Origin of the sequence: Actinotignum timonense, from assembly GCF_900155575.1 — a bacterium.
GTDB classification, from domain to species: Bacteria; Actinomycetota; Actinomycetes; order Actinomycetales; family Actinomycetaceae; genus Actinotignum; species Actinotignum timonense.
Genome location: NZ_LT706966.1, coordinates 822389 through 863800, shown reverse-complemented (window position 1 = coordinate 863800; position 41412 = coordinate 822389). Strand labels below are relative to the sequence as shown.

The following is a 41412-nucleotide window of genomic DNA, read 5'->3' as shown; positions in this document are numbered from 1 at the left end:
GCGCAGGCCAGTCCACCAGCCGCGCAAACCCGCGCGCCAGCCGGCCCGCGCCAGGCGCGCGCTCGGCTGCTCCACGCAGCGATAAAACAGTTCCGCCACCAGGCCCACCACCAGCAGCTGCCCGATCTTGGCCGCCCCGGAAATCTCCGCCGTGCGGGTAGCCGGATTCATGAGCAAGAGCAGCGGATAGTGAACCAGGTACAGGGAGAAGGACCGCGAACCCACATAGGCAAAAGGCGCACTGGCCAGCACCCGGCTCAGGCCCAGCCGCGGGTTGTGCACAGTGAGCACGATAAGGGCGGTCAGGAGCGCCGTCGTCGTTAAACCACCCGCGTACGTGAGGGCCGATTCACCATCCGCCCATACAGCCAGCGCCAGCAAAGCCAGGAGAGCGGCGCCGGTGCCCACCCGCAACGCGAAAGCGGCGGTGGCGGAATGTGCGGGAGGCTGCGGCGTCGTCGTACTATCTGCGCGCGGCCACAAAGACGCAACATAGGGCGAAACGAGAGCCGCGAGCGCGCCGATGAGGAGTTCAGCGGCGCGGGTGTCCAGACCGTAGTAGGCGCGGGTGGAATCCGGGCCCGCGAAGAACAACACGGCCATGAGCAGGGCGGATGCGAGGGCCAGGCCCGCCACGATCCGGAGCGTCGAATAGCGCACCCGGCGCAGGGCCAGCAGGATAAACGGCCAGACCAGGTAAAACTGAGCCAGGACCCCCAGGTACCACAGGTGTGTGAGCGGGGAGGGCAGGCCGGACGCCGCGAAATACGGGACCTCGCGGAAAATATAGACCCAGTTGCTCGCGAAAAGCGCGGCCGGGAGGGCGTCGGCCTGGACTTTCGGGAGGAGGCTGGGCGCGATGAGGTAGCTGAGGAGCGCAGCCCCCGCGATGGTGACGAGAACCGGGGGCCACAGGCGCAGGAGGCGACGGCGCAGGTAGCGCCGGTAGGAGAAGCGGCGTTCGCGGCTCAGCTCGCGCAGCACGCTGCGGGTGATGAGGAAGCCGGACAGCACGAAGAACACCGTGACGCCCACGAAACCGCCGGTGAGCAGCGCCGGGCGCATGTGATAGAGCACCACCGCGATGATCGCGAGCGCGCGGATGCCGTCCAGGGCGCGGATGCGGGTGGTGCGGGGTGCCGGCTGCTCGGGTCGTGCCGCTGGTGCGGGCCGCCCCGCCGCTTGCGCGGGAGTGCCCGGCGCAGAGGTGCCCGCGGCGGGCAACGGCGACGGTGTGGTGCGTGAGGATTGCGGCATAGGCACATTCTAGGACTGCGCGAATACGGGGCGGCGAGACACGGGGCGGCGGTGCGTCCATGAGATGAGCGCCACCGGGGAGCGGGCGGGGCGGCGGCGCGGGACGACGCGGGACGACGGCGCAGTACGGCACAGCGGCGCAAAGTGGGCGGCTGTAGAATTGCGACGTTGCCTAATCCAGCACGAAAGGACTGCCTGTGATAACAGTCGAAGCCCTGACGAAACGCTACGGTGCGACCACCGCGGTTGATAACCTGAGTTTCCAGCTCCAGCCCGGGAAAATCACCGGGTTCCTCGGCCCGAACGGTTCGGGTAAATCCACCACGATGCGCTGCATTATGGGGCTGGATCGCCCCACCTCCGGGCGCGCCCTCATTGCCGGGCTGCCCTACGAGCAGCTCGCCTCCCCGCTCACCACGGTCGGTGCACTGCTGGACGGCAAGGCCTTCCACGGCTCGCGCAGCGCACGCAGCCACCTGCAGATTCTGGCGGCCACCCACGGGATTCCCGCGCGGCGCGTGGACGAAGTGATCGAGCTGACCGGGATCGGGAGCGTGGCCAAGCGCAAGCTCAAGGGCTTCTCCCTGGGCATGGGCCAGCGGCTCGGGATTGCCGCGGCGCTGCTGGGCGACCCGGAAGTGCTGCTCTTTGACGAACCCGTAAACGGCCTGGATCCGGACGGGGTGCGCTGGGTGCGTCTGCTCATGCGCACGCTCGCGCAGCAGGGCCGCACCATTTTGGTCTCCTCGCATCTCATGAGCGAAATGCAGCAAACCGCCGACGACCTGCTGGTCATCGGGCGCGGGCGCATGATCGCCTTCGGGCCCATCGAAAGCTTCACCGAGGCCGCGGCGAATACCACCGTGCTGGTGGCTTCCCCGAACCGGGCTGGCCTGGAGAGCGCGCTGCGGGCAGCCGGGCTGGACTTCCAGGATGCTAGCGAGGTCGCAGGGCCCGCGGCGGCGGGGGCGCCCGCATTGGGTGCAGCCGCCGCATCGGCCGGGACGGCCGCGCCGGGCACAACCGCGGCACCCGCACCCATCGCCCGCTTCGCGATCTCGGGCGGTTCGCGCGCGGACATCGGCAAAATCGCCTTCGAGGCGGGGGTGCAGCTGGACGAACTGGCCACCATCCACCGCTCGCTGGAAGATATTTTCATGGACCTGACCGGCCACGACGTCGAATACGGCGCGGGCCGCCCCGCCACGAACCTCCCGGGAGGCCACCAATGAGCACTACTTATGTCCCCGCCAGCCCCGGCGCGCACGGCCCCGGCGCTCCCGGTGCCGCCGCGCCGCAGCTAGCTCAGCTCCCCCCGCGCATCAGCCAATTCGCCGCGCCGAGCTACCGCGTCACGCTGGGCCGCTCCGTGCGCTCCGAACTGCGCAAGATCCTCACGCTGCCCTCGCTGCGCTGGACGCTCATCATCGGCACCCTCTTCTCGCTGGCCATCACCGCGCTAACCGCCTGGGGTTCCAGCGAGCTCGAACTCAACACCTACGCCACCGCGATGGGCGCGGAGCATTCGCTCGCCGCCTACGTCCTCATCAGCGCGAGCACCATTTTCCAGATCATCATGGTGGCTTTCGGCGCCGTCACGGTGTGCTCGGAATACGCCGCGAACACCATGCGCTCCACCGTGAGCGCCGACCCGCGCCGCTGGCGCAACGTGGCCGCCCGCACCCTCGCGCTCAGCCTGATTGCCCTGGTCACCACGCTTGTACTCCTGGTGCTGGGCGCCGTGGTGGGCACCCTCTTCGGCCTCACCATCGGTTTCAGCGGCGACGCCTGGTGGCTCTACCTCAACTTCATCATCGCCATGGTCACCTCCGCGTGGATGGCCCTGGGAATCGGCTATCTGCTGCGCAGTTCCGCCGGCACCATCGTGCTGATCCTCGCGGTGATGATGCTGTCCCCGGTGCTCGCGCTTATTCCCTCCGAGTTCGTGCGCAGTTTCGTGATCCCCTACCTGCCGCCGATGCTCCTCACCGCGGCGCTCAGCCCGCCCGGCCTCAACGCCGGCGCCGACGTCACCTCGTTCACGGTTTCCAGCCCGGCCATCGGTCTGGGGCTGTGGTGCGCGCTGGCGGTGGTACTGCTTGCGCTGGGTGGCTGGCGCTTCTCGCGTTCTGACGTGTAGTCGCGCCTGAGCCGCGGCGCTTTTACGTACGGCACTTTCCAGCGCGGCGTTTTTAGCACGACGACGCAGGTGGGGCCCGGGCAATCGCCCGGGCCCCACCTGTTTCACTAGCCCGCGGGCAACCCCAACCGGTAGGAAGCTCCGGCCTGACTTGCACAGCCTTAGTGACCCACCACCCCTCAGCAGCCGGCAGTCGGGTCACTAATCTGCACGAGTCAGGCAAACCGGCGAATGATGGACAAGGGGCACTTCCCCATCATTCATCGGCGCTTGTGATGGTAAACCAGCAGGAGAAGCACACCCCCTCACAGCCGGAAAAGCCAGCCGAGATGCCCGCCAAAGCGCCCCGAAGGCCGCTGTCGGCTCAGGCTCAAACCAACACCCGAACGATCGCAGGCGCGAAATACACTTTCGGCCGAGCGCTCTCGTTGACGGCGGCCAAGATTTCCAGATTCTCTAGCTGCCTAATTAGCTCGCCCGCTCGCGCCACTGAAAGATCCAGTTCTTCCGCTAGCGCCTTAGTCGTGAAAGTGATTTTCGCGATGGCTAAATCGACCACACGCAGACCCGCTTCTGAACGTAGACCAGAATCACGCACTTTGCCTTTGAGCACATTTCGAACACGCATCAGCTCCTGCACCTGGCGCAAGGCCTGGCTGGCCGATTGCCCTATTCCTCTGGCGAAAAATTCGACGTACTCATCCCAGTTACCGGCGGTACTTACCGCAAGCAGCCGGTCATAGTATTCTGCTCGACGGGCTTCAAACCAAGGCGAAACGGAAAGCATCGGCTCGGAAAGCACACCCTGAGACATCAAGTGCAGAACTATCAGCAGCCTACCGAGCCTGCCGTTGCCATCCATAAACGGATGTAGAGTCTCAAACTGATAATGCGACATTGCGGCGGCGACCACGGGGTCTATCCGCTCAGAATGATCCTGCCCTATCCATTCCACCAGCCTTTCGACGCCCGAAATCAGCAAGTCCCCCGGAGGAGCTGGAACAAACCTAGAGGAAAGTATCGCTGGCTCATTTGCTTTGGCGCTACTTCGCTTACCTATGACAACCTGACGCTCTCGCAGCCGTCCGGATTGCCCAGCCAGTCGAGTGCCTTTCACCAGCTCCCCCTGCAGGGCAGTAAGCATCCCAACAGATATTTCTCTCCCGTAACTCAACCATTCAAAAGCCGCATAGGACATATCCAGATAGTTGACGATCTCACGCATGGTCTCGTCTTCTGGCGAGTCAACATCAGTTGTCATGACTCGCTCCAGAGGAGCATATGTGCCTTCCAAAGCAGAGGTGCTTTGCGCTTCCCGACGAAGAGCAGAACTTCTGAAAAGAGCAGGGTTAGGAAGCTGTAAAGCAACAGCGTCCAAAGCAGCCAAGCTAGACCTGGCATTTGCGACTTGGACGACAGTCCGCCCAGACAGCTCAGGCATCTCAGAAGGAAGCACGGCGGGCACGAACGCCTTATGCTCCCAACTACCCAAAATGGGATCACTGCCCGCAATGTCCACCAACGAACCCATCTGCGGGGCAGTAAAGTCTTCAAGCCTCATGACGTAAATTTTAAGTCACCGCGACGCACAAACCCAGGCTCAATGATGGACAAATGCCACTTCCCAAGCAAAACCACTAGCAAATGATGAACAAGAGGCACTTCCCCATCATTCAGCAGCTCCATTGATGGTAAACCAGCAAAGCTGAAGCCGGCCAAGAAGCGGAGGGCTAATAGACAAATGGGGGTGCGCGCTGGCGGTGGTGCTGCTCGCGCTGGGTGGCTGGCGCTTCTCGCGTTCTGACGTGTAGTCGCGTCTGAGCCGCGGCGCTTTCCAGCGCGGCGCTTTTACGTACGGCGCTTTCCAGCGCAGCGCTTTTTAGCACGACGACGCAGGTGGGGCCCGGGCAATCGCCCGGGCCCCACCTGTTTCACTAGCCCGCGGGCAACCCCAACCGGTAGGAAGCTCCGGGGAGGCGTGGAATAATGAGGCACGATATGGATAAGTCTCAGGAACCCGCAGCGCCCTCCGGCAAGCGCAACGGCCGCCGCAATCACCACAAGGCCCGCCGCAACCGCAACAACCCGCGCGGGCCGCGGCCCTTCACCCCCGCGCAACTCGAAGCGCGCCGAGCCGCTGTTCCGCACATCACCTACCCGGAAACCCTGCCCGTTTCCGCTCGGCGCGCGGAGATCCGCGAGGCCATCGCCGCGAACCAGGTGGTTATTATCGCCGGGGAAACCGGCTCCGGGAAAACCACGCAGCTGCCGAAAATCTGCCTGGAGCTGGGCCGCGGCATCACCGGGCTCATCGGGCACACCCAGCCGCGGCGCATCGCCGCCCGCTCGGTTGCCGAACGCATCGCGGCCGAACTGGGGCAAAAAGTCGGCGGCGCCGTCGGCTATCAGGTGCGTTTCACCGAAGAAGTGGGCCCCACCACGCTCGTCAAACTCATGACGGACGGCATCCTGCTCGCGGAAATCCAATCCGATCCGCAACTGCTGCGCTACGACACCCTCATCATCGACGAAGCGCACGAACGGTCCCTCAATATCGACTTCATCCTCGGCTACCTCGCGCGCCTGCTGCCCGCGCGCCCCGACCTCAAAGTCATCATCACCTCCGCGACCATCGACACCGAGCGCTTCGCCGCGCATTTCGGCGAGCACCGCGCGGGCGGCCGCCCCGGCGACACCGCGCCCATCATCGAAGTGTCCGGGCGCACGTATCCGGTGGAAATCCGATACCGGCCCCTCGATGAGGAACAGGGCACAGACCAGGAAGAACAGTACGACGACGCCGGTGCGCAGCGCGTAACCGCGCCGCGCACCCCGGGCCGGGCGGCGGCACTCGATCAGGTGAGTGGAATCGTGGCGGCTGCCGAGGAGCTCATGGCGGAAGGCGAGGGCGATATTCTGGTCTTCCTCTCCGGGGAGGGCGAGATTCGGGATACCGCGAAGGCGCTCGATGATGAGCTCGGGGCGCGGTATGTGGCGCCCGGGGGGAGCTCCAGCGCGCCGGGTGCCGTGGAGGTGCTGCCGCTGTTTTCGCGGCTTTCCGCGGCGGAACAGCACCGGATTTTCCAGCCCGGGCCCTACCGGCGCATTATCCTGGCCACGAATATTGCGGAGACTTCGCTGACGGTCCCCGGGATCAAATACGTGATCGACCCAGGTACCGCCCGCATTTCGCGCTACTCGAATAAAACGAAGGTGCAGCGCCTGCCCATCGAGCCGATTTCGCAGGCCAGCGCCAATCAGCGTTCGGGGCGGTGCGGGCGCGTGACGGACGGGATTGCGATCCGGCTCTATTCCGAGGATGATTTCCTGGCTCGGCCCGAATTCACCCAGCCGGAGATTCAACGTACGTCGCTGGCCGCGGTGATTTTGCAGATGCTCGCGCTCGGGCTGGGCGCCGTCGACGATTTTCCCTTTATTGACCCACCCGAAGCGCGGGCGGTGCGAGCCGGCACCCAGCTCCTCGAAGAAATCGGGGCGATAACGTACGGGGCCTTTGGTGCTGCGGGCGCGGCTGGGGCCGAGCGCGGCACCGCGGACAGCGACCCCGCACGGAGCGACCACCCGGAAAGCCGCTGGACGGAAAGTAGCCGCGCCGCGCAGCGCCACGCCCCGCGCCTAACCGCCATCGGGCGGCAGCTCGCGCGCTTGCCTATTGACCCGCGCCTGGGCCGCATGCTTATCGAGGCGCAGCGCAACGGGTGTGCTTCCGAAGTGTTGGTGCTGGTGGCGGCGCTGTCGGTGCAGGATGTGCGCGAGCGCCCCACTGAGAAACGCGCCCAGGCTGATCAATTCCACGCGCGTTTCACGGCCGGCTCCTCGGATTTCCTCGCGTATCTGACGCTGTGGCGCTATCTGCGCACCCAGGCCCGCGAGCTGTCCGGTTCGGCGTTCCGGCGCATGTGCCGCGCGGAATTCCTCAACTACCTGCGTTATCGCGAGTGGGCGGATGTGGTGGCGCAGCTCGAGCAGATGGCGCGGCCGCTGGAGCTGACGATCCGCCGCCTGGCGCTGCCCAGCTCGAAGCAGATTCGCGCCGCGGCCGAAGCCGGGGCCGGTGCGCCTCAGCTGGGTGGGGCACCGAATTCCGGGGCGGTTGCTCATGCCTGCCGTGAGCTCGGGCGCGGTTCGGATACCCCGGAGTCGGGGGCGATTCACCGGTCGCTGCTGGTGGGGCTGCTGTCCAATATCGGCAATTATTCCCCGCGCAGCCGCGATTACCTGGGCGCGCGCGGCACCCATTTCGTGATTTGGCCGGGCTCGGGCCTGCACCGGCGCACCCCCGAGTGGGTGATGGCCGCCGAGCTGGTGGAAACTTCCCGGCTGTTCGCCCGCACCGTGGCCGCGATCCAGCCGGAGTGGATTGAGCCGCTGGCGAAGAAGCTGGTGCGGCGTTCCTATTCGGAACCGTATTGGTCGGCGAAGAACGGCGCGGCGATGGTCCACGAAAAGGTGACGCTCTACGGGGTGACCCTGGTGGCGGACCGTCCCGTGCTGCTCGCCACTTCCGGTTCGGATGCGGCGCGCGAGCTGGCCCGCGAGATGTTTATTCGCCACGGCCTGGTGGAGGGCGAGTGGCGCACCCACCACGAGTTCCTGGCCCGCAACCGCGCCGCCCTCGAGGAGGCCGGCCGCACCGAAGATAAGCTGCGCCGCCACGGGCTGGTGGCCGATGGTGACGCGCTGGCCGCGTTCTACGAGGAGCGCATCCCGGAGAACGTGGTCTCCGGGCGGCATTTCGATTCCTGGTGGAAGAAAGAACGCCACGCTCGCCCCGAGCTGCTCGATTTCACGCAGGATTTCCTGCTGGGCGGGGCCGGCGGAAGCGCCGCGGAAGAGGACTTCCCCACCGAATGGCGCCAGGGCGATATCACGCTGCCCATCACCTACACCTTCGCGCCGGGCTCGTTCAACGACGGCATCACCGTGGACGTCCCCATCGCGCTGCTCCCGCGCCTGCGCCCGGACGGTTTCGACTGGCTGGTGCCCGGAATGCTGGGCGAACTCGTGGTCGCCACGATCCGCGCGCTGCCCAAACGCGTGCGCCGCAACCTGGTGCCCGCGCCCGACGTGGCCCGCGATATCCGCGCGGTGCTGCCCACCTGGGAGGAGGCCGTACACGGCGGTACCGGTGCGCGCGGGGGTGACGCGGACGGTAACGCGACCGGCGGTAACGTGCACGGCGGTGACGTGCACGGAACGGAACCGATTTCTTTCGAGGAGGCTTTTCGCGCGGCTACGGCCCGCGTGCGGGGTATTGAGATCGACGACGCCGCATGGCAGGAGGTGAATCTGCCCGCGCATCTGACTGTGAATTTCCGGGTGCGTTCGGAGCGGGGTGCGGTGCTCGAGGAATCAACGTCGCTCGAGTATTTACAGCGCAGTCTTGCCCCGCAAACGAAGGCGGCGGTGGAAAACGTGGTGGCCGGGGCGGTGGCCCAGGCCCTCGATGAGGCACGGGCGCGGTTGCGCAGGGCGCAACCTTCCGCTACCTCTCGTAGTACCGGTTCGAATCCTGCCCCCGGTTCACCGGACTCAGCGAAGCCCACCGCGAGCGCGTCAGCCACCAGTTCGTCCAGCACCACCAGTTCGGCCGAGGCGGCCGCCACCGAACTCGCATCCGGGGATGCTTTGACCGGCTGGCCCGAGGTAGAACAGGGGATTATCCCGGCGGTTATCGAAACTGAGGGCCCGGCCGGGACCGTTCGTGCTTACCCGGCGCTCGCTGATCGCGCCGGAAAGATTGTGCTCGATGTGGTGGCGGAACCGGGTGAACAGGTGCGGGTGCACCGCGGCGGCGTGATTCGTTTGCTCGCGGATGCGCTGGCGCTGCCCGAGGGCCGGATTACCTCGCGCTGGGATGGCGAGCTGGCTTTGCAGCTGGCGGGTAGCCCGGCTCCGTCCACGGCAGCGTTGGTGGCCGATCTGCAGTGGGCAGCGGCGCGGAATCTTGCCGACCGCTGGGGTGCGGCCAATGATGCCAGCCCTGAAGAGCTGCGTTCCGGGCGTGAATTCGAGGAATTGCAGGCGTGGGCTCGTGACGAGTTCGAGGACGAAGTGTTCCTGATCGCGCAGGGCGCGGGCAAGGCCGCGGCCGCCTGGGCAGAGGTGGAACAGCTGGTGCGGGATAACCGCTCGGTGGCGCTGCTTGCCACAATGAGCGACGAGCGCGCCCATCTGGATGCGCTCATGCCCGCCGATTTTGTGCGAGCCACGCCGGCAGCACGCTTCTGGGATTTGCCGCGTTATCTCCAGGCCGCGAAACTGCGCATTGAGAAGGCCGCGGTGAATCCGGCAGCCGATGATTCGCTCGCCTGGCAGGTGCAAACCGCGGCGGAAGCGGTGGAAAGTGCCCGCGAAGAAGCCAGCTACGCGGCTTTCGATCCGGGCCGCGCGCGAGTGCTCAACCATGCCCGCTGGCTCCTGGAAGAACTGCGCGTCTCGCTTTTCGCCCAGCAGTTGGGCACCAAGGAAAAGGTTTCCGTCAAGCGCATTCAGAAGCTATTGGCCAGCTAAGGGCCCTAAGAGCCGAGCACCCCATCACTTCTCGGTCACGAAGAATCCCCGTGTTGCTTCGAAATCGACGGTGGAGTTTCCGTACTTTTCCCAGACGTTATCTGCCAGGTTTCCCTGAGGTGACACGTGCCAGAAGTAGGCTGACCCCAGTTTCCCCTCCGCGTAGTTGAGGGTCTGGAGCGCGCCGAAACCATCAGTTCCAGCAGGCGCCTGGCACTTATCTCCCCCGCGTTCCACACCAACGCCACCGCACTCCACATAGAACACAGCCGCGTAATCCAGGGCGGTGTTTTCATCCAGCGGGCCGAGCCCGAAATTCTTCTCCAGAGCGCTCACGAGTTGCGTGGAATTCTTCTTGTCGAGAGCAACAATGGGAGCCAACTCCGTGTCATTCACTTCAACTATTCCGTCCCCGGAGAGTACGGTCTTTTCTTTCAGATCCGTATGACCCGGAATCGTCCGCTCCGAAAGCTCCGTTAAAGTACGAGCGTTCCCGGCTCCGTAGATCATATTCCAGTTCTTTTGCGCACCCGACTCCTTGAGTTCCTCATCGAGAGCTGCAGAAACCCGCGCGAAAGCTTCATCCGCGCCACCGGCAGCTGATACCGGCGCATCGCTAGTCACGGACGTAGGCGCAGCCCCGACCGAACCGGATTCCGTGCCTTTTTCCGATGAGCACCCGCCAGCCGCGAGCGCGAGCGCTAAAGTTCCAGCAGCCACGAGAGATACTACGGGCCGCGAGCTAATTTTTTGAACAAACATAATGGGATCCTCATAAGTATTGAGAGGAAACAAGGATGGCGGACCGTGGCGTGAGAGCCCGCATATTTCTGATCGGCGTCATCGCTTATCAGGTGCGTTAGGTTCGTTCTGACGGCAACTGTCTCGTCCGCCTTCAATGTATGTTAACTGAATTATCCAGCGGTGTGCAATGGCTTCCTGAGATGTAGTTGTGAGGGCTCTCGTCATGGCCGAGCCGCGATGCGCCTAAGCGGCCGGGTGCATATATGCGTCGTCGTACTTCTTGGAATTACAGCAGGCTGACGATGCCCATGATGACGGCGGCGAGCAGCGCGCCGGCGATCATTCCGCCCCACCATTCCAGCTGATCCCCGGTAGTGACCCGGTCGAGGGACTGCGGCTTGAACGGCAGCACCGGCGCGGTATTGGGCAGCAGCTTGGGGCGCTGTTCCAAGGAACGCATGAGGGCTTCTTGTTCCGGGCTGGCTTCCTCCACGTTGGCGAGCCCGCCGTAGCCCTTTTCGGTTTGGCGCAGCGGGAGCAGAGTGCCGGGCTTGCTCTCCGCAAAGCCTGCCTGCTCGGCGCCATGCACCGCGATAACGGTGCGGAAATCTGCGGATTTATCCACCGGGCGAACCACCACCGGCACCATGAGCGCCTGCTTGCGGCGGCTATTGCCGACCGTGCGCATCCGCCGGCTTTCGTCGGTCCCCAGCACTCGAGCAACCACGTCCACGCCGGGCGCGACCGGTGTTTTATCGCGGATCAGCCACGGCAGCGCCAGCAGGAAAGCCACCACCGCGAAGGCAGGGATCAAGTAAAACGCACGCGAACCGACCAGGGCATTCGGGAAAGCGATGAGTCCGAGCACCACGCCCGCGCCCAGGCCCCACAGGGTGCCGGTGCATACCCGCCGGGCATGATCGATAGGCCGCGCCGCCGGGAGGTTGCCTTCCCGCCAAATTTCAGCCACAACATTGGTGCTCATACGTCCTTCCTCTTCTCTCGCGCCGTTATTAGCGCTTTCCATGGTAACCCGGGCTAGCGCAGGCTTTCACTTTCCAGCACCACGTCCCCGTTCTCCACCCGGAAGCGCACCGCGTGCTCCCCCTCGAAAACCCGCGCGGTATCCGAGCGTTTCTCCCAGCTCAGCGGGGCAAGAAGCCGCCACTCGTAGCTGCGCTCCAGCACGCCTCCCCGCACGCTCACGGTTCCGCCCAGCCCTTCCACAGACGCACTCACCTGCGGCTTCTCTTTCCAGCTCAGCTTCTCCTTACGGGTATCCCCGAACGTACGATCCTTGCGGAAAGTAGCCGGGCAGCCAGCTGGCGGCGTCGTCGTACCATCACCGCGCACGCAACTTTCCACGAGGCGTTCCACCAGTTCCACGGCGCGTTCGCCCGCGGCCGGGGTGGCCTGGGCGCTGAGACGCGCGGTCGCGGTCTGGCCGGGCCGCACCGTGGCGGTGGCGCCGGCCCCGAAGGTGAGGTAGCGCGAATCGCCGGGCGCCGCGACGGTGTAGTCGCCGGGGAAGGCCGGGGCGGGTTCCTGGGGCGCGAGGGCGACGGGTACGTCGTTGATGCTGGTGAGGGTGGGAGGGGTGGAGGCTGGGCCGCCGCCTACGGTGGGCGGTTCGCTGCCGGTAGTGGGCGTGGTGCCCCCGCCGGAAGCTTGCTCGGTGCCGCGATCGGCATCGCGCTCCACGCGCAGCTGGCCGAGGGCGCCCTCGCTCACCTGCCAGCGCGGGCTCAGGATCGGGGTGGTGCCGCGGCGCACCAGGGTGAGGCTCAGGGGTTCTTGGGTGCCGTTGTAGCTGACGACGCCGTCCACGCGCACGCTGGTTTCGGTGCCGGCGCTGGCGGCATTGCCGGAGCCGGTGCCATTGCCGGAGTCAGCGCCATTACCGGCGCCGGTTTCAGTTTCGATGCTGCTGGTTTCGCGCACTTGGAAATGGGCGGGGCGGCCCGGGACGGCGCGATAGACTTCGTCGCTCAGCAGGGCGAAGGATCCGGAAAGTGCGCCGGGATCGGTGAGGTCCAGGGCCTCGCGAGCGCGGCCTTCTTCGAGGGCGGCCATATATCTGCTGGCCACGGCCGCGGGAGAGTAATAGGTGGCCGCGAGGAACTGGCGCACGGCCAGCACCGCCAGGGCAATCAGTAGCACCGCGAGCGCGCCGAACAACACCCTCCGCCGGCGCATAACTATACGGGCGCGCGCCGCGGGCTGGGTACTCACCTCAGGCTGAATGCCCACCTCAGACCGAGCGTTCACCGCGATGCGGGCAGGTGACCGCGCAGCAGCTCCACGAGGCGCTCGGAGCCGGCTTCCACGCAGGTGAGCGTCGCTTCGAATTCGCGCGCCGAACCGCCCCACGGATCGGGCACATCGTACTCGCCGGACGAATAATAAAAATCGGAAGAATGCTGGCGACCCGAGGCGCGCCCGGCGTCGTCGGAAAGAATGCCGCCGTGCCCGAATACGCCCTCCGGCGCGATCCCTACCTTCGGCAGCGCGAACTCGGTCCACAGGTGAATATTGGTCAGCGAAAGGGAGAGGGAGCGGCACAGCCGGCGCACCGCCCGGGCGTGCCCCGTGGTCATGGCCAGAATCAGGCCGGCGTTTTCCAGTTCCTCGGCGGTGACGCGGTGGGCCCGGTGGTGATCGGGCAGGTCATAGCCGTGTTCGGTGAGAGTGCGTTGGGCGGGCGGGTAAATCGGGTTGCCGGATTCCTCATTCGAAACCCCCGCGGACGCCACCGCAATATCAATACCGGCATCGCGCAACCGCTGGCGCAGCACGATTTCCCCCATGGGAGATCGGCAAATATTCCCGGTACAGACAACAAGAATGCGGGGCCGTTCCGCCAGCGCGCGAACGACGCCCGCACCGGGGTAGGCAGCGGGAGTGGCACTTTCCGTCATGCTGGCAAGTCTAGGCACCGCGCCTGAAAAGTTTTGAGCAGTAGGTCTCATCGAGTGCATACTACGCTGAAAGTATGCAGAATCCCGGGATAGAAACGCCCGGGCACGTGTGACCGGGCGGCCCAGATCACCCGTGTTGAGCTGCGGAAAAGTCACGTCCGGGCAGTTCTGCGCCGCGGTTATGCATAATCCCAGCTGAAAGCGCGTGATTTTCGCCACGGCCCACATGGGGCACGATTGCGCGCTCATTATTGAGTAACGACGACGCAGGGCCGGGGCGCGTGCGCCCCGGCCCTGGGAATCAGGCCACTGCCTTAGCAGCCTTGCATCGCCTACATAATGCGGGCACTACCCCGGGATAGGCGATGCGGTGCTACCCCCGCGGGTGCTACCCCGGCTAGTTGATGCGGGTGCCATCCCCGGCATGGAACACATGGATAGCATCCAGGTTCGGGGTGGCGTACACGGTGTCACCCACCGCGGGGGCCTTGAATGGCGGAATCCGCACAACCACCTGGGAGGAGCCATCGCCCGAGCCGAAGCCGGACTTCTCCACGCCGGCGATCTCGCCATACACGTAGTTATCCGAACCCAGGTTCTCGACCATATCCACCATGATCGGCACCGAGCTTTCCCCGGGCTCGCGCGTGAGCTCCGTGAAGGATTCGGGGCGCACGCCCAGGATGACCTTGCCCTTGTCATCCGGGGTGATCGCATCGATCACCGCGCGGGGCAGGCGAATGCGCGCTTGGCCGAGGACTGCGTCGTCGCCCTCAATATTAAAGGTGCCGAGGTTCATGGCCGGCGAACCAATGAAGCCCGCCACGAAAGCGTTTTGCGGCCGGTTGTACAGCTCATCCGGGCTGCCCACCTGCTGCAATACCCCGAAGTTGAGCACGGCGATGCGGTCGCCCATGGTCAGCGCTTCGGTTTGGTCGTGGGTGACGTACACCGTGGTGGTGCCCAGGCGGCGCTGCAGGGTAGCGATCTGGGTGCGGGTTTGCACGCGGAGCTTCGCGTCCAGATTGGAGAGCGGTTCGTCCATGAGGAAGACCTGCGGGTTACGCACAATCGCGCGGCCCATCGCCACGCGCTGGCGCTGCCCACCGGAAAGCGCCTTCGGCTTGCGATCCAGGTACTCGGTCAGGTCGAGGATCTGGGCGGCTTCCTTGACGCGCTTATCAATTTCTTCCTTCGGGGTGCGCGCGATCTTGAGCGCGAAGCCCATATTCTCCGCCACCGACATATGCGGGTAGAGAGCGTAATTCTGGAACACCATCGCGATATCGCGGTCCTTAGGCGAAACATTGGTGACATCGCGGTCCCCAATATAGATACGCCCGTCATTAATATCTTCCAGCCCGGCGAGCATGCGCAGCGACGTTGATTTACCGCAGCCGGACGGGCCAACAAGAACAAGGAATTCCCCGTCAGCAATTTCGAGGTTGAGCTGATTGACAGCCGGGGTATCCGACCCCGGGTAGATACGCGATGCGTTCTCAAATGTTACAGATGCCATTACTGGTCCCTTCACCGGCAGGTACGTGCCGGACGATCCGAGTGAAGAGTGCCGTTGCGGGCACCCGAAGCTCCAGCAGCTGTGGTACGACGACGCCGCCCCTTGGCAGGCCGCAATGCCCCCACGCCCGGAAACCCGGGCCATGTACAAAATGCTGTGACTTCAGAGTGTCCACTCTGACACAGTCGCCCTGTGCGACATACCCAATTTTGCCAGGCGCCGGCGCGGATTTCCAGCTCCGCTGCCATGTTTTGCGCAAAGCTTCCAGGCTTTTCCCGGGTTCGGAGCTAGCTGGTATCCCCCGCATCACTCCGCTGCGGCTGGAGGGAGCGCACGCCGGCGGGCAGCGGAATCGCCAGGATCAAATCGCGCACATACTGGCCAATCGGGGTGAGGGGCACCGCGGTATTCGCCACCACGGAAACTTCCCGCCCGTAATCACCCGCGATAGCAATCGCGCGCAGCCCCTCGTGATCGCAACTGCGAAAAGCCAGCAGGTTAATAACCGGGGTGAGCAGCCCGGCCTTGCACATATTGAGGAGAGTCTGGGGTTGCTCGGTACGGAAGTCCGCGATACGCGGCTCCAACTCCCATAAATCAAAAGCGGCGCGCATTTCCGGGTCGATGCTCAGGCCCGGTGCGCCGGTCAGCCCCAGGGTGACCTCCGCAAGATCTCCGGGAGCCACCACCTCCACGCCCTGGAAATCCGGGGAATTCTGGCGGACCACCGCCACGTACGGCTCCCACCACAGGCGCTGTGAATCAGGAATGGAGGGCAGCGAACTAAATTGTGAAACGATGGCCAGCTGCGCGTGCCCGGCCCCCACTTTCTCCAATAATTCCGCGGAGGTGCGCTCCAGCAAATTAACGGAAATACCGGGCTCCTCCAGCTGTAATTGCGCCAGCATTCCCGGGCATAGCACCGCCGAGATAGAAGGAATCACCCCGAGGGTAACCGCGCCCACCAGGCTGCCCGATTCGGTATTGAGCTCATCGACCGCATCGCGCAGCTTCACCAAGATCTCCTCGGCGCGCGGTAGGAACGTTTCCCCTTTCGCGGTAAGGGTGCAGGGAACATGGCTGCGATCCACCAGGGTATGACCCGTCGCCCGCTCCAAATTCGCAACGTGGAGCGATACCCGCGACTGACTGCTGTGGAGCAAACGAGCCGCCCGCGAAAAGGACGATAATTTCGCAACGGCAACGAAAGACTCCAACCATTCAAGTCGGTCGATGCGCATAAAACCCGCCACGACTATGTGGCACCAACGAGCTCTCCGATAATTTACCTGGCGCATTTCAAGTTCTTTCGCGGCGAGTCGGCTCCCCCGGCGGCGCGCGGCTGCGCGCCGCCGGGGCGGCGTCGTCGTTCCACCACCGCCCGCACCCACCCGGGTGGGCGAGTTATCCGCGGAATCTCGCGGCGCTTCGCCCGCGTTACCGCCCTGCCACGCCCACCGTGAGCGCCTCGCTCCCACCCCGCCCGCGTATCGCTATTCGAAATCCGCATATGACATATCGAAATATCGCCGTCTCTCGGGCGTGATTTCGGCGTATTCCCGCCGCGATACTGAAGCCATCGGAGCTCGCTTATCCCTCCGGCAATCCGCCCGGAAAGCAGCTTCTTCTCAGTTAACACAACGAAGTGAATGTGGAAGGCACCTCATGTCCAAACAACACCCGCCGGGAACAGTAACCGCCCCGGTGCCCACGCGCTCGACCTCGGACCTGGTCAAGGCCGCGGTTTCCGGCTGGCTCGGAACAGCTCTGGAATTCATGGACTTCCAGCTGTACTCCCTGGCCGCCGCGCTCGTCTTTAAAGACATTTTCTTCCCCGCCGGCCACCAGTCCATGGCCATCCTCGGGGCTATGGCCATTTACGGTGTGGGCTACGTGGCCCGCCCGCTGGGCGCCTGGTACTTCGGGCGGCTCGGTGACCGCATCGGCCGCACCAAAGTCCTCTTTATTACCATCGCCATGATGGGCGTGGCCACCACCCTCATCGGCTTCCTCCCCACCTACCAAGTGGTGGGCATTTGGGCGCCGATTATGCTGGTGATTCTGCGGCTTATCCAGGGCTTCGGGGCCGGCGCGGAAATTGCCGGCGCCTCCGTGATGCTGGCCGAATACGCCCCGCGGGAACGCCGCGGCATTATTTCTTCGCTGGTGGCCCTCGGCACCAATACCGGCACCCTGGGCGCCGGCGCGATCTGGGCGATCATGCTCGCCACCATGGGCACCGACACCGTGGTCGCGTGGGGCTGGCGTATCCCCTTCATCGCCTCGGTTGTACTCATGGGCCTGGCTGTATTTATCCGGCTGCACCTCAAGGAATCGCCCGTTTTCGAGGCGGCTACCAGCGGGGAGATTCTGGACGACGCCGCCCTGGTGGCCACCTACGACCAACCGCTTCCCTCGCGCGCCGAGCGGAAGGCGGCGGCTAAGGCCGCCCAGCGCGAAGCCCAGCGCGAAGCCGCCGTGGAAGAACTCGCCAAAACCCCGAAGTCGTTCAAGGCGTTCATGGCGGCCTTCCTGCTGCGCTTCGGCCAGTCCGGTAATTCCGGCATGGTGCAGACCTACCTCATTACTTTCCTGACCGCCCAGATTCTGGTGGCCAAGGACGTGGCTTCCGCCGTGGTGGTCTACTCCTCGCTGGCCGGCTTCATTACCGTGCCGATTATCGGCTGGATCGGCGACCGCATCGGCCGCGAGCGCACCTACCGCCTGGTCACCGGGCTGGGGATTCTCCTCATTATTCCGTGCTTCCTGCTCATGGTCTCCCCGCGGTTCCTGGGTGAACTCAATGCGCCGGAGCTGGTGGACGGGCAGATGGTGGACCATTACGGCACCCCCACCCTGTTGTTCTTCATCGGGTACATCGTGCTGCACAACATCACCGTGCTGGCCATGTTCTCCCTGGAAAACATCACGATGGCCGAATGCTTCGGCTCCGCGCACCGCTACGAGCAGCTGGCGCTCGCCAAGGAAATCCCGAATATGATCACCGCCGGTTTCGGCCCGCTGATCGCCGCTGGCCTGGTGCAACTCTTCGGCGGTTCCTGGATCGCTTGCGCGATTCTCATGTTTGTTTACACCGGAGTCACCCATATCACCGCGTGGCTCATGCCCGAAATTACCGGGCGCGACCTCACTCTCAAGGAGGATGCATTCTAATGAAGGCTGTACAAGTTCGTACCGATACCCCCAAGCAGATTCATATCACCGAGGTTCCCGACCCGGTTGCCGGCGCAGGCGAGGTGCGGGTCCGCATGGAATGGGGCGGCATTTGCGGCTCCGACCTGTCCTACTGGAAGAACGGTGCTTCCGGGACCGCGATTATGCGCGAACCGCTGATCCTCGGCCACGAAGTTGCCGGCGTGGTGGACCAGGTGGGCGCGGGCGTGACCGGAGTTGAGGTGGGCCAGCGGGTGGCGATCTACCCGCCGACCCTCGTGGGCGAACACGATATCCCGGAAAGCACCCGCGGCAAAGATAACCTATGGCCGGAGGTCCGCTACTTCGGATCCGCGGCTTTCTTCCCGCACGAGCAGGGCGGTTTCTCCACCTACCGGGTGGTGCGGCCCGATCAGCTCCGTGCGCTGCCGGAGAACGTGTCGACGAAGGAAGGCGCCGTCGCCGAACCTCTCGCGGTGGCGATGCACGCCGTGAGCCTGGCCGGGGATCTGTCCGGCAAGCGCGTGCTGGTGAACGGCGTGGGCCCGATCGGGGCGTTGGCCGTGGCCGCCGTGAAATTCGCGGGGGCGCGCGAGGTTATCGCTTCCGACGTGGCCGCCGAATCCCTGCGGATTGCGAGCGCGATGGGCGCTACCAGCACGGTGAACCGCAGCGCCGGTGAGGAGCTTCCCGCCGACGTGGACGTCACCATCGAAGCGTCCGGCGCCGCCGTTGCCATCGGCGATTGTTTGCTGGCGACCGTGCGCGGCGGCACCATGGTGCAGGTGGGGAACTTGCCGGCCGGCGCGGTCTCCGTGGTGCTCGGGCAGCTGGTCACCCGCGAAATCACGTACAGGGGCTCGTATCGGTTCAACCCGGAGTCCATGGACGCCGCGATTGACGCGATGGCGCGCGGATTGGACGTTTCGCCCGTGCTCACGCACGAATTTAAGATCGACGACGCCGCAGCCGCTTTCGCCACCGCCGATGACCGGTCCACGGGGTCGTCCAAGGTGATGCTCCAGCTCAGCTAGGCGGAGCAGGCCGGCCTGGCTAGGCGATGCACTCTCGCCCGGCTCGGGCTGGCCTTGCCTCGTGAATCGCAGCGTACATCGCGCAACGCGCGGTGTACCTCGCTCATGAGGCGACGAAGGGGCACGGACTTACGGGTCCGTGCCCCTTTCCGTACCCCGACCGGTCCGCGCGAATCTCACGACCCTCGCGAACCCCAATAGCCACACAAGCCCCTGCGGTGGCGGTATGTATTGTCAGAGATGTAGTGCAGATGTCGTACATGCGAAGTACACCCCGGAAAAACACCCCACCTCCCGCCTGGGCTAACCCGTTTCCACCTGCTGCTGCCGAACAAAGTGGTACCCCACGACAGCGGAACGCACAAAGTGGTACTGCACGACAGAAATTTAGGGTTTGGCTGTAGCTCCAGTACCACTTTGTTTTTGGGGGCCGGAAAGTCCCCGGCGAATCAAGTTCCAAGTTCCCAAACCCCCAGGCGGGCAAAGAAAGCGGGGCGCGGGCCTGAGCCCGCGCCCCGTGGAGAGGGGCAGGATCGACACGCCCGATCCTGCCCGAGGGAGGCAGTGAACGCTTCCCGGCTTGTGGTGCTGCCGTACCCGCGAATGCTTCCAACGTGGACCATCGGCGAGTTCCGGCGTGGAACCCCGCGGATCCCAGCGTTGGACGGCCAAGGTATGCCATACCGGAGCCTCACGGAGTTCCGGCGTAGAAACTCCCGTGCTCCTCGGCGTGGAACCCGATGGCTAGGAGTGGGAGATTTCCACTCCCTCGCGAACAACCGCCAGCGGGGTCATCGCCTCATTCCAGGCGACCAGATTGACCGGCTTGCCCGGGGTGAAGTCCACCGTGACACCGGGAGCATCCCAGGCGCCACCGGCGTAGACCGGTCCGGCCACCGTGGCCCGCACCAGCTGCGGGAGCGTCAGCTTCCCGCGCCCGGCGAAGAGGGCCACCTGATCGGCCAGCACCGATGCACCCCCGGCCAAAGTATCGGTACCTTCCAGGTAGCAGGCGCCGTCGCGCACTTCCACCGCGAGCCCGCCCAGGGTGTACTTCCCGGGAGGCATACCGGCCGCGGCCAGGGAATCCGTAACGAAGAAAGCCCCGGGAATACCCAGCTGGCCCGCGCCCGCGCTCCCAGACGCCCCGGCCCCGAGATCCGGCTCATCAAGGTAATCCACCACATCCTCGACGAGGTCGGGATGCACGTGGTAGCCGTCGGCAATCACTTCCGCGCTGATGAAACCGCGGCGCGCCGCTTGAATGTACTCGCGGATCGGGCCGGGAGCCCGGTGCGTAAAAGCGGTCATCGCGTTGAAAAGATGCGTGACAGTTTGTGCGGCTTCCTGCCCGACGGCGCTACCGGCGACAGTCCCGGCGCCACCGGCTTGCCGCGCATCCGCGCCCGCGCCCGAACCGGCTCCCGTGCCAGCCCCAGCAAGCACCGCCAGCGGCGTGTATCCGTGCCGCCGCGCCACTTCCAGGGTGCGCGCGATTTCGGCCCGGGTGACCGCGCCATCCCCGTGGGAATGCCCCCAGGACGGCTTGCCGCCATATTCAAGCAGCAGCTCGGCGGCGCGCTGGGCGCCCTCCGCTTCCGGGGCCACCGTCATCGTCTTAATCCAGCCGCGCCCGGCCTCCAGCCAGGAACGCAGCTCGGCCTCGTCCACCGCGCGGATCACCTCGGGGTTCTGCGCCCCGCACTTTTCCCGCGAAATATACGGGCCTTCCAGATGAATACCGGCCAGCTCCCCGCGCTCGCAGAATGGCACCAGCGCCTCGATCTGCGGGAGTGGATCCGCCAGCGACACCAGGGAAGCGAACATCGCGGTGGTCCCCCCGCGCTGGTGGGTGCGGATCGCCGTGGCGATCTCCTCCTCCGCATAGTTATCCGGGAAGGCGAAGCCGCCACCGCCATGGCAGTGAATATCCACGAGGCCCGGGGTAATAACATGAGCCCGGCGCACCCGCGGGTTATCCGCGCCCAGCCCGAAAGCCTCCGCGGCCCGAGCTTCAATCCCGCGCGACTCCCGTTCCGCAGCCAGCCCCGCGGTTACCGCGGCGGCCTCCTCAGCGGTGAGCAGCCGAGCCAGCGTACCGGCGTCGTCGATCTCAATACCGTACCCAACCTCGCGGCCGTACCCGTTGAGAACGCGCCCCAGGTAAAACACTTAGATCATCTCCCAACGCGCGCGGTACAGGTCCGTCAGCTTGAGCTGCGCGGCGGCCGCTTCGTCCAGGAGCACGGTGACATCCGGGTGCATCTGAATAATCGTGGCGGGCCAGAAGGCGCTGATGGGGCCTTCGCACAGCTCTCGCACCGCATCCGCCTTATTCGCACCGAAAGCGAAAAGCACCAGCTTCTTCGCCTCCATAATGGTGCCTAGGCCCTGGGTGATGCAGCGGGTGGGGACGGCCGCTTCGTCGCCGTCGAAGAACCGCGCATTATCCTTGATGGTTTGCGGGGCCAGCGCCTCCACGTGAGTGCGCGAGACCAGCGAGCCGCCCGGCTCGTTGAAGCCGATATGCCCGTCTGCGCCAATGCCGAGAATCTGCAGATCCACCCCGGCCGCACCGATCTTCGCATCGTAGTCGGCGGCCGCGGCCTGCGGATCCGGGTTCTGTGCATCGGGGGTATTGAGGCCCTCCTCGGTCAGGCCGGTCTTATCCTCGCCCACGAGGTTGCGGCGCAGCACATTGCGGTAGGACTCCGGATGCTCCGGATCCAGCCCCACGTACTCATCCAGGGCAAAAGCCTTGGCGCCGGAGAGGTCAAATTCGCCGGCCGCGTGGGCCTCGCGCAGCGCCGCGTAGAGGAGATCCGGCGTGGAACCGGTGGCCACCCCGAGCGTCGCGTGCGCGTCACGCGCGAAAAGATCCTGGATAATGCGTGCGCCCTCGCGGGAGGCTTCTTCCGCGGTGGCGAAAATTCCGATATGCATGAGTTCGTCCTTTCCCGGGCGCGTTTCACGTGAAACGCGGCAATGGTCAGTGCTCGCGGGCCCCGCGCTTCGGTTGCGCGGGAACCCTGGTGAAGTTTTAGTTTTCGACGGCCTCGCGGAACCACGTGGTGATCGTGGTTGGGTGCGTAATAGCAGTTCCGACGACGGCCGCCCAGGCGCCAGCTTCCATGACAGCCCGCGCTTGCTCCGGAGTGTGGATGCGCCCTTCGCAGACCACCGGGATCTCCGGGAATTCCGCGACCATCTGGGCCAGCAGTTCAATATCGGGGCCGTCCGTCTTCGGGCGATCCCCGGAGTAACCCGCCAGGGTGGTGCCGAGGATATGGCAGCCGGCCTTGGCCGCCACCCGGGCATCCTCAATCGAGCCGCAGTCCGCCATGACGAGCGCGCCGTCGTCCAGAAGAGCAGCCACGGTTTCCGCGAAGCTCAAGCCATCCGGACGCGGGCGAGACGTGGCATCGAGGGCCACAATATCGGCGCCGGCGCTGATGCAGGCGCGGGCGTGGCGCAGGGTCGGGGTGATGAACACGCCTTCGTGGCCCTCTTTCCACAGGCCGATGACAGGCACTTCCACCTGGCCTTTAATCGCGGAAATATCCGCCAGGCCCTGGCAGCGAATCGCCGCCGCTCCCCCGCGCTCGGCGCCGAGGGCCATCTGCGCCATCGTTTCGGGGTGGCGCAGCGGTTCGCCTACGTACGCCTGGCAGGACACGACGAGGTGCCCGCGGAGAGATTCGATCATCGGATGCACGGTAACTCCTAAGTTATAACGAGAAATGCAGAAGTGTAGTTATGCGGTGCGGCGCGCGGTGTGCAGGAAGTGAACGGCCGCGCCGATGAGCGGGGCCTGCGATCCCAGGCTACCCTCCACAATCGGGGTGGCGGCGGTGCCCACCATGGCATCGCGCCGGTAGCCCTCGCGCAGCGCGTCCATCCAGAACTCGCCCACGTGAACGAGTGAGCCGGACAGGATAATAACGTCCGGGTCGAAAGAATTCGCCAGCCCGCCCAGGGTCTGCCCGAGCGCGAAAGCACCGTCCGTGAACACCTCGCGCGCGAACATATCGCCCGCGTCCACGAGGGCTTTCAGTTCCCGGCCTCCACGTACGACGACGGGGCGCTGCGCGCCCGGGGCCCGCAGGTAGGCACTTTCGGGAACATCGGCGATCCCGGTGAGGGAAGCCGCTGCCGCGGCGGCGTAACTCGCGCCCTCCACGTGGGCTTCGGCCTGGCGCTTGGCGTAGAGGCGGGCCGCCCCGCTGCCCGAGGCCACCGATTCCACGTGGCCATCGCGCCCGCAGGAGCACACCAGCCCGGCGGCATAAGGATGGTGAATATGGCCGAAGTGGCCGGCCACCCCGTGCGCGCCGAAGAGGATGCGCCCGTCGATCACGGCCGCGCCGCCCAGCCCGGTTCCCACCGCGATCACGAGGGCGGTACGCGCGCCGGCGCCCGCACCGTAGGTTGCTTCCCCGAGGGCGTGGCCGTGCACGTCATTGAGGACGCGCACCGGCAGGCCGCAGCGTTCGGCAAGATGCGGGCCGAGGGGCTGACCGCCCCAGCCGGGCATGGTGTCCGTGGCGGAAGCGATGCATCCGCTCTCCACGTCCACCACCCCGGCGCTGGCGATAGCAATTCCGCGCACCGGCGTTCCGGCGGCGCTGGCTGCCGCGATCTGGCGTTCCGCGAAATCCGCGATATCCGCCAGCACGCGTGCTCCGCCGCGCCGCGCTCCGGTAGGAATACTGGCTTCGAGGGAGATGCGCGGGGCATCACCGCCCGGGGCGGTGGCCGCAAAGGTCACCACCGCCCCCGCGATTTTGGTTCCCCCGATATCCAGCCCGAGCAGCGAGAACTCAGACCCGGGCTGGAACGGTGCTACCTTCATGAGTGCTCCTTAGAGCAGCCCGCAGCTGGCGAGCACGCCGCGAATAGCTTCGACGTTCTCACCTTCGAGGGCCTTGACGGGCCGCGGCATCTGGTTGGAGGCGATAACCCCCAGTTCCTTCATGGCCGCCTTGAAGGCGCCCACGCCACCCGCGAAGCCCTGCACGCCCTTGGGCACCATGACGATGCGCATGAGGTGGGCGAGCTCGTTCTGCAATTCGGCCACGCGAGCCCAGTCCCCGGCCTGCGCGGCATCCCACTGCTCCACGTAGGGGCGCGGTGCCACATTGGCCAGGCCCGGAACGGAGCCGTCCGCACCGCCCATGTAGGCGCCATCGACAACCACTTCGTGACCCGTAAGGATGTTGAGCGGCTTACCGGCGGCCTTGTTCTCCTCCAGCAGGAAGCGGAAGTTAACGTCGTCGCCAGAAGAATCCTTGACGCCGGTCAGCACGTCTTCGGTCCCGAGGCGCATGAGCAGGTCAATGGAGAGCTTCTTGTGCACGCACACCGGGATGTCGTACGCGAAAAGCGGCAGGTCCACGGCGTCGCGGATGTAACGGAAGTTCGCTTCGATTTCCGCTTCCCCGCCCAGCGCGTAGAACGGCGCGGTGGCGACGATGCCGTCCACCCCGATGGACTGCGCGTCACGGGCGTGCTCGATCATGCGCTCGGTTTGCATATCGATAACGCCGGCGAGCACCGGGACGCGCCCGTTCGCAACTTCCACCGCGGTTTCGAGGATTTCACGACGACGCGCATCGGTGCTGAAGACCACTTCGGAAGTCGAACCGAGCACAAACAGGCCGTGCACTCCGGCGTCGAGCATCCGGTTGAGTGAGCGCGCGAAGGATTCCTTATCGAGTTCGCGTTCGTCGGTCAGCGGCGTCACTGTCGGGGGGATAACGCCGCGGAAACGAGGATCTGACATGGGACTATGCCTCCAATTTCGGATGGAGCAGCGACGGCGCCGCTGCCAAAAGTGTTCTCGTGTAGTCATTTTGCGGATTGTGGAGCACGTCCTTGGCGTCTCCCCATTCCACGATCTCTCCGTGATTCATCACCGCGATCTTGTCCGATACGTAGCGCACCGTCTGAATATCGTGGGTGATGAAAACCATCGCCAGCCCCAGATCCCGCTTGAGATCGGTGAGCAGGTTGAGGATCTGGGCGCGCACGGACACGTCCAAGGCCGAGGTGGGTTCGTCCGCGATAATCGCGTCCGGGCCCACGGCCAGCGCACGGGCAATAGCCACGCGCTGGCGCTGCCCACCGGAGAGCTGCCCGGGCAGCGCATCGAGCGCCGATTTAGGCAGGCCCACCATGCCGATGAGGTCCTTGACGCGCTCGTAGCGTTCTTCGCGGGTGCCGATCTTGTGGACCGTCATCGGGTCGAGGAGCTGGTCACGCACCGTCATGCGCGAGTTGAGCGCCGTGGCCGGATCCTGGAACACCACCGAGACCACGCGGCCGATATGGCGGCGCTGGGCAGCGGTACGTTTCGTGACTTCTTCGCCCTTGAAAAATACCTGGCCGCCCGTGGGTGACTGGAGTCCGCACATCACATTGGCCGTCGTCGACTTACCGGAACCGGATTCGCCAACGAGACCGATGGTCTGGCCGGGCATCAGGGAAAGGTTGACGCCGCGCACGGCGCGCACCTTATTCGGATTGAAGATGGAACCGGTACGGGTGCGGAAGGTGACGTCGACGTCGCGCAACTCGATAATCGGCACATCGGAGAGGGCAGGCCGGTCAGCGGCGCGCGCGCCGGCAGCGTGACGAGCTTCGGTATCCAGAGTAGTCATGATCTTTCCTCCTTCGTCACTTCTGGGCATCCGGGCCGGCGGGAGCGCCGGCGCTTCCACCAGCGGCATCACCAGCAGTAGCAGCTGCGGCGCCGTTCGCGGTTTCGGCGGGGCTGGGCGCGCCCACCGATTCCTTGGGCACCAGGTTGGTGGTGGCCGGATCCGGAGCATCGGGCTGGGCGGCGTAGAAGTGCCACGTCTCGCCCACGCGTTTCATAATCGGGCGGGTGTCCAGGCCCACCGTCGGATGCGAGGACCGCGGGGCGAAACGATCACCCTTCGGGAAGTCGCGCGGCGAAGGAACCGTGCCGGGCACCTGGTGGAGCCGGCCGGCACCCGCTTCGATGGAGAGCACCGAGCCGAGCAGACCGCGAGTGTATTCGTGGTGCGGGTCGGTGAGCAGTTCCTTGGTGGATGCCTGCTCCACAACCTGACCGGCGTACATGACGGTAATCGAGTGGGCCACTTCGGCAACGAGCGCCAAATCGTGGGACACGAAGACCATCGCGAAGCCGAGTTCCTTGCGCAGGCGGTTGAGAAGCTCCACCACCTGGGCCTGGACGGTTACGTCCAGCGCGGTGGTCGGTTCGTCCGCGATAACCAGCTTCGGGTCACGGGTGAGCGCCATGGCGATAAGCACGCGCTGGCGCTGGCCACCGGAAAGTTCGTGCGGGTAGGACTCCAGGGTCCGCTTGGGATCCAGGTCCACCAGCTCGAGGAGCTCTTCGGCGGTGCGGGTGCCCCCGCGGCTGGTCAGCTGCTTCATCTGTGCCTTGATGAGCATGGAGGGGTTGAGGGAGGACAGGGCGTCCTGGTAGATCATCGCGATCTCATGCCCGCGCAGTTCATTGTGCTGCTTGGGGGTGAGTTCGAGGAGGTTCTGCCCGTTGAACATAATCTCACCGCTAATATCGGCGGACTTATCGAGCAGGCCCATAATCGCCAGGGAGGTAATGGACTTACCGCACCCGGATTCACCCACGAGGCCCATGGTTTCACCGGCGCGCACATTGAAGGACACGTGGTCCACCACATTGACATCGCCGTGGCGCGGGAACTTGATGCACAGGTCGCGCACTTCGATAACCGGGGCCTCCTGCGAGGTGGGTTCGAAGCGGTCGGTGCGGCGTTCTTCCGCTTGGCGCAGTTCCTCCAGGCGCTGGACCAGCGCATCGTGCTGGGCGGCGTAAGCGGCCACCGGGTCCACGAGGAGGCGGTCCTCTTCGCGCTTGGCGTTCGCGTCCACGTTATCGGGAACGGCCGCGGCCTTCGGGGCCGCCACCATGGCGTCCGTGAGACCTTCGGAGAGGATGTTGAGGCAGAGCACCGTGATCATAATGGCCAGGCCCGGGAAGAGCGCCTGCCACCACCGGCCCAGGAGCACGCCGCCGCGAGCGTCGGCGAGGATATTACCCCAGGTGGGTGTGGGTTCGGCGATGCCGGCCTGGATGAAGGACAGCGAGGCTTCGAAAACAATCGCATCGGCCACGAGCACGGTGGTGAACACCATGACCGGGGCGATACAGTTGCGCGCCACGTGCTTGACGAGGATCCAGGGAGCCCGCGCGCCGGAAACGATAACCGCGCGCACGTAATCTTCACCGTATTCGCTCATGACATTCGCGCGCACCACGCGGGTGATCTGCGGAATGTAGAGGAAGCCGATCGCCATAATAATGACGGGCAGGGTATTACCGAATACGGAGACGAACACCGCGGCCAGCGCGATGCCGGGGAAAGACATGATGATATCCATGCAGCGCATGATCACTTCGGAAATCCACTTGCGGGAGACCGCGGCCAGCGCACCGAAGATCGCACCGAAGAAGAGCGCGAAGGCGGTGGCGGCGAAGCCGATGACCAGCGAGTAGCGGGCACCGTAGATCATGCGGGAGAGAATGTCACGGCCCTTTTCGTCAGTACCGAAGAGGAAATCACCGTTGGGTGCCTGACGGGCCACTTCAATGGCCTGCGGATCGTGCGGGGAAATAAGGGGTGCGAAAACGGCCGCGAGGGCGATGAGCACCAGAACGACGACGCACAGCTGGGCGCCGCGAGTCATATTGCGGAAACGCTTGAACCGGACGCCCGGGCGTTCCATCTTTTCCGTGAGTTTACGCCTCATGATTAGACCTCCCGGATACGCGGGTTGATCAGCACATAGAGCATGTCAACCACAATATTGACGACGATGAAGGCCAGGGCCACCACGAGGACCACGCCCTGCACCAGGAGGGGGTAGTTCTGCTGGACGCCTTCGAGGATGGCCATACCCATGCCGCGCAGGTTGAAGATAACTTCAATAACCACAGCGCCACCCATGAGGTAGCCGATACGCAGGCCGAGCACGGTCACCGGGGAGATCAGGGCATTGCGCAGCACGTTGCGGGACACCACCACGCGCTTGGGGATACCCGCACCGATAGCGGTACGCACGTAATCCTTATCCAGTTCCTCCACCATCGAGGTACGAATAACACGGGTGAGGGAACCGGCCACCGGGACGCCCAGGGCGATAGCCGGCAGCGCCATGCGCGCCAGCCAGCCAGCCGGGTCTTCACCGAAAGGCGGCAGGGCACCGGATGCCGGGAGCAGAGGCATATTGACGGAGAACGCCAGGATCATGAGGACGGCCAGCCAGAAGGACGGCGTCGCGATGAAGGCGATGGAGAAGACGCGGATGATCTTGTCGGGCCACTTGTCGCGGTAGAGCGCGGCGAGGACACCGAAGACGAACGCGAGAATGACGGCGATAATAAGGCCGAGGAAGGTCAGCTGCATGGTGATGGGGAAGGCCTCACCCACACGTTCGGCCACCGAAGCTTGGTTGGCGCCGTACGTGCCGAGGTCACCCTGCACGAAGTTGACGAGGAAGTTCCAGAACTGAGCGAGCCAGGGATCATTGAGTCCCATGGTGTCACGATAGGCTTCCAGGGCTTCCTGGGATGCGCCTTCACCGAGGGCCGAGTAGGCCGGATCGATCTTAGAGAAGGACATCAGGAAGAAGACGAGGAAGGCAACGCCCAGAACCATGATCGGGAGCACCAGCAGGCGGCGCCCGATGAGTCTGAGAAGGTTGTTCACTGCGATATCTCCTCGGGGCTGCGGTGCCCCGCGTTGAGTATAGGGGAGTATTTGGGCAAAGCTCGGGCCGGGGGTGGGGTTTACACCACCCCCGGCCCTCGCATTACCGTGTGTTCTTTGAGCCAGCGCCGCGCGTGTCGTCAGCGCTGATTCACGGGATTATTTACTTTCCAGCCGCGGAGCCAGCGTTGATGAAATCAAGGCCGGTCGTCGAAATCGGGGAGAAGTTGGTGACCTTGTCCGGGTAGTACGCGGTCAGCATCTGACGGTGGAAGAGCGGGTAGAGCGGAACTTCTTCGGCAACGAGGTCGAAGGCCTTGTTCCATTCCTGCTGCTGGGCGTCGCCCTCGAGGGTGACGGCCTTGTCCATGTACTGATGCAGTTCCTTGAACTTCTCGGAGCCGCCCCACTGGGTGCGCTTCTTGGTCCAGGTGTTATCGCCGTACCACCAGCTGAGCAGGAGGTCGGGATCCTGACCGAAGACCGAGGGGTCGCCGGGGGCCAGGGTGACATCGAAGGTCGGGTTGTCCACGTCCAGGTTATTGGCGTAGAGAGCCGAGGAAGCCTGGGATTCGATGGTCGCGTTGATGCCGACGGCAGCCAGGTCGTTCTTGATCTGGGGAGCCAGAGCGGTGATCCACGGGTGATCGGTGGTCAGCAGCTTGATGTCGAGGTTCTCAACACCGGCTTCCTTGAGGAGTTCCTTGGCCTTTTCCGGGTTGTAGGTGTAGACCGTGGAAGCTTCGTGGAAGTTCGGGTGGCTCTCCGGGAGGAAGGACTTGGCGGCCTTCGCGTTGCCCGAGAGGGCGTTGGAGATGAGCTTGTCGGTGTCAATGGCGTAGAAGAACGCCTGGCGCACCTTGTTGTTATCGAGCGGAGCCTTCTTGGTGTTGAAGAGCAGGAAGGGCAGGTTGAAGCCCTGAACCGCGTCGATCACGCCGCCGGCGCCCTTGATCAGAGCTTCGGCATCGGCCGGGGCAGCTTCGATAACATCGACGGTGCCCTGCTGGAAAGCGGTGGTACGAGCGGTGTCGTCCTTGAGGATCTCCCACTGCATCGCTTCCGCGGTGGCCGGGAACTGGCCGTTGTAGTTCTCATTCGGGGAGAACTTGATGTGGGCGCTGGTGATCTCGTCGTACTTCCACGGGCCGGTACCCACGGGCTTGGCGGTCAGATCATCATCGCTCATCGAGGCGGGAACGATCTTGACGAGGGCCAGGCGCTCCTTGACCAGCGAGAAGGGATGCTTGAGGTTGATGGTGACGGTCGTGTCATCCTTCTTCTGCACGTTGTCGATGAAGCTCAGCATCGGCAGGTAGATATTTCCTTCAGCGGTGGACCGCTCGAAGGACTTGACCACATCGTCCGTGGTCACCGGGGTGCCGTCCGAGAACTTCGCGCCATCACGCAGCGAAACTTCGTACTGGGTATCGGTCACCTTGGTGGGAGCATCTTCCTTCGCCAGGGCGCGGTAGGGCTTGTAATCGTGGTAATCCAGTTCGTACAGGCCCTCCACCACGTGCATATTCGCGCCGGTTGCCAGCGCGGACGAGGTGGACGAGGGATGGTAGTTATTGGATTCGTAGGCGGCCGCCGCGCGAATGGTGCCACCCTTTGCCGGCTGTCCCGAGGGAACTGCGGCCTTCTCGGGTGCATCTCCACCGCTCTTGCCGGTGTCAGATCCACCGCCACCGCAGCCGGACAGCGCCAGCACACCAGCGGCCAGCACGGCCGTGGCCTTGGCGCCCCACTTCATGCGTGTCATTGAAGTGTCCTCTCCTTTGAGTTCTTCCGGAAATTCACTGCCGAATTTCCGCTATTTTTTCGCGTGCGACAACCATCTTTAGCGTCGCGTAGCTATGACTCTAGATTGTCTGACAACTTTGTGCAAGCCCGATATCTGGCTTGTGAGCAAACTGTGACCAATTTGTGATGAACCTGAGATATGGGTGCGTGAGCAGCTGTGCGGCGTCGTCGTTCCTGCGCGATACCACGCGTAACGTGACCCTATTCAATATTCCTGCGCACATCTTTTGAAAACATCCGTTTTCCGATACCTTAGGTGTCATGATGCCCGACGACGCGCAGTCACATGCCACGCAGGGCGCTATGCGGGTCACCGGCGGCCACCCCCGTTCCGGCTCGGATCGCGCCGATTTGGTCATGGACGCTTTGAAACAGCGAATTATTGAAGAACGCCTACAACCCGGCGCGAAGCTCCCCACCGAAGCGGAGCTGTGCCGCGAGCTGGGGGTCTCGCGCTCCTCGGTGCGCGAGGCGCTGTCCAAGCTGGCCGCGCTGGATATTGTCACCTCGCAGCGCGGGAAGGGCACCCAGGTGGCGAATATGTCCCTCTCCCCGCTGGTCGAATCCTTGCTGCTGCGCTCCTCCGCGCGGGCCGGTGCGGGCACGGGCGCGGTGGAGAGCGTGGCTCAGCTGCGCGAATACCTGGACTTGGGGATGGCGGAAGGCGTGGTGCGGGCGCTGTCGGGCACCCATCACGATAATCTGCACGACATCGTGGCGCGGATGACCGAAAAAGCGCTGCGCGGGGAAAACTTCCAGCACGAAGATATTGAATTCCATATTGCGATGACGTCCGCGCTCGATAACGAGGTCGCGTTGGAGATGGTCACGGCACTGTGGGTGGTGCACTCTATTGCGCTGCGCGATTTAAACGACGACGTCGATGAACTTCTCCTAGAAACCGCTCAGGCGCATAAACGTATTATTCAAGCCGCCGAAGATGGTGATATTTTCGCGTATCGCGGGGCGGTCATTGACCACTACCGGCCCCTCAATATGATTATTGACCGCCACGAGGCCGCCCAGCAGCGGGCGAATTCCGGGGGTTCCGGGGGGAACGGCGCGGGAAGTGCGGAAAGTGCGGAAAGTGCGGAAAGTGCGCTCGGAGATTGTGGGGATCCGGAAGCGCCGCCGGAGGCGCTGCCCGCTCAGGCCGCTGCCCAGCAGCGCGAGGCTGAGCGGGCCGAACGAGCCGAGCGCGCCGCGGATATTGCCGCGCGGGCGCAGCGGGCCGCCTCCTTTGCCGATATTGCGGATCCAACCTCGCGGGTTTCCGGGGTGTTGTGAGGCGGGAGCGCATCTTGTCCATGGATCCCATAGTTGGCTAGAATATACATAATCGTTCAGCCCGCCTCGACTTCGGTCGGGAGTGGGCTGGATCTCTGTTTACGGCCAGTAACCCGAGTACCCTCTGCCCACGCACCCTTTTATCCCTCAGCTCCCAACTACGAATTATGGCGTGATCCAGAATCATTGTGTCGGCATTCCCATCCCGATAGGCTTGTAGCGGAGCCCCGGCGGAGCGCTATCTGGCCATGCCAGGTATTCTTACCGGGGCATTGAACTTCATCGCGGAAGTACGTGCCGACTGAGCTGCGCCGTCGTACCGAAGTGCGGAGAAATGGACCCACCGCGGCCGCTACTCGCACCGAAACGATGCTTTATGTGACCAGCACGGTGTTCCACTGGACATTATTGTCTGACAATAACTTTCCAAGCGCGGAGTTGCTGTGCTATTTTCGTTGTTGTCTGACAATAGCGTCAGACGAGACGATGATGTCTGCCAGAAAGGTAACAGCACAATGTCAACTCCTCGCGCCCGGCGTGGGTGGAGTGCATTCGTGGCACTGTCGGCCACGGTTGCTCTCACGGTCACGCCGTTGACAGCGTGGGCCAGCCCGGGGGAAACGCCCCCGCAGCCCGAACCTCAGGCAGCGGAAGTCCTCGAGACTGCGCAGCCGGCCCTCACTGCTGACGAATTAGAATCAGGCACGTCAAGCGCTCTCGCCGCGGAGAGCGCGCCAGAAAACAGCGAAAGCTCAACTGAACCTACTAATAGAGCCGCCGAAACTACTGATAGATCCGCCGAGAGCACCGAAGCTTCGGGGGCGGAAAAACCGAGCGCTTCAGAAACTTCTGCGCCCGAACTCATGTCGGTTACATTTGAGCGCACTGACAACAACGGGGACGAGCTCCGCATCGGCCAAAAGATGACCTTTGCGGTGACCTACACAAATCTGACTAAGGACAAGACCTTCACCGCCTTCCCGTACGATTCGAATCTATCCGGTTTCCTCACTACCGGACGACCGAACTGCCGTTGGGGAAACCTGCGCCCCGGTCAAACCCAAGGCTGCACCAGCATCAGCTACACGGTGACCGCCGAAGCTGCGAAGACCGGCAGCTTCACCCCTTACGTAGTTTTTCAAGCTACAGCCGATACCGCCGGCAAGAAAGTTCTCCAAGATGGAATCCGGAAAGAACTAAAGTCGGTAACCCTCATCAACGAGCAGGCTCCGAAGGAGCCGGACCCGGCAACCATCCCCACTGATCGCCAGGATATGCAAACCGTGCCTCTGGCTCGAGCGGGAGATAAGCCGAATTACTGCTATCGCATCCCGGCTCTCGCTCAGGCGAATAACGGTTGGATCCTCGCGGCCTACGACGGCCGGCCCGATTCATGCATGGACTCCCCTAACCCCAACCACATCACCCTGCGTATTTCCAAGGACAACGGAAAGTCCTGGACTGAACCCAAGGAGATTTTGAAGGGTAAGGGCCACCTCAATAGCCCTGATAAGTATGGCTATTCTGACCCGTCCTTCGTGGTGAATGAGAAAACCGGACGCATTTTCCTCTTCTCAGTGTTCTCCTACGATGTGCGTTTCCAGGATTCCAAGCCCGGAACCGATCCCAAGGCGCGCAATGTGCTGCATGCGCAAGTGTCCTACTCCGACAACAACGGAGAAACCTGGTCTGAGCCCCGCATCATCACCAAAGACATCACTTTCAATGACGCTATTAGTTCCCGCTTCGCCGCTTCCGGAGCGGGTATTCAGCTCAAGTACGGCCCCCACAAGGACCGGCTCATCCAGCAGTTCACCATGACCGTCCCGGGTCGCGGTTACGCGGCCGTGTCCGTGTACTCCGATGACAATGGCGACACCTGGAAGCCCGGGGAGCCTGTCTACGGAAATATGGATGAGAACAAGGTCGTGGAACTCTCCGACGGCACCGTCATGCTCAACTCGCGTTCCTCCGACGGCACGCTCGCTCGCAAGGTTGCGTACTCGCATGACGGAGGCGAAACCTACACGCCTATGCAGGTGGAGTGGCAGCTGCCCGACCCGCGCAATAACGCCTCAATCATCCGCGCGTTCCCTGATGCGGAAGAGGGTAGCGATGAGGCGAAGATCCTGCTCTACTCTTCCTCGTCGGCTCGGTCGCGCTCCAACGGCCTCATTCGTATTTCGTACGACGACGGAAAAACCTGGTCAGTGGGCAAGCAGTTCAAGAAGGGTGCTATGGCCTACTCCACGATGTGGGCGCTGGATAATGGCAAGTACGGCATCTTCTTCGAAGGTGACAACAATGACATGCTCTACGCCCACTTCGGGCTGGACTGGCTAGACGCGCTCCCGATCACGAGCACCCCGGAACCCACGGTCGTTAACCGCGGAGAGGCAACTCTCAAGATGCGGGTGACGAACAAGGGCACTGCGGAAATTCCCGATCCCGTTCTCACACCCGGCAAGCTCCCACGCGGATGGTCTGCCGAACCGGTACGGATCGGAAAGCTCGCCGCAGGGGAGAGCCGCCTTGTCAATATTCCGGTCACCATCGCAGATTACGCACCTGCGAATTCGGAACCTATTACTGTCAACTTCGTCATTAACGCTGAGGGCAAGGTGGGTGTCAACGCTGCGACGTCGACCCAACTCGTTAATCGTGAAGGCGAGGTTCCCGAAGCGCAGAAGTACATGACAGTGAAGTTCGAACGCACTGATGACGGCGGAAACACCGTTCGTATCGGCCAGGAACTGAACTTCAAGGTTACCTATACGAATATTTCTGATCGTACGATCACCGCTTTCCCCTACAAATCCAACCTTTCCCGGTTCCTCACCACGGAAAGGCCCAACTGCCGTTGGGGTGATCTGCGGGCTGGCGATACCCAGGGTTGCTCCTCGATTACCTACAAAGTAACGGCAGAAGACGCAAAGAAGGGCACCTTCACCCCTTACGTGGTCTTCCGCGCTACCGAGGATCGCGATGGAACCCAGATGCTTCAGGATAATATCCGCGCCGAACTGCCCGCCATCCAGGTTCTCAACGAGGAGATTGGTAAGCAGCCTGATCCGGCAACCGTTCCCACCGAACGCAAGGACATGGAAACCGTGCGCCTGGCGCACGCAGGCGACAAGTACACGTGCTACCGCATCCCGGCCCTCGCCCAGGCGAATAACGGCTGGATCCTCGCGGCCTACGACGGCCGCCCGGGCTCCTGCGCGGATTCTCCCAACCCGAACCACATCGTCCTACGCATTTCCAAGGACAACGGTAAGTCGTGGAGTGTACCCACAGAAGTCTTGGAAGGTCACGGAACCATCCATAGCAATGACAAGTACGGTTATTCCGATCCTTCCTTCGTGGTGAATGAAGAAACTGGCCGTATTTTCCTCTTCTCGGTGTTCTCCTACGATGTGCGTTTCCAGGATTCCCAGCCGGGCACCGATCCGGATAACCGGCGGGCCCTGCACGCGCAGGTGGTCTACTCGGATGACAACGGCCAGACCTGGTCGAAGCCGCGCCTCATCACCAAGGACATCACCTTCGATGAAAATATCCGCTCCCGCTTCGCGGCCTCTGGCGCTGGTATCCAGCTCAAGTACGGCCCGCATAAGGGCCGCCTCATCCAGCAGTTCACGATGACCATGCCGAACGGCAAGGGCTACGCCGCCGTCTCCGTCTACTCGGACGACAACGGCGCCACCTGGACCCCCGGCCAGCCGGTCTACGGCAACATGGACGAGAACAAGGTCGTGGAGCTCTCCGACGGCACCGTCATGCTCAACTCGCGGTCCTCGGACGGCATTATGGCCCGCAAGGTCGCCTTCTCGAAGGACGGCGGCCAGACCTACACCCCGATGCAGGTCGAATGGCAGCTGCCCGACCCGCGCAATAACGCCTCGATTATCCGCGCGTTCCCGAACGCACCGGAAGGCAGCGCACAGGCGAAGATTTTGCTTTATTCTTCGTCGTCCGCGACCTCGCGTTCGAACGGCCTCGTGCGTATTTCGTACGACGACGGACGCACGTGGTCAGTTGGTAAGCAGTTCAAGCAAGGTGCCATGTCGTACTCCACGATGTGGGCCATGGATGATGGCCGGTATGGCATCTTCTACGAGGGCGATAACAATGACATGCTCTACGCGCATTTCACCCTGGATTGGCTGAACTCCCTGCCTGTTTCCGCGGTCCCCGCGGAGAACGCCAAGGTGTATCGCGGTAAGTCCACGATTCCGCTGTCGGTAACCAATATGGGCAGCGAGGATCTTGCTGGCGTGGTGGCCACCCCCGGTGAGCTGCCCGCTGGTTGGGAAGCCGAAGCCGTGGAGCTGGGCACCCTCAAGGCCGGGGAGACCCGCGTTGTGCAGGTGCCGGTGACCATCGGCGCGAAGGTGCTGGCCGGTGACGGTAACCAGACCATCCCGTTCCGCATTACTTCCGGTGACAAGGTGGCGGCCAATGGCTTCGCCGAGGTCACCCTCATCAACCGCGAATGCGAATCGCGGCCGGTCTACGTGCCGGGCGTGAAGCTCGCTAACGAGGTAGCGGCGGAAACCGCCCGGGAGGATAACGGCACCGATAACCTCTTCGACGGCGATCTCAACACCATTTGGCATAGCCCGTGGAGCTCCACGATCACGCTGCCGCTGGATATTGATCTGGCCCTGCCCCAGGCTGAGAATATCGGCCGAGTGGATGTGCATCCGCGCAGCGCCGGCGGGGATAACGGCCGCATCCGCTCCGCCGAACTGTGGGCCGGTAAGGACGCTGAGAGCGCGGTGAAGATTGCCGAAGGCACCTTCGAGAATTCGCCGGAGCCCGCAACCTTCTTCGTGGACACTAAGGACACCAAGTTCCTGCGCCTGCGCATTACCGGTACCTACGGGCGCACCGCCGATTCCCTGGCCTCCGCCGCGGAAATCGCCGTGTACAAGATGACCGAGGTTTCCGATACCTGCGTGGAGCCGAGCCCCGAGCCGAGCCCCACGCCCGGTACCGAGGAGCCGACGCCGGGTACCGATCCCACCCCGGGTACTCCCGATCCGAGCCCCAAGCCGGATCCGACGCCCGATAAGCCGGCGCCCTCGCCCGAACCGACTCCGGGTACTCCGGACCCGAGCCCGACTCCCAGCCCGGAGCCCAGCGAGCCCGCGGTTCCCGAATCCAACGGAAACTCCAACTTCCTCTCGAACTCGTGGACGTCCACAGTTGCTGATCTCGTCTTCTCCTATGGGCGCGCCGGCGACGAACTCCTCGTGGGCGATTGGACCGGAGATGGCCGCAAGTCCGTGGCCGTGCGCCGCGGTAACCAGTTCTTCGTGAAGAACTCCCTGGGCGGCGGCAACGCCGACACCGTATTCTCCTACGGCAAGGCCGGCGACAAGGTCGCGGTGGGTGACTGGAATGGCGACGGCAAGTCCACCTTCGCGGTTATCCGCGGCAATAAGGTGTTCGTGAAGAACTCGCTGACCAGCGGCAACGCCGATAGCGTTATCGCTTACGGCAAGGCTAGCGATACCCTCATCTCCGGTGATTGGGATGGCGACGGCATCGCAACCTTCGCGGCTGTGCGCGGCAACCAGTTCTTCGTGAAGAACTCCCTGGAATCCGGAAACGCGGACGCTGTCTTCAGCTTCGGCCGCGTGGGCGATGAGGTCATCGTCGGTGATTGGGATGGCGACGGCGTGGACACCGTTGGGGTGCGCCGCGGCAACATCATCTACACCGCCGATGCGCAGGGCAATACCGTGATGAGCGTCGCCTACGGCAAGCCCGGCGACCAGCTCATCATCGGTGACTGGGACGGCGACGGCATCGACACGCCTGGCGTGCGGCGCTAAGCGCTTCCCGCCTCGCGCCGAGAAGCACCTCGCGGCGCGAGAAGCGAGATACAAACCGGGGCCGGGTGGGCTGGATTTCCAGCTCACCCGGCCCCGTTGCGTGGCGTGCCGCGCGGGTACGTTCCCGGCTTAGTTAGCGCAGTTCACGGCCCGGGATAAGGTCGAGATAGAGCGAGTTCTCGCGTTCAAAAACGACGGCGAGGCTATCCGATAGCCACACCGCGTCGGAGTAACCGAATTCGCCCGGGCCCAGGGAGCGGAGCAGGCGTCCGGCGTCGTCGACAATAGCGCCGTTCTCCCGGGCGGTATCCGAATGCGGGTGGATGAGGACGGTGCCATCTCCGCAGGTGATGAGCTTGGCATTGCATCCCGGATCGGGGAGGCTGAGGGGCTGCGGCGCGGACCAGCTCAGGCCGTCGCTCGAGCGCGCCACCACGCGCCCACCGCGGCCCTGGAGGCGGATATTCGCGATGACCTCACTGCCGCTCACCTCGAGGGTAGTTTCGTCCAGGCCGGGGGTGCCGACCGGGCGGATCGGTTCGGAAATCGCCACAATCCGGCCCGCGCGCACGTGCACCACGTAGATCACGGCTTCCCCGCCGCGGTTCGTGACATACGGCAGGAGCGCGGTATCGCCCAGCAGCGGGGTGGAGCCGGAGGTGGCGAAGAGGCCATCGCAGCGCAGCTCGCTATAGAGCTCGTCGTCCACCCGGGTATGGGTCAGGGAGTCGAGGCTGGTCCCCCAGGCAATCCAAGCTTCCAGGCGCGGCCCGTCAAAGCGCGAGCCGAAGTAGCCAATTTCCTCGGAGGCGGCATAGGCCAGGGTAATGCCGGCGTCGTTCCCATCAGAGTTCCCGGCATCGCTCCCGGCGGCGGTTGGCGCTGCGGCATCCGCGCCCGTAGCACTGCGCACCGGCGCACCGGCCACGCAGGGATCCCCGCACACCGCGGGCGTTCCCGGAACCGGGCGCGGCGCGGAAAAGTCGAGGTCTTGCGCGCGCAGCGGGGTGCCCGCGGCAGGCGCTTCCGAGTCCGCGGCATTCGCCCCCGCATCGGCGGGCAGCTCAGCGGTGATATAGCAAATCCGGTTGGGATTGGGCAGGTCGGCGGCCATCGCCCCGCCCAGGTTTTCCCAGTCAAAATCCCCGCTCGGATGCGGGCGTTCGTCGAAGAAAACGGTCAGCTGGTTATCCCGATGCAGCACGGCCGGGATGCGGAAATCACGGTCGGTGGTACGGGTGACGAGCGCGCGGGCCGAACGGCCAGCCGCGGCGCCAGCGCTGGGCGCGGTGGCCTGCGCACGATCATTGTGCGGGTCCTTATGTAGAGAAGTCATGGCACCATCCTATGTGGTTGTCAGACTTAATGCCGCGGGCCCGGCGCCGGGCTGCTGCCACGGACTTTTCCGCGGAATAACGGGGCTGGTGGGCGGGAGGCGCGGCGTCGTCGCCCTTCTTGAAACGGAGGCAGGTGCCGGTGGTGCACACCACGTTTTGACAGGGCCGCCGCGCTGTGTAAAATCCTGTGTGCAGCAAGCGAGGCCGGGAGGTACCACCCGCGTTTCGAGCTGTTCGCGTACAGCAACGATACAGATTCTTGACCGTTACTAGAGCTTGCACTGAAGACTTTTCTTGTTTTACGCTGAGGTTCAGCGGCCCATGACCGCGTGACACCCCCGGTGTTTCGTCCAGTACGACGACGCCACCCCCAACCCAACCTAACAGCAGCGCATGTTTGCCTGATACATACCAAGCGCTGGCTAATTCCTGACCGAATTTCCCCTGTGGGACCGAGTTGCGGAGGACGACGACTCTCATGACCACTCAACTGACTCGCCTAACCCGGTGCACGCGTGAGGACATCCCCACCCTCGCCACCATCCGCCGCACCATTGAAGAAACTATGGCTGCCGCCGGCAACAGCCAATGGCCTCTCGGCTCGCTGCCGGTGTGGAAAATCGCCGAGCAGGTAGACGCCGGCGAATTCTGGGCTTTGCGCGCGGCCGATGGCACCATCACCGCCGCCGTGCGGGCCCTGCATTCCGACCCGCTCATCTGGTTCGACGATATGCCCGCCCTCTACCTGCACACCCTCATGGCCAATCCGGCCGCTGCGGCGAAGGGCGCCGGGAGGGCCATCCTGGCCGCAATGGCCCAGCTGGCCGTCACCTACGACTACGACCGGGTGCGCCTGGACTGCGTGGGCCCGCTGCGAGGCTTCTACGCTCGCCAAGGATTCGAGGACACCGGCATGACCCATTCCGGTAACCACTCGGCGGATATGGATGCGCACCTCATGGAGCGCATCCTGCTGCCGGAGTTCACGCCGGTGGGTGAGTTTGGACTAGTCGGGCACTTTGGGACCGCGGGCACGTTCGGGCCGGAGCTCAAGGTGGCGGCACCGGCGGTGTAGGTGGCGGCGCTATAGATAGCACCGCAGCGCTGTCGCATTCCGATGTAGACTCCAGGCGGGTGTGGCAGCGCGCGAAACTACGCTAAACTATCCTTTTGCAGCCTGCGTGGGCGGCGCTGCTTGGAGAGTTGTCAGAGCGGCCGAATGAGACGGTCTTGAAAACCGTTGTGCGGCGACCCCGCACCAAGGGTTCGAATCCCTTACTCTCCGCGGACGGAATGTCCCCAATCCGATACTAAATTGGAACCCAATGTAAGGCAAATATTTCAAGTGCCACCTTGGTACGAATTGTTGACATGCTTTTTGATCAGTTCTTAGAATTGAGCTGTGCATATCAAGCAGAGCGCTTACAGGCATGGCATTTCCCCCGACGATATGGAACATGCCATACGTAACCCTCTGTACATTTACGAAGGTGATGGATACGACATATTCATCGGCGGCGGTCGGGACGGAACACTCCTTGAAGTCGCAGTAAACGACAACGGGGACATTTTTCACGCGATGAAGGCTCGGAGAAAGTTTCTTGATCGGAAAGGCTTATAACAATGAGGACGGACGACGAACTACTTGCCGAAATTGAAAGCGACGCCGACATTGATCCCGAACGGCTTATCACGGATCCAGAGCTAGTAAAAATAGCTGCCGCACAAATTCGGATCAAAATCGCACAACGCGCACTTGATGAGGCAGTCACACATGCCCGAAAAAATGGGCGCACTTGGCAAGCCATTGGTGACACGCTCGGCATGACCCGCCAGGGAGCACTACGCCGTTTTGCGGCCTAATGATAGGGTTTCAGCGATTCATTTCGAGGGGAATACGTGAATTAGCGGGCCGAACCCCGGCTTCTCCGGCGAGAACACATCCAATTCGCACCAAGTCTTGTTTCCACCACTCTCCGAGGCGCCTTTAACCTGCCTGTAGAGAAAGGCCCCGGTCATTTGTGCATTGCTAAAAGCTAGAGGCCTGACCGGGGGTCTATCACTAGTCAATCTACT

General features: G+C 63.7%; 27 protein-coding genes, 1 tRNA gene and 1 pseudogene. 11 read left to right on the top strand and 18 right to left on the bottom strand.

Features of this window, described 5'->3' with window-relative positions:
• Positions 1-153 precede the first annotated feature (153 nt).
• Positions 154-1257 (bottom strand): annotated as a pseudogene (locus CZ322_RS03605) (acyltransferase family protein); the annotation flags it as partial.
• A 197-nt stretch (positions 1258-1454) separates the two neighbouring features.
• Between CZ322_RS03605 and CZ322_RS03600 the strand changes: the two are divergent.
• The gene (locus CZ322_RS03600) at positions 1455-2489 is read left to right on the top strand and encodes an ABC transporter ATP-binding protein (RefSeq protein ID WP_087070254.1); all 1035 of its coding nucleotides are present in this window, start codon (positions 1455-1457) and stop codon (positions 2487-2489) included.
• Positions 2486-3397 carry a hypothetical protein gene (locus CZ322_RS03595; protein ID WP_087070253.1) on the top strand — a complete coding sequence of 304 codons (912 nt, stop codon included), beginning with the start codon at positions 2486-2488 and terminating at the stop codon, positions 3395-3397. The genes CZ322_RS03600 and CZ322_RS03595 overlap by 4 nt, the downstream gene beginning before the upstream one ends.
• A 370-nt stretch (positions 3398-3767) precedes the next feature.
• On the opposite strand, the gene CZ322_RS03590 is transcribed toward CZ322_RS03595, so the two are convergent.
• Complete coding sequence (locus tag CZ322_RS03590; protein ID WP_234984444.1) at positions 3768-4958, bottom strand: Fic family protein; 1191 nt, start codon at positions 4956-4958, stop codon at positions 3768-3770.
• 437 nt (positions 4959-5395) lie between these two features.
• Here CZ322_RS03590 and hrpA point away from each other — a divergent pair, with 437 nt between their 5' ends.
• Entirely contained in the window at positions 5396-9931 is a 4536-nt protein-coding gene (gene hrpA, locus CZ322_RS03585) for an ATP-dependent RNA helicase HrpA (RefSeq protein ID WP_087070252.1), read from the top strand.
• 24 nt (positions 9932-9955) lie between these two features.
• Here hrpA and CZ322_RS03580 read toward each other — a convergent pair whose 3' ends face one another.
• From CZ322_RS03580 to CZ322_RS03555, 6 genes are all read right to left on the bottom strand, one after another.
• Positions 9956-10693, bottom strand: a complete 738-nt coding sequence (locus tag CZ322_RS03580) for a hypothetical protein (protein ID WP_087070251.1) — start codon at positions 10691-10693, stop codon at positions 9956-9958.
• Positions 10694-10961: 268 nt separating this feature from the next.
• Complete coding sequence (locus CZ322_RS03575) at positions 10962-11660, bottom strand: hypothetical protein (protein WP_087070250.1); 699 nt, start codon at positions 11658-11660, stop codon at positions 10962-10964.
• Between the two features lie 53 nt (positions 11661-11713).
• Positions 11714-12853 carry a hypothetical protein gene (locus CZ322_RS03570; protein ID WP_087070249.1) on the bottom strand — a complete coding sequence of 380 codons (1140 nt, stop codon included), beginning with the start codon at positions 12851-12853 and terminating at the stop codon, positions 11714-11716.
• Positions 12854-12939: 86 nt separating this feature from the next.
• A complete protein-coding gene (locus tag CZ322_RS03565) occupies positions 12940-13593 on the bottom strand; it encodes a low molecular weight protein-tyrosine-phosphatase (RefSeq protein WP_087070248.1) in 654 nt (217 codons plus the stop codon).
• 397 nt (positions 13594-13990) lie between these two features.
• Entirely contained in the window at positions 13991-15112 is a 1122-nt protein-coding gene (locus tag CZ322_RS03560) for an ABC transporter ATP-binding protein (RefSeq protein ID WP_087070247.1), read from the bottom strand.
• 287 nt (positions 15113-15399) lie between these two features.
• Positions 15400-16353 (bottom strand): LysR family transcriptional regulator, encoded by a 954-nt coding sequence (locus CZ322_RS03555; protein WP_158319014.1) that lies wholly within the window; start codon positions 16351-16353, stop codon positions 15400-15402.
• Between the two features lie 424 nt (positions 16354-16777).
• Between CZ322_RS03555 and CZ322_RS03550 the strand changes: the two genes are divergently transcribed.
• Both CZ322_RS03550 and CZ322_RS03545 read left to right on the top strand, forming a co-directional pair.
• Positions 16778-18286, top strand: coding sequence for an MFS transporter (locus tag CZ322_RS03550; RefSeq protein WP_087070245.1), 1509 nt, complete (start codon positions 16778-16780; stop codon positions 18284-18286).
• Positions 18286-19320: an L-idonate 5-dehydrogenase gene (locus tag CZ322_RS03545; RefSeq protein WP_087070244.1), complete on the top strand. Its 1035-nt coding sequence runs from the start codon at positions 18286-18288 to the stop codon at positions 19318-19320. The genes CZ322_RS03550 and CZ322_RS03545 overlap by 1 nt, the downstream gene beginning before the upstream one ends.
• Positions 19321-20064: 744 nt before the next feature.
• Here the strand turns inward: CZ322_RS03545 and CZ322_RS03540 are convergent.
• The 9 genes from CZ322_RS03540 to CZ322_RS03500 all read right to left on the bottom strand — a co-directional run bounded on the left by CZ322_RS03540 (position 20065) and on the right by CZ322_RS03500 (position 30828).
• Positions 20065-21492, bottom strand: coding sequence for an N-acetylglucosamine-6-phosphate deacetylase (locus CZ322_RS03540; protein WP_087070243.1), 1428 nt, complete (start codon positions 21490-21492; stop codon positions 20065-20067).
• Positions 21493-22263, bottom strand: a complete 771-nt coding sequence (locus tag CZ322_RS03535; RefSeq protein WP_026429182.1) for a glucosamine-6-phosphate deaminase — start codon at positions 22261-22263, stop codon at positions 21493-21495.
• Positions 22264-22360: 97 nt separating this feature from the next.
• Entirely contained in the window at positions 22361-23035 is a 675-nt protein-coding gene (locus tag CZ322_RS03530; protein ID WP_087070242.1) for an N-acetylmannosamine-6-phosphate 2-epimerase, read from the bottom strand.
• A 39-nt stretch (positions 23036-23074) separates the two neighbouring features.
• A complete protein-coding gene (locus tag CZ322_RS03525; RefSeq protein WP_087070241.1) occupies positions 23075-24172 on the bottom strand; it encodes an ROK family protein in 1098 nt (365 codons plus the stop codon).
• A 9-nt stretch (positions 24173-24181) separates the two neighbouring features.
• Positions 24182-25102 (bottom strand): dihydrodipicolinate synthase family protein, encoded by a 921-nt coding sequence (locus CZ322_RS03520; protein WP_087070240.1) that lies wholly within the window; start codon positions 25100-25102, stop codon positions 24182-24184.
• Positions 25103-25106: 4 nt separating this feature from the next.
• A complete protein-coding gene (locus CZ322_RS03515) occupies positions 25107-25979 on the bottom strand; it encodes an ABC transporter ATP-binding protein (RefSeq protein ID WP_087070239.1) in 873 nt (290 codons plus the stop codon).
• A 16-nt stretch (positions 25980-25995) separates the two neighbouring features.
• Positions 25996-28107, bottom strand: a complete 2112-nt coding sequence (locus CZ322_RS03510; RefSeq protein ID WP_375713964.1) for a dipeptide/oligopeptide/nickel ABC transporter permease/ATP-binding protein — start codon at positions 28105-28107, stop codon at positions 25996-25998.
• Positions 28107-29063, bottom strand: a complete 957-nt coding sequence (locus CZ322_RS03505) for an ABC transporter permease (RefSeq protein ID WP_087070237.1) — start codon at positions 29061-29063, stop codon at positions 28107-28109. Before CZ322_RS03505 ends, CZ322_RS03510 begins: the two co-directional genes overlap by 1 nt.
• A 163-nt stretch (positions 29064-29226) precedes the next feature.
• Positions 29227-30828, bottom strand: a complete 1602-nt coding sequence (locus tag CZ322_RS03500) for an ABC transporter substrate-binding protein (RefSeq protein WP_087070236.1) — start codon at positions 30826-30828, stop codon at positions 29227-29229.
• 302 nt (positions 30829-31130) lie between these two features.
• On the opposite strand from CZ322_RS03500, the gene CZ322_RS03495 reads away from it, so the two are divergent.
• Both CZ322_RS03495 and CZ322_RS03490 read left to right on the top strand, forming a co-directional pair.
• Positions 31131-32156, top strand: coding sequence for a FadR/GntR family transcriptional regulator (locus tag CZ322_RS03495; protein ID WP_087070235.1), 1026 nt, complete (start codon positions 31131-31133; stop codon positions 32154-32156).
• Between the two features lie 515 nt (positions 32157-32671).
• Positions 32672-37999 (top strand): exo-alpha-sialidase, encoded by a 5328-nt coding sequence (locus CZ322_RS03490; protein ID WP_087070234.1) that lies wholly within the window; start codon positions 32672-32674, stop codon positions 37997-37999.
• Positions 38000-38132: 133 nt separating this feature from the next.
• Here CZ322_RS03490 and CZ322_RS03485 read toward each other — a convergent pair whose 3' ends face one another.
• Entirely contained in the window at positions 38133-39335 is a 1203-nt protein-coding gene (locus tag CZ322_RS03485) for a sialidase family protein (protein ID WP_087070233.1), read from the bottom strand.
• A 479-nt stretch (positions 39336-39814) separates the two neighbouring features.
• Between CZ322_RS03485 and CZ322_RS03480 the strand changes: the two genes are divergently transcribed.
• The 4 genes from CZ322_RS03480 (at position 39815) to CZ322_RS03465 (ending at position 41199) form a co-directional block, all read left to right on the top strand.
• Complete coding sequence (locus tag CZ322_RS03480) at positions 39815-40411, top strand: GNAT family N-acetyltransferase (RefSeq protein ID WP_087070232.1); 597 nt, start codon at positions 39815-39817, stop codon at positions 40409-40411.
• 122 nt (positions 40412-40533) lie between these two features.
• A tRNA-Ser gene (locus CZ322_RS03475) sits at positions 40534-40621 on the top strand.
• 117 nt (positions 40622-40738) lie between these two features.
• On the top strand, positions 40739-40957 hold the full coding sequence (locus CZ322_RS03470) for a hypothetical protein (protein ID WP_087070231.1): 219 nt from the start codon (positions 40739-40741) through the stop codon (positions 40955-40957).
• Between the two features lie 2 nt (positions 40958-40959).
• Positions 40960-41199, top strand: coding sequence for a hypothetical protein (locus tag CZ322_RS03465; RefSeq protein ID WP_180948677.1), 240 nt, complete (start codon positions 40960-40962; stop codon positions 41197-41199).
• Positions 41200-41412 lie beyond the last annotated feature (213 nt).

What these genes read in the sequence shown, in the direction of transcription:
- CZ322_RS03595 (WP_087070253.1), top strand. Translation starts at nt 2,486, where the DNA reads ATGAGCACTACTTATGTCCCCGCCAGCCCCGGCGCGCACGGCCCCGGC.
- CZ322_RS03590 (WP_234984444.1), bottom strand. Translation starts at nt 4,958, where the DNA reads ATGAGGCTTGAAGACTTTACTGCCCCGCAGATGGGTTCGTTGGTGGAC.
- hrpA (WP_087070252.1), top strand. Translation starts at nt 5,396, where the DNA reads ATGGATAAGTCTCAGGAACCCGCAGCGCCCTCCGGCAAGCGCAACGGC.
- CZ322_RS03580 (WP_087070251.1), bottom strand. Translation starts at nt 10,693, where the DNA reads ATGTTTGTTCAAAAAATTAGCTCGCGGCCCGTAGTATCTCTCGTGGCT.
- CZ322_RS03575 (WP_087070250.1), bottom strand. Translation starts at nt 11,660, where the DNA reads ATGAGCACCAATGTTGTGGCTGAAATTTGGCGGGAAGGCAACCTCCCG.
- CZ322_RS03565 (WP_087070248.1), bottom strand. Translation starts at nt 13,593, where the DNA reads ATGACGGAAAGTGCCACTCCCGCTGCCTACCCCGGTGCGGGCGTCGTT.
- CZ322_RS03560 (WP_087070247.1), bottom strand. Translation starts at nt 15,112, where the DNA reads ATGGCATCTGTAACATTTGAGAACGCATCGCGTATCTACCCGGGGTCG.
- CZ322_RS03555 (WP_158319014.1), bottom strand. Translation starts at nt 16,353, where the DNA reads ATGCGCATCGACCGACTTGAATGGTTGGAGTCTTTCGTTGCCGTTGCG.
- CZ322_RS03550 (WP_087070245.1), top strand. Translation starts at nt 16,778, where the DNA reads ATGTCCAAACAACACCCGCCGGGAACAGTAACCGCCCCGGTGCCCACG.
- CZ322_RS03545 (WP_087070244.1), top strand. Translation starts at nt 18,286, where the DNA reads ATGAAGGCTGTACAAGTTCGTACCGATACCCCCAAGCAGATTCATATC.
- CZ322_RS03535 (WP_026429182.1), bottom strand. Translation starts at nt 22,263, where the DNA reads ATGCATATCGGAATTTTCGCCACCGCGGAAGAAGCCTCCCGCGAGGGC.
- CZ322_RS03525 (WP_087070241.1), bottom strand. Translation starts at nt 24,172, where the DNA reads ATGAAGGTAGCACCGTTCCAGCCCGGGTCTGAGTTCTCGCTGCTCGGG.
- CZ322_RS03520 (WP_087070240.1), bottom strand. Translation starts at nt 25,102, where the DNA reads ATGTCAGATCCTCGTTTCCGCGGCGTTATCCCCCCGACAGTGACGCCG.
- CZ322_RS03515 (WP_087070239.1), bottom strand. Translation starts at nt 25,979, where the DNA reads ATGACTACTCTGGATACCGAAGCTCGTCACGCTGCCGGCGCGCGCGCC.
- CZ322_RS03500 (WP_087070236.1), bottom strand. Translation starts at nt 30,828, where the DNA reads ATGACACGCATGAAGTGGGGCGCCAAGGCCACGGCCGTGCTGGCCGCT.
- CZ322_RS03495 (WP_087070235.1), top strand. Translation starts at nt 31,131, where the DNA reads ATGATGCCCGACGACGCGCAGTCACATGCCACGCAGGGCGCTATGCGG.
- CZ322_RS03490 (WP_087070234.1), top strand. Translation starts at nt 32,672, where the DNA reads ATGTCAACTCCTCGCGCCCGGCGTGGGTGGAGTGCATTCGTGGCACTG.
- CZ322_RS03485 (WP_087070233.1), bottom strand. Translation starts at nt 39,335, where the DNA reads ATGACTTCTCTACATAAGGACCCGCACAATGATCGTGCGCAGGCCACC.
- CZ322_RS03480 (WP_087070232.1), top strand. Translation starts at nt 39,815, where the DNA reads ATGACCACTCAACTGACTCGCCTAACCCGGTGCACGCGTGAGGACATC.
- CZ322_RS03465 (WP_180948677.1), top strand. Translation starts at nt 40,960, where the DNA reads ATGAGGACGGACGACGAACTACTTGCCGAAATTGAAAGCGACGCCGAC.